This is a genomic window from Mesorhizobium sp. P2_H9 (assembly GCF_056403215.1).
Map to the genome: position 1 here is coordinate 1 of NZ_JBFUFX010000001.1, position 53,356 is coordinate 53,356.

Below are 53,356 nucleotides of genomic sequence, written 5' to 3' on the forward strand. Positions count from 1 at the left end.
GCAAAGTGCCTCTAGGCGTCGGTGAGCCGCACGGGTCGGACCTCTTGTGTTGCCCCAATTGCGGCATTTCCGACACATACGAGAACGTCATGCTTGAACTCGACCGGCGCACTGCCGAAGCACTTTCCCGCGCGCTCTGCCGACCTGTCAGACAAGAGGCCAAGCAACCTGCTTTGAAGGTCTATCGTTTCGCCCTTCTCTCTCCGACAGCAGGATCCGAGTCGACAAGGAGCGCAACTATTGACGAGGGCATGAGAATGCGGGGCAGGCTTAGGAAGGTCGGTGGTCCCTTCCGCGCTTAAGGGACGGCGCCCAAGGGCATGAAGCGGCCGGCCACGCAATGGATCAAGCCGGGCCTCGTTGTCACTGTGAAGCACCTGCGCGGCGAGGAAGACTTGCGGCATGTCTCGCTGCAGGATTTCCGGGAAGGGGATTGACGTTTATTTGTGCTTCTCGACTAATGCTTTGCATGGGAGGGATAGCTGATCGATCATGCTTTGAAGATCACATTGGCCAATTGGTTTCCCCGGGCAAAGCCGTTTGTAGTCGTTTCTGCACTCTTTGCTTGAGAAGGTTTTAAAGGCTTTTGCCTCGGCCACGCTGCTCAAAAGCGTTCCTGAGCACGCTAACATCAAGCCTAGCCACAGATGCTTGCCCATAACCCTCTCCCTTGTTGCTCCAAAATATCGGCTCCACAATTAGGCTACGCTAATGGTAAGGGCTCTGCAATCCAGCGCCAGCCCAAGATGAGCGGAACCTAATTTACGGAACGCGCTTTATCTGCTCATGAGCACACGCGGAACCGACTTTGTGTACAAATGGATTTCCAGCAACGTCCCCGAAACGGTCGGCGCCGACATCATCTCTGTTGCCGAGCTGACCCAGAAGCTATTCGCCGACGCCAAGGCAATCGGTATCAGCAGCATGGAGATCGAGGAAGAAACCGGCAGCGTCTACGAGGCAATCCTGGACGCGATCGTGCACCACGACGCCGGTATGGCAGATTGAATTCTGAAGGGAGAGCACCCCTTTGCCCCGCGAGCGAACCTTCCGTCTACAGATCATGCTCAATGCCGAGGAACTCGCGGTCCTGGACGCCTGGCGCTTTGAGAAAAGAATGCCAAGCCGATCAGACGCAGTTCGGGAGTTGTTTCGCCAAGGCCTAGCCGCGAGCGGAGATGATGTAGAAGCAGGCGCCCGTTCGGTCGACTACGGGGTTCTCAGTCCGCCAGGCGACTAAAAGGCGAGGTGGCGGGCTTCGCTGGGTCGCGCTATATCGGCCATATGGCGGGCAAAGGCTGGACGTTCCAAAGTCTGATCGATGAGAAGATGACGGTGACGGCGCACTGCCATCATGCGCCGTGCAACCATAGCCAAAAGCTCGACCTGGTGAAGCTCCGCGACCGCTTCGGCCCAGATGCGCCAGCGATGGCCGATGACCTCACGCCGAAGCTGAAATGCGCCAAGTGCGACGGCAAGAGAGTCGGGCTGATCTATACGCCAGACATCACTCCGAACGCCTACCGGAAGGCAACGGAATGACCGACAAGCCGGCCAATTACAATCGGGCAAGGATGCGTCGTTCATCCGGTGGAATGGTGGGACAGGGTCTGTGCAGCGCACTAGCGATAGCTAATATAGGTACGAACGGTTGATGGACGTTTCACGAACGAAAGGCCGCCAGCCTAGCTTGAAAGTGCCATGGGGTTAATTGCACGATTGCTAATATGCTCATAATTTAGGCAGCGCGGGGAGCGTCAAACCCCTCCCGCAATGGCCGGTGTGGCCGCCGCCCCAAACTCGCCCCAACCGCACCGGCCATTCCCCTATGGCTGGGTATTGTTGGCGCTGTCTGGCTATCCCGCCAAACTGAAGACAACCTTGCCGTCACCGTTCCGAATTTCCATCGCCACGATACCATCAACCTCCTTGCGAGAAGGATAGGTGGCGAGTGCGTGGTCCCGAGCAGCTTTTTCGGCTTCGAAGGGCGTCTTCTCAAAGATGCCCTGCCTCCCATACCAGATCACCGTGTAGGCCACCGTGGGGGTTCTCCCTTCGGAGGTGCTTCAAGCAACTCAACGGGCGCGTCAGCCCTTTGACGGCATCGTGCAGCGCCACCACGACCACGGCTAGGTGATCTTCTGGCTTGCCGTTGTCGTTGGCGAGATCAGCTGGAACTGGCAGCTTCATCGGCTGAGTATGCGCCCACTCTAGCATTCTGGCTACGTCGCACGATCCATTCCACCAAGTCAGGATCGACCGTCTCCGTCCCGGTGAAATCGCGGATCATTTGCGCCGCGTATTCGCGCCATTGATCCTCGGGGATACCATCTTCATAGACGGAATTTTTGAAGGCACTGCGCAGTACGTCGCGGTCGAAAGCTGATACCGAAACAGCCAGCTTATCCATGGTGAAACCTCCCATCCAAGGGCTGGGAACAAAATGGTGACTGGCAATAATAATTCCGTCCTGTGGCCGATTCAATATCGGGATCAACGCTGGGTCCACTCTGTTGCCAACGTGACCCATATTGGATCAGTTAGTTGGCATCGCAATTGCACAGAGCAGATATGTGTTGGGGGTGGGTGAGGGTCCGCCAATTCATCGCGAAGCGACAGAACGGGGTAAGGCAATGCGGATTCTGGTGGGGCCCTCCAAGCGGGAAGGCGTGTCTCGGATCATCTTCCAACGACCGTTGATCGCTGGCGATGTCAAATCTGGAACAGGCGGCCCGGTGATATCGATTGAAGCCGAGGGCATCTACTCGGACGATTCGAGGTACCGATACCTGATCGAATTTACGCGTAATGAACTTGAGGCACTTGTCGGCGCGCCGTAAGCAGTCCCGCCTGCTTCGGCAGCGCGGAAGCAGCGGCCCGGCACCTGGGGCGGGGTAGGCCAGCAAGTGCCGGGCCTAACCGGCAGGGGCATCAAGAGGGCGGCGCCGGCTGATGGGAGATATACGCGCCTGCTAATATAGGCGGAACACAACCAAATGAACGAAGGACGCAACTAAAGGGTGGAATAGGACAAGCGCGCGTTAAGCCCTTGGCATTTGACCGCGACCAGGAGCGCAGGAACCGCGACTGGAAACCGACTTGCGAAAGCACCAAGCCGGAGACTTAGGGCGGGCGGCCCAGCGGCTTGGTTGCTAGGGGGACTGGCAGCGGAAGGCCGCTGGGCCTGACCGGCAGCGGCCTTGAGAACGGGCGCGTCCGGCTGGCTAAAATATATACCTTTGCTGAAAAATTGGGGCTTATCAGTACGAACGATGGAAGCAGCAAAAGCCTGCCACGATCTACATCGTGAGCGTGTTCGACAAGCCGTATTGGCCCACCATCCTGACGACCAAAGACAAGGCCGGAGCCGAGGCGCTTGAACAGGCGATGATTCAGGACGGTGTGAGGGCGCAGATCGAGGAAATCACGCCGAAGCCGAAGAAGCGCTGACGGACAGCTACCCAAGGGTGATGATGTCGTTGACAAACCCAAAGTCATAATCAGCCACAGGCCGGCACTGATCTAGATCTTAGAAACAGCCGCAACGTGAGGGAGCATCCAAGCCGTCTCTTGGGCGAGGAGCTTCAAAAGCCGGGCGCGATTGATCGGGTCTATTTCCGTTTCAAGCTTCTTCTCAAAGTGCTTGATATTCTCTAGGTGAATGAAATCAGCTTCGCTGATTGGCATAGCGCGCTCCTTTCTTGGGAGGGCCACTTTAGGTAAGGCAGGCTGACGGCCGCCCAGCCGCCAACCCCGTCGCCGGCTCCCCCAGAAACTGGGGGTTAGCGCCAAGCTAGAGACTAGCACATCTCAAAACGAACAGGCTGTTTATATTTCCGCCGGGTGCAATGTCGTGGGTGCTGTCCGCATGGCGCCGAGCTAACCGCGCGGTCTGCCTTTCGGCCCTGGCGAACTTTCGGCCGGGTTTTCAGACAATTTGGCGGATCGCCGGTCTTTCAGCCAAAGAGTCTTCTTTTTCATTGCCAGTAGCTCAGCTCGAGCACCGTCATCAGCGGTCGCTTGGCCACGCTTCGCCGCAATCACATAGTCGGCTCTATTCGTTCGATAGTCTTCCTTTTGCACCGCCACCGTTGCTCCTCCCGCCGCGCGGCCTCCCCTCCATGGCCTGACGTTGCACTAACTGCCTGTGCACGGCGAGAGTCTAGCAATTGGGGATTGTATTAAAATGATACAGGCGTCAGACGCGCCTACTTGGAAGGCGGAGGCGACTTCCGCAACCTGACGCCAGCGCCGCCGCCGCTCTCTTGGAATGAACTCGACGCCGACGATGATTCAGGACGGCGTAAAGGCGCAGATCGAGGAGATCACGCCGAAAAAGAAGCTCTAATGATCAAGCGGACGTCACCGGGGAAGCGTGTCATTGAGAACCCGAATCGCTATGATCAGTGTAGAGTCGAACGGGGGGAGAAACATGCTTGATACACTCATTCCGGTGATCGTAGGTGGTGTTATCGGCATCCTGGGCGGTTTGGTCGGCCCCCCTTTGTCTTATTGGCTGAGCGAACGATCGGAAAAGAAGAAACAGAAGGTCGAAAAATTCGAAGAGCTCATGGATGCGATTTACGCGTACGAACACTGGCTCGATCTCGTGAAGAATATCCGAGTGTTTGGGCACGAGGACACGCATCCGCCTTCGCCATTGTCGAAAGTCCGAGCCATTTCGTCCATATATTTTTCCCCAGTTCGATCAGTCCTTGAATGAACTCGAGGTTGCAGCAAGAACATATGAGGGTTGGATGTTTAAGGCCGCCGAAAAGCGCGCGGCTGGCAAAGTCGACACCCTTGGGGACGGTATCGTGGACGTGTTCAAGCCGTTCTATCAGACGTTGAAGGTAGTCCTTAAGCAACTTGAGGACTATGCTGCCCGCGAATTCCGCTACGAATAAGGCTAACGACAGCCTAGCCGGCGATTGCCATCCCTGCCGAAAACGCACGCTAGCGGGGCTTGGGGATCAAGATGCAAGTTTGCACTTTGATCGGACCTGCGGTCGCCGCCGTGAGCTAGGCGCTGACCCTGTAAGCTATGTACCCTAGAAGAATAATCACGATCATCAGCAGCCGGTTCGTCCACTTCTGCGAATCCTGGCCTTCCATCAACGTGATCGTATTGGTCAGTGCATGAGCGGCGTCCTGCCTGCCATGTGCTATCAGCCGGTCACGCGTCTCTTCGTCAAGGCTATAGGACGTCAGCGCGTCAGAAAAATAGCCGAGGTCCTCGTGAAGGATATTCCGGGCGATCATGTTGTTGCGCTCTGCTCGGGTAATGTGCCCGGAAAGCGACTTGTGGGTCTCGAAGCCCATTCTTAGCGCTTCGACGGCCGATTGCTTTTTTGGAAGTTCGGACAACTCTTCCTCCCGCGCCAAGGCCGCGCTTTGACGATTCCTGAGATTGGGAACATCGTAGGCGCACCGGTCGACAGTTGGAAGCTGCCGACCGGCACTTGCCACCGGAAGCCTTGCGAACCCAATTGAAGCCCGCTGCCTCAAGGTGGCGGGCATTTTAACGGCGCTAAAATGGGAACAAAGAGAGCGGCGATCCAGTTGGAGAGAAGGGAGGAAACTGGATATGCAAAACAAAACCAAAGATCCGCCACCCAAGCAGCCCGATCCGCAGAAGACACCTGTCCGTCATCCCGACAAGGAAGCATCGCCTGAGCCTAAACATGTCGATCCGCCACCGCGAGATGTGCGAGAGGCACCGTCACCAAATCCAAACGGCGGTAAGAAGTCATGATCGCCCGCTGCCTCACGGTGGCGGGCTTTTCTTTGAAGTCTACTGACACGGTGCTGACACGACCGCAAAAGCCATCTTATGCGACGTTCGCCCGAAGCTAATAATGTAGCAAAATCAATGTTTTATTGGCGATCCCGACAGGATTCGAACCTGTGACCATCGGCTTAGAAGGCCGGTGCTCTATCCAGCTGAGCTACGGGACCACTGGGGCCGGCCCAGGGACCGGCTGATCTTTCCATTGGCGCTGGCGCTGCCCGGCGATGCCGGTCAATGCGTCCAGGGCGTCCTGCGGTCATAGCGGAAATTCTCCGCATAGGAAATCTGGCGGCGCTTGGTTTCCTTCGGCTCCTCGACGCGGAAGGCCAGCCCTTCCTTCTCGGCATAGGCCACCGCTTCTTCCCTGGTGTCGAAGGTCAGCCTGATCTGGCTTCTCATATCGCCGGAGGTCGTATAGCCCATCAGCGGGTCGATCTTCTTGCGCGATTCCGGATCGAATTCCAGCACCCAGTGGCCGGTCTTGGCCTTGCCGGACTGCATCGCGGTTTTGGCTGGGCTGAAAATGCGCGCTGACATGGGCACCTCGTTGCTGGGTCAAGGCGGCTGCGCCGCCTTGTTTCCGTCAATACTGTGCAATGGTCCCGGCGGCAAGGCTTTGCAACGGCGGCGCATCCCGCGCCTCCGCCAAGCGGCATCGGCCAGATACACTGGCGTGCCAATCAGGGCTATGCTGACGACGGTGACAGATACAGGCTTGGAATCAGGGATCTTGCACGTTCCTACCGGCCAGCAAGCGATTTTCGACGGCACGATCGTCATCGGCGCCGGCGGCGCCGGGCTGGCCGCTGCCCAAGCGTTAATCAAGGCCGGTGTGCCGACGGTGGTGCTGGAAAAGGAAACACGGCTGGCCGAGCCGTGGCACCGGCGGCACGAACATCTGCACCTGAACACGCATCGCGATCTCTCGGCGCTGCCCGGCGTCGCCTTTCCTGCCGACACCCCCGCCTTCCCGCACCGGACCGCCGTCATTCGCCATCTGAACGCGTTCAGCGCAATGCACCGGCTGCCGGTCGAGTTCGGCGTCGCGGTCGAGGAGGTCGTCTTCGACGGCGACCACTGGCTGGTGCGAACCAGTGGCGGGTCGCGACTGGCACGCCACGTGGTGATCGCCACCGGGCGCGACCGGCAGCCGTTCATCCCGGCCTGGAAAGGCATGAGGGATTTTGCCGGACGGATCATCCATTCGGCCGATTTCGGCGCGGCCGAGAACTATGCCGGCAGACAGGTGCTGGTGGTCGGCGCCGGAAACTCCGGCTTCGACGCGCTCAATCACCTGGCGGGTGCCAACACCGCAAAGATCTGGCTGTCGGCGCGACACGGCCCCGCGCTCTTGCCTAAGCGCATCGGCCGGATCGCCGTCCACCGGTTCTCGCCGTTGCTGGCGCGCTTCCCGCTCAGGCTCGCCGATGCGGTGATTGCGGCGACGCAGCGGCTGGTCTTCGGCGATCTCAGGAAATTCGGCATGCCACCAGCACTTTCGGGCGGGGCGAGCCGCCTCACCTCGCACTACACCGCGATCGCCTCCGACGACGGCGCCGTCGACGCCATCAAGACCGGCAAGATCATCGTCGTGCCACAAATTCGGGAATTCACCCACGACGGTGTCGTTCTCGACAACGGCATGCTGATCCAACCCGATATCGTTATCGCCGCGACCGGCTACCGCACCGGGCTCGAGACCATGGTCGGCAAGCTCGGCGTGCTCGATGGCAAGGGCGTGCCGCTGTTCAACGGCGCCGACAGCGACCCGAAGCTGCCCGGCCTGTGGTTTACCGGCATGCGGCCGAGCATTCGCGGCTGTTTTGCCAACGCCGTGATCCAGGCGAAGGCGATCGCCGACCGGATCGGGCGCCTTGAACTTTTGCGGCTTTGACTTCAAACTTCGCGAAAAGCCATTCAGGCTGGAGACGCAGCATCGACCAGGCCCGACGACTATCCAGCCACGCAAGGGACTGGGCCACAACACTGACCCTGCAGCAGAGCGTCACCGGAACGCCCGGCGAGGCCGCGTTCGGACCTTGGCTTGCTGAGAGATTGCGCATCGATCCGGTCTTTGACGGCGCCGAGATCTGGACCATCCCTGTGGCCGACGGCGATCCGCGGCAATGCGTGGCGATGTTGATGCGCGGCAGCGGCCGCGGCACCGTCATTCTCACCGGCCACTATGACACCGTGTCGATCGACGACTATGGCGATCTGCGGCCGGTGGCGACCGATCCCAAGCGGCTGTTGGACGGCCTGCGGCAAAGACTGGCCGAGCGCGCCGATACGCCGGCAGCCTTGCGGGCCAAGGCCGACTTTTCGACGCAGGATTTCCTGCCGGGGCGCGGCCTGCTCGACATGAAGGCCGGTCTTGCCGCCGGGCTGGCGGCGAGTGCGGCGTTCTGCGAAGCCGTCACCAAGACCGGCAACGTCCTTTTCCTTGCCGTCCCGGATGAAGAGAACAATTCGGCCGGCGCGCGGCGTGCGGCACAGGAACTGCCGCGGATCGCCGGGGAACGCGACCTCGATTTCGTCGCCGCGATCAATCTCGATGCCATCGCCGATGACGGCGACGGCAGCCAGGGCCGCATCATCGCGCTCGGCACCGTCGGCAAGGTGCTGACGACGGCTTGCGTCGTCGGCATTCCGACCCATAGCGGCTTTCCGCTGAACGGCGTCAACGCGGCAACGCTGGCCGCGGCAATCGCGGCGCGCGTCGAATGGGCCTCGGAATTGACCGATGCGCAAGCCTCCCTGCCGGGCACGCCGCCAAGCATGCTCAGCATGCGCGACGGCAAGTCCGGCTATGACGTGACGACGCCGGCGACGGCGTTCGTTACCTTCAACGTGCTGAATTACCGCCGCACGCCGGCCGACGTGCTGGAGCGTTTCGACCGGCTCTGCCGAGAGGCAGCATCATCCCATCTCGACCAGTTGCGCCAGCGGATCGCCCAGTCCGGCCATGCCGGTGCCGCCAACGCGCTGGGTACGGCGATCCCGATCCATCGCTACGAACAGGTGGAAGCGGAGGCGGTGAGGGTCAATCCCGGCAACCGGGGAGAATTGCAGGCGACCGGCGTTGCGCTCGCCGCTGGCGGACTGTCGCTGCCCGAACAATGCCTAGTGATGACCGAGCAGGCGTGGCGCCTCAGCCAGCTGCCCGGCCCAGCTGTCGTCACCGGGTTCGGCTCAGTCCCCTATTTGCCGACCCACCTGTCCGACAGTCCGGCCGCTGCAAGGCTGCGCGCCATTGCGTTGAAGATCGCCTCCACTGCTGAGGCCCGCTACGGCGTCGCGATCGGTTGCACAGACTATTTTGCCGGCATCTCCGACATGAGCTTCCTTGGCGAGGCGGACGAACGCGATATCGACGTTGTTGCCCGCAACACGCCGATGTGGCGGGCCGGCGTGCGTTGGCCAGACAAGAACGGGGTCGGCAACATTCCAACAATCAACGCAGGGCCATGGGGACGCGACTATCACACGCGGCTTGAACGGCTGCATGTCGGCTATGCGTTCGAAGTGCTGCCGCACTTGATCGGCGATCTTGTCGAAGCTCTGCTTGGGTCGGATGCGATATCGCCGATCCTTTAAGGACCAGGTACCGGCAATCAGGCTCAAACCCCCGCGGATTCATGCAAAACATCGATAATTGCATGTTTGCGCCGCAGGTCTCGAAATTTTCCAGGCGCTATGGCAAGTCAAAGTTAAGTAGTTCGGGCTAACGTGACTGCGGCCCTGTTCGGGCCTGGAGGCAAAACAGGTCGACGCGCAATTGACTGCTTTCAACACCAGCTTCGGCCGCATTCGTCAGGCCGTGTTTTCACCGGCCAACATTCCGGCGGTGATTGCTGTTGTGGTCATCGCGATCTGCGCCGCGTTTGCCGACCATCAAAATCGAGTAGTCGCAGAGCAGGCGGCGCGGGCTGATGTGCTGGCGCGGGTCAACCTTGTGCGAACCAAGCTCGAAGGCAATATCAGTGGCAGCCTGCACCTGGTCAGGGGCCTGGTCGCGACGATTGTGACCGAACCCTATATGGGCCAGCAGCGTTTCGCCCAGCTGGCCAGCAATGTGCTCAGCGAGGACACGTTGTTGCGCAACATCGCCGCCGCGCCGGATCTCGTGGTTTCCCTGATGTACCCGATGGCCGGCAACGAAAAGGCCATAGGTCTCGACTACCGCACCGATCCAAAGCAGCGCGAAGCCGCGCTCAGGGCGCGCGATGAGAAAACGCTGATCCTGGCCGGCCCGGTCGACCTCAAGCAGGGCGGCAAGGGCTTCATCGGGCGCTTTCCCGTCTTCGTCAAAGGGGCCGCCAACAGCGACCGTTTCTGGGGTATCGTTTCGGCGGTCATCGATGTCGACCGGCTTTACGAAGCCAGCGGCCTGCTCGACCCCGATCTCGGCCTCGACATCACCCTCACCGGCAAGGATGCGACCGGCGTTGCCGGCGCGCGCTTCTTCGGCGACGACAGCGTCGGCCAGGACAATCCGGTGACGGCCGACGTCATGCTTCCCTCCGGATCCTGGCAAATCGCGGCGATCCCCAAGGGCGGCTGGACGTCGATGGATGCCGAGGTCTGGTGGCTGCGCGCGGTGATGGGAGCGGCCGCAGCAGCGATGGTGATACCGATCCTTGTAGCAGGCCGGCTGGTCGGCGAGCGGCAGCGCAATTACTCCGAACTGCGGCGCCTGTCGCGACGCCTGGAACTGGCGATGGAAGCGTCTGCGATCGGCGTCTGGGAGCACGATATCGCCAGCGGCTCGTTGGTGTGGGACGACCGGGTCAACGAGATCTACGGCAAGGAACCAGACGGCAAGCCGCGCGGCTATGAGGACTGGGCCGGCGCCATCCATCCGCTCGATCTGCCCCGGGCCTTGGAAGATTTCGATCGCTCGGCCTCCACCAAAGGACCTTACTCGTCGGATTACCGGATCGTTCTTCCCAATGGCGAAATCCGCTATCTGCGCACCAGGGCAGCATTCTTCCAGGACGGCAACGACACGCCAAAGATGATCGGCGCCGAGTGGGACGTAACTGCCGATGTGCTGTTGAACCAAGACCTGGAACGGGCTCGGCAACTGGCGGAGACGCGCAACTCCGAGCTCGAACTCGCCAAGTCGCGCATCGAGCACAATGCGATGCACGATTCGCTGACCGGCCTGCCGAATCGGCGATTTCTGGACGAGATGCTGGAGAGCTTCTCCCGCAAGCCGGGTGATGGCCGTATCGCGCTGCTGCACATCGACCTCGACCGCTTCAAGCAGATCAACGACACGCTTGGCCATGCAGCCGGCGACGCGATGCTGATCCATGCCGCCGAAGTGCTGAGCGCCAATGTTCGCGATCATGATTTTGTCGCCCGCATCGGCGGCGACGAGTTCGTCGTGGTCAGCTGGAATTGCGACGACAAGGAACTCGCCCAGCTCGCCGAGCGGATCATCGCCGAGATGCGCCAGCCGGTCTACTATCAGGGGCACCAATGCCGCTTCGGCGTCAGCGTCGGCATTGCCACCGACGACGGCCCAAACCTCGTCGGCAAGGACCTGCTGGTCAATGCCGACATCGCGCTCTACCGGGCCAAGAGCAATGGCCGCAACCGCTATGAATTCTTCTCCAATGCCCTGCAAGAGAAGATCGTCAACACAAAGCGGGTTGCCGACGAGATTCTGGGCGGCCTCGAACGCCAGGAATTCGTCGCCTATTACCAGCTTCAGTTCGACGCAAGGACACTCGAGATCGCAGGCGTCGAGGCGCTGGCGCGCTGGAAACATCCGACAATGGGAATTCTGCCCCCGGACCACTTCCTGAGCATCGCCGAGGAACTGAACGTCGTCTCGACGATTGACAAGGTGGTGCTCGAGCAGGCGCTGGCCAGCTTCGACGAGTGGGCGATTGAGGGACTCCAGATCCCCCGTGTATCGGTCAACGTGTCGGCACGGCGGCTCCAGGACAAGGAACTGATCAAGAGCCTGCGCGACCTCAACATCAGGGCCGGAACCGTCTCCTTCGAACTCGTCGAATCGATCTTCCTCGATGAGAGTGACGATCTCGTGACCTGGAACATCGAGCAGATCAAGCATCTCGGCATCGACATCGAGATTGACGATTTCGGTACCGGCTATGCCTCCATAGTCAGCCTGCTCAAGCTGCGGCCACGGCGCCTGAAGATCGACCGCCAGCTGATCAGCCCGATTGTCGAATCCGAACAGCAAAGGCAGCTTGTCGCATCGATCATCGAGATCGGCAGGTCGCTTGGCATCGAGGTTGTCGCGGAAGGCGTCGAAACCATGGAGCATGTCCGTATCCTGCAGACGCTCGGCTGCGACATGCTGCAAGGCTACGCTTTCGGCGCCGCAATGGATTTGAAGACGCTCAAGGGATTTGTCCGGTCACGGCGATGGCGCGCGGCTGGCTAAAGCGCGTCGCGTTCGTTGCCGTTCGCGGTTTAGGGGTTGCACAGCCGCGCCCGGAACCTTATACGCCGCAAAGCTCGGAGTGTAGCGCAGCCTGGTAGCGCATCTGGTTTGGGACCAGAGGGTCGGGAGTTCGAATCTCTCCACTCCGACCATTCTTTCTCTCAGTGATAAAAAGACCCATCGTGGCCGATAGCGCCATAGCGTTCGCCGTACGGGGCGCGGCCAGGAAAACCAACCCATTGGCTGACGCAAACGGCCGCCCGAAGGAGCGCGCCGGCATGGCGCATGGCAGTGCCGGTTTGCGGCTCTATGCGCGCCAGGAATGCGAACTTCACCAGGTCTTCGCCGGCTGAACTGCCGATTTGGTTTGGAACGCGAATTCATTCCGCGAGTTGTGTGTTGTTGGATCCAAGGAGTTAACAATGAAGAACCTGATACTCGCTTCCATGATCGCGTTTGCCGGATCGGCCGCTGTCCTGGCACCGACGCAAGCTGCCAGTGTGATCATCCAATCCGACGACGGCGATCAATATTTTCCCGACAATGGTGAAATACAAATTCGCCGTCATCACAATCGCCACATCGATTACAACGACAACAATGACAATTACGGCGACGACCAGAACAATGACTGGCAGTGGCAGCGCCAGCACAGGCATCACCGGTGCCATATTGAGCTGATCAAGCACTGGCGCCATCATCACAGAGTGATCGAGGAGGTCAGGGTCTGCAATTGACCTGATCATTCGAGATTTGCTCCGGCCGGGCTTCGCTGGCCGGAGTGCTGCCTTGCGGCTGCGATTGAGCTTGGGCAAGCGAATGGCTCCCCCGGACCGAGCGCACCTGCGGCACCGACAACCCCCTCGCTTCCATCGCTGTCGCCGGTCTAGACTTCGGCAAAGGAGGGGATTCTGGATGCTTGGTCTTGAAGCGTGGCTGTCGCTGATTGGCCCTGCCTACTTCTCTTATTACGGTTTCACGATTCCGGTCATGGTCGTCTGGGCAATTGTCTGCGCCGCCCTGTGGATGTGGAACAACCGGCCAAGCAAGAAGCAGGACGGCAGCGCCGCCCGGTCACGGTTCACCAACCTGATGTTTTTTGTCGTCGTCGCCGTCTGCTATGTGGCGGCGCATACGGCGGTTTATCTGGTGGTCCAGCATCTGGCCGGGCTGTGGGCGTGAAGGGAGCGCCCTTTTGCAGGACGCTCTGGCGACCACTCGATCTGAAGGCAAGCTCGCCGGGCGAGAACCCCAACAGCCTCATTCCCGACGAGCCTACTAACCTGATTTGGAACGCAATCAGGACCGGGGTTAGCCGGCAAGGCGATAGCAGCAAGATGGATGCCAGCAATTACATCCCAAAATGGGACAGTGGCCGTCAGATTTATCGCTCCAGCGTTCTAAAAGCCGAAGGTTGGACTTTGACGTGGTACTCAACTTAGTGTCATCTTCGAAAAACGGCTCGGGCGGCGATTTATGGCTGACAAGTAGAATGAGTGTTTCATATCCAGGTGAAGAGGCAACGGCCCAACAGGTACTTGGACTCGCCAGTGAATTTAGATGTGCAGCGATCCGTCTGCTGGAACATCGTCGCAAGGGCAATGCAATTTCCCTGGTTCCCTGTCGCTTCGCGGCTCTTCACGCAATCGAACTCTACCTGAATGCCCATCTACTTCTGAATGGTTCCGATCATAGGACGGTGCGTGGCCTGCATCATGATTTCGCCGCACGCACCGCTAAAGCGATCAGCTCGGGATTGGTCCTGCGAAAACGCACCGCACACCACCTTGCCCTGCTTACCGGCAACCGAGAATATTTAGTCACGCGATACGGTCCGGAAATGACCACCACTCTGTCGCAAATCAACAGGCTGATGGCGACATTGCAAGAAGTTGCCGCGAAAGTAGAACAGCCTACGCCTCTTGGCAGCGGCACACCAAAGCCTACGACAGCCTAAATCTCGAACTCGCCCTGCCCTTCGTCCATGGCGCTGACGGTCTCGGCGGCCAGCGCCCTGGTGATCGGCGTCTTGCGCTCGAGGGCCGTGCGGTCCAGCCGCTCCACCACGCGCATGGCAGTCGCCAACGAGCGCTCGATGCGGCGCACCAGATATTGCACGACATGCGGTTCGACCTCGACCTGGCGGTCGGCGAACAGTTTGGTGATGACGCCGGCCAGCAAGAGATCGTCGGGTTCGTGGATCTCGACCGTCGCCGCCGCCTTCAGCCGTGAGGCAAGGTCGGGCAGCGCAACGCCCCAGGCGGCGGGAAAGCGCCGTGCGGTCAACAAAAGCTGCGAGCCGGCGCCGCGCACCGCGTTGATCAAGTGGAACAATCCGGCTTCGTCGACCGGGCCGGCATCGACATCGTCGATCAGGGCCGGCCGCGCGCCAAGATTTGCCATGCAGTCGCCGATGCGCCGGGCGTCGACCCTCATCGCGCTGGCGCGGGCGCACCAGATCGAGGCCAGATGGGTCTTGCCGGAGCCCGCCGGGCCGGCCAGCACGACCACCGGCGAGGGCCAGTCCGGCCAGCGGTCGACCAGCACGACTGCTTGTTCATTGGTGCCGGAGACGACGAGATCGTCGCGCGAATAGCCGGTGCCATGGCCGAGATCGAGCGGCAGTTGACGCGGCGTTTCGGATTGGTCCGCCATCAGGCTCAACCGCGCGGCCCGCCCCTGCGGCGGCTGGCCGGCAGCGGCGGAACAGGCTCGGTGCCGTGGCCMTTGTAGAGCGGCGATTCGAGATAGCGGGCAATGGCAAAGCGCACCAGCACGGCAATGGCGGCAGCGGCCGGCACGGCGATCAAAAGGCCGACGAAGCCGAACAGCGCGCCGAAGGCAAACAGCGCAAACATCAGCCACACTGGATGCAGGCCGACGCTTTTGCCAACCAGCCGGGGTTGCAAAATGTTGCCCTCGATGAACTGGCCGACAAAGAACACGCAAGCGACCGCCACCACCATGGTCCAGTCGGGCCAGAACTGGACGAAGGCGACGCCGACCGCCAGCACCAGCCCGGTCAACGAGCCGACATAAGGAATGAAGGAGATCAGCCCGGCGAACAGGCCGATGAGGATGCCGAAATTGAGACCCGTCAGTGTCAGGCCGGTGCCATACATGGCGCCCAGCACCAGGCAGAGCGTGCCCTGGCCGCGCACGAAACCGGCGGTGGCGGTGTTGATGTCCTTGGCGATGCCCCTGACGGTCTCGACATAGTCGCGCGGCACCCAGCTGTCGACGATCGCCACCATGCGGTCCCAGTCGAGCAGCATGTAAAAGGCAACGACCGGAGTGACCACGAACAGGCTGACCACCGAGACAAGGGCCACGCCGGAGCTCCAGATCGAGGTGAACACGGTGGTGAGCAGGCCGAAGCCGGAGGTCAGCAGCGAGTTCAGCCCGTCGCGCAGGCCGTTGGCGTTGACGCCGAATTTCTGTTCGATCCATTTCGGATCGAAAGAGGTGATCAGGCTCTGCAGCCGGGTCAGATATTCCGGCAGCTTGTTGGCGAAATCGGCCATCTGCGTCGCCAGCACAGGGATCAGGATGACGAACGCCAGCACCAGGATGATGATAAAGGCGATGAGGATGACCACTGTCGCCATCAGCCTTGACAGGCCGAGCCGCTGCAGCCGGTCGGCCACGGGATCGAGGAAATAGGCCAGCACCATGCCGGCGACGAAGGGCAACAGGATGCTGGAGAAGACATAGAGGAACAGCGCCAGCAGGACGGCGCTGGCCAGCCAGAAGAAGATTTGACGCCGAAACGCCAGAGACGCAGCTTCGCTGGCCACAGCCGCTTCAGCAGCCGCTTCGATGGATCCTTGGTCAGGTGCTCGGGGTGGAGCCTTCGCCATAGCCGCTCATATGCCTCAGCCAAGCCACGAGATAGGCCGCGGCCGAAGCCACGGTCAAGACCCCGGACAGGATTATGAGCGCCGGCCTGAGCGGGTCGAGGTGGATGGCAAGCGCGAGCTCGCCCAGCACCACCGCCGCCAGCACGATCTGGATGGCGGTGTTGGCCTTCGACACGAAGAGCGGCTTCATCTCGACCGGGTGGGCCATGACGGTGGACAGAACGACGGCGCAGACGATCAGCCCGTCGCGCGACACCATGGTGACGACCAGCCACAGCGGCAGCTCGCCGATGAAGCCCATGACCACGAACACCGAGACCAGCAGGAGCTTGTCGGCCATCGGATCGAGATAGGCGCCAAGCCTGGAATGCTGGTTGAAACGGCGGGCGATGAAACCGTCGACGCCGTCGGAAATGCCGGCGACGAGGAAGCCGGCAAAGGCCCAGTCCCAGCGCATCTTCAACATGGCCAGCACCACCGCCGGCACCAGCACAAAGCGCATGATCGTAATCATGTTGGGGATGGTCAAACGCATGTCCCGTCGCTTTTGTTTTACTGATACATGATGGAGACGGAGGATGCGTGCAAGGACCAAGGGCGCAGGGGCCGCTGTCCACGATTTTATCGAGGGCAAAAGACCGGCATTTGGCCGTTATCCTTGCAGACCGAAACTGTTCATGCGAAGAGCCCGCAAGGGAAACAGCGACGAGCCGGACATGACGAAGCGCGATACAGCCAAGCGCAAGAACGGGCTCACCTATGCCGAGGCGGGCGTCGACATCGATGCCGGCAATCTCATGGTCGAGAAGATCAAGCCGCTGGTGCGCGCCACGCGCCGGCCGGGCGCCGATGGCGAGATAGGCGGCTTTGGCGGCCTGTTCGATCTCAAGGCCGCCGGCTTCACCGACCCGGTACTGGTCGCCGCCAATGATGGCGTCGGCACCAAGCTGAAGATCGCCATCGACGCCGGCAAGCACGACACGATCGGCATCGACCTTGTCGCCATGTGCGTCAACGACATCGTCGTGCAGGGCGCCGAGCCGCTGTTCTTCCTCGACTATTTCGCCACCGGCAAGCTCGACCCCGACCAGGGGGCCGCGATCGTCGGCGGCATCGCCGAAGGCTGCCGGCAGGCCGGCTGCGCGCTGATCGGCGGCGAGACGGCGGAAATGCCCGGCATGTATCACGGCAACGACTACGACCTTGCCGGCTTTGCCGTGGGCGCCGCCGAACGCGGCCAGCTTCTGCCGACCGACGACATTGTCGAGGGCGACGTTTTGCTCGGCCTCGCCTCATCCGGCCTGCATTCCAACGGTTTTTCGCTGGTCCGCCGCATCGTCGGCGTCAGCGGCCTTGCCTGGAACGACCCGGCGCCTTTCAACGATGAGGCGACACTGGCCGAGGCGCTGCTTGAGCCGACCCGCATCTACGTCAAGTCGATCCTCAAGGCGATCCGCAACACGCATGGCATCAAGGCCTTGGCCCACATCACCGGCGGCGGCTTTCCCGAAAACATTCCGCGCGTGCTGCCGAAAGACTTTTCCGCCGAGCTCGACCTCGACGCGATAGAGGTGCCGGCGGTGTTCTCGTGGCTGGCCAAGACCGGCGGCGTGGCACCGGAAGAGATGATGCGCACCTTCAACTGCGGCATCGGTATGATCCTCGTCGTCACCTCCGGCCAGGCCGCACAAGTCGCCGCCGTGCTGCAAGAGGCCGGCGAAACGGTAACGCCGATCGGCCGCATTGTGCCGCGCCGCGATGCCGGCGTCATCTATCGGGGTTCGATCGGACTATGAACAAGAAACGCACCGTGGTGCTGATTTCGGGACGCGGTTCCAACATGACGGCGCTGATCGCCGCGGCCAGCGACCCGGCCTATCCCGCAGAGATCGTCGGCGTCATTTCCGACCGGGCCAATGCCGCCGGCCTCGGCATTGCAGCCGCGCGCGGCATCACCACCAAGGTCATCCAGCGCTCCGACTTTGCCAGCAAGGAAGCCCATGACGGGGCAATCGACGCGGCCCTGGTCGGGTTCGGCGCCGAGATCGTGGCGCTGGCCGGTTACCTGCGCATCCTGGGTGCCCGTTTCGTCGAGAAGTGGCTGGGGCGCATGGTCAACATCCACCCTGCCCTGCTGCCGGCCTTCAAGGGCCTGGATACGCATGCGCGGGCGCTGCGCGCCGGCATCCGCATTCATGGCTGCACGGTGCATTTCGTGACGCTGGACATGGATGACGGGCCGATCATCGCCCAGGCAGCTGTGCCGGTAATGATCGGCGACAATGAGGATACCTTGGCCGCTCGCGTGCTCAAGGCCGAGCACCGGCTCTATCCGCTGGCGCTGGGGCTGGTCGCCGAAGGCAAGGCACGCATGGAAAGCGGCCGCACCGTGCTCGCCCATTTCGCCGACGATGCCGACAACGGCACGTCGGTGGTGATGGCGCCCGACCCGCTGCGCGAAGAGCGCGATCTCGAGCAGCTGGCGCGGATTACGCCGTGAAAGCTTTGTCTGCAATCATAATTTGATTGCATTTTGCATCATGCTCGCCTATTTGTGCTTGCATGAACAGCAAGCACAAGCGCGTGCTCAAAGCGATCTTCACGGATCTGGTTCAGGCAGTATCGAATGGATCGCCATCGAAGCCTTGCTGATAGCGGTCGGATGCCAGGTGATCGAGGGCAGTGGCTCGCGCGTGCGGTTTGTGTTCAACGGCGAAGTCGAGACCTTCCATCGGCCGCACCCGTCAAAAGAAGCGAAACGATATCAAGTGAGAGATGCTCGCCAATTCCTGTCGAGGATCGGAGTGAAGCCATGAATGCGATGACCTACAAGGGCTATGCCGCCCGTGTCGACTATGACGATGACGACGAGATTTTCTTCGGCCGGATTGCCGGAATTCGCGACGGTGTGTCATTCCACGCGGAAACGGTCGCGGGGCTGAAAGCGGCCTTCCATGAGGCCGTGGACGACTATGTCGAAACCTGCGCGAAAATCGGCAAGTCGCCGCAAAAGCCCTATTCCGGCAATCTCATGCTGCGGGTCGACCCGTCAGTCCACTCGAAAGTGGCGCTGGCCGCGGAAGTCGCAGGCAAGAGCCTGAACCAGTGGGGAGAAGAGGTCTTGCGCGAGGCCGCCGACAAGCTGATCGTCTGAAGTCGAAACCGATGAAGCAGCTGCTCCTCCTGCGCCACGCCAAGTCGAGTTGGGACGATCCCGGTCTTGCCGATTTCGACCGGCCGCTGTCCGGGCGTGGGCTGAAGACGGCGCCACTGATCGGACGCGAACTGGCGAGGCGCGACTGGCTGCCCGATCTGGCACTCGTGTCGCCGGCGCTGCGCACCCGCGACACATGGCGGCTGGTGGCGGCCGAATTGCCGGCGAGAGTGCCTGCCGAATTTGTCGAGGCGCTTTACGAAGCGACGGCGGCGGACATTCTCGCCGCGGTGCGCAAGGCAAGTGCCGCGACCAACACCGTTCTGGTGCTCGGCCACAATCCCGGGCTGGAAGAATTCGCGCGGCGCCTTGCCGGTTCGCAATCGGATCGGTCGGCGCTGAACCGGCTTGCGGAAAAATTCCCGACCACGGCGCTGGCCCGTTTCGTCGTTGGCACCGACTGGACGGATCTCGCCTTTGGCGAGGCGCGGCTGACGCATTGCCTCAGGCCGAAGGATTTGGCGTAGGCCGAAGGATCTGGGGTAGACTCTTCGATCTGGAGTGGTTCAAGTCTGGATGGAACGAGGCATTGGCTGCAAAAAACAAGAGCGGCGGGCCAAGCCCGCCGCTCTTTGTGGTCGAAGATAGGTGGGATCAACGACCCCAGATGCCCTGGCCAGACTGAGCCGGCACCTTGGCATTGGCGTCACCCTGCGCCTTTTCAGACTTCACGATCGAGCCGGTGTGAAAGGTGTCGATATCGGAAACCGACTGGTTGGCAACCGGCTGGTTGGCGCCGGAATGGTCGCCGCCATCGGCAAAAGCGGTGCCCGTGGCAATGAGGAAAGCGGCGGCGGCAAGAGCGATCTTGGTCATTTCATGTACTCCTGATTTTTCAGATTTGATTGATTGGAACTGGTTCGAGCAACGCGATTAGCGGTTGCCGAAAAGGTTCTGTTGGCTGCCCTGCGTGGCCGGCTTCTGGGCGACTGCCGCATCCGACTTCTGGATCGAAGCGGTGTACGTGTTGTCGACACTGGAGACAGCGGCAGCTGGCTGGTTGGCGCCGGAATGGTCGCCACCGTCGGCAAAAGCGGTACCCGTGGCAACGAGGATGGCGGCGGCGGTAAGAGCGATCTTGTTCATTTCATGTACTCCTGATTTTTCAGATTTGATTGATTGGAACTGGTTCGAGAAACGCGATTAGCGGTTGCCGAAAAGGTTCTGTTCGCTGCTCTGGATGGCCGGCTTCTGCGCGACTGCCGCATCCGACTTCTGGATCGAAGCGGTGTACGTGCTGTCGACGCTGGAGACAGCAGCAACCGGCTGGTTGGCGCCGGAATGGTCGCCCCCGTCGGCAAAAGCGGTGCCCGTGGCAACGAGGATGGCGGCGGCGGCGGTAAGAGCGATCTTGGTCATTTTAAGTACTCCAGTATTTCTAATGTTCTGTCCGTCAAGTGGCGTGCCTTGGGAGGAATTCGCGTCGCTCGGACCACCCCGAGATGGGCCTGCTTTGGTGCCATTACCAATCACGAAAATGTGTGAACCGAACCGTTCGGTTCGATCTTGAAATTCACTAAATGACGCTGCGGCCACAATTTTCTATTGAGATATCATGTAGTTAGGTTATAGCACTGGCTATATGACGCGGCCAATCGCCGGCCGTCGTTCACAGAACACGATACAGTGCGTCAACATAAATCGAACCGAATGGTTCGATTTCGTACAAGTGGCGCTGCGACCATGGCAACCTAGAGAGGGATTCGCGGTCAGCGTGCTGCCTTTTTGTTGAGCCCGAGCACGTCGCGCATGTCGTATTGGCCGGGCGGGCGGCCCGCCAGCCAAAGGGCGGCGGCGATCGCGCCACTGGCGAACATCGAGCGGTCGCTGGCCGAGTGCCTCAGCGTCAGCACCTCGCCATCGGCGCAGAAGCTGACACTGTGCTCGCCGACGATGCTACCGCCGCGCATCACCGCAAAGCCGATCTCGCCAGTCGGGCGTGCACCAACAATGCCGTCGCGGGCTCGCCTGGCGACGGCATCCAGCTCGACGGTGCGGCCTCTGGCGGCGGCCTCGCCCAGCATCAGCGCCGTGCCCGACGGCGCATCGATCTTCTGTCGGTGGTGTGCCTCAAAAATCTCGATGTCACAGGTCTGCGGATCGAGCGCCCTCGCCGCTTGCTCGACCAGCCCGACCAGCACGTTGAGCCCAAGCGAGAAACTGCCGGAGCGCACGATGGCGACGGTCTGCGAGGCAGCGGCAATAGCGGCCAATTCAGCGTCGTCGAAACCGGTCGAGCCGATCACCAGCGCCGGCCCGCCGCGCTCAGCGCAGACCTTGGCGAGCTCTGCCGACGCGGCCGGCGTGGTGAAGTCGACGACGACGTCGGCAAGGACAAGCGCCTCGTCGCGCCCGACCAGCCCCTCGCCGGTTGTGCCCGGCCGATGGAAGCGGGCAGTGAGCGCCAGCCGCGCATCGGCCTCGACGGCTTCCACCATCTCCCGGCCCATGCGGCCGAGCGCGCCGGCGATGGCTATCTTGAGGGGTTGGGGCAACACGCCTCCGGTTTGGAAAGGTCGGGCTTAACCAACAAGATAGGAGCTAACCCTACGAAGATGATTCAATCCAGCGCCTTGAGCCAGACCTTGTTGTCGTGCAGTGCCGCACCGCCATAGGGCGCAGGCGCATCGGCGCCGGTCAACACATTGATGCCCTCGCCGCGTTCATGGGCGCTGTTGGGCCAGATGCCTTCGGCGATGACGACGCCGCGCTTGATGCCGTCGAAGAATTTGGCGTGCAGGACCACTTCGCCGCGCGTGTTGCCGACCTCGACGCGGCCGCCATCGGCGAGCCCGAGGGCCGCCGCATCGTCGGGGTGCAAGAGCAGCTCCGGCCTCCCCTCCTTGGCCTTCGACACCGGCGTTTCGGCAAAGGTCGAATTGAGGAAGTTGCGCGCCGGCGAAGTCGTCAGCCGGAACGGGTGCGCCTCATCCGCCACCTCGATCAGATCGACGTGATCGGGAAATTCCGGCAGTTGTTCCACCGGCCCGAACAGGCCCATACTTTTCGGCGGCCGGTTGGGTGCCGCCTGCCCGGTCCAGTCGGCGCGGAAGCGGAACTTTCCGTCCGCGTGGCCGAAGCCGTTGATGAAATGCGCAGCCTCGAAATCCGGCTGCAGGTCGACCCACTTGTCTTCCTTCAAGCTGTCGAAGCTGCCCAGCCCGCGTTTGCCGAGAATGATGTCGATGTGCTGCTGCTCGGTCAGGCCGAAACCTGGCCGGTCGGCGACGCCAAGGCGTTTTCCCAGTTCCTCGATGACGAAATGGTTGGTGCGCGGCCCTTCCGGCGGGTCGATCAGTTTCGGCCCCAGCGTGATGTGCTGGTTGCCGCCGCCCTTGTAGACGTCGTCATGCTCCAGAAACATCGTCGCCGGCAGCACGACATCGGCGAGCTTGGCCGTGTCGGTCATGAACTGCTCGTGCACGCAAGAGAAAAGGTCGTCGCGCAGGAAACCTTGCTTCACCAGCCGCTGCTCCGGCGCGACATTGGCGGGGTTGGTATTCTGGATCAGCATCGCCGTCACCGGCGGGCCGCCATAGAGCGCGTCTTTGGCGCCAGTCAGCACCGGGCCGATGCGGGAATGATCGAGATGGCGGATACTGGGATCGCGCATCTTCGTGCCTTCCAGCACATCCTGGTTGAGCTTGAAGATGCCGGAATTGGAATGGAAGGCGCCGCCGCCTTCATACTGCCAGCAGCCGGTGACCGCGGCGATGCAGGACACCGCGTGCATGTTGACCGAGCCGTTGCGCTGACGCGCAAAGCCGTAGCCGAGGCGAAAATAGGTTTTCTTGGTCGTGCCGACGAGGCGGGCGAAGGCCTCGATCTCGGCGACCGATAGCCCGGTGATGTCGGCGGCCCATTCGGGCGTCTTTGTCCTGAGATGCGCTTCCAACCCCTGCGGGTCGTCGGTGTATTTTTCCAGATAGGCGCGGTCGGCCATCCCTTCCCTGAACAGCACATGCATGACCGCACAGGCCAGCGCGCCGTCGGTGCCGGGCTTCAGCACCAGGCCGAGATCGGCTTGCTTCATCGTCGCGTTCTCATAAACGTCGATGACGACGATCTTCGCTGCGCGTTCCTTGCGCGCCTTGATGGCGTGGGTCATGACATTGACCTGGGTGATCACGGCATTGGTGCCCCAGATCACCACACAGTCGGATTTGGCCATCTCGCGCGGGTCGGGACCTCGCAGAGCGCCCGCCCCCACCATCCAGCCGGTCCAGGCCAGATTGGTGCAGATCGAGCCGAAGAAGCCGGAGTATTTTTTCGCATGGCGCAGCCGGTCAATACCGTCACGCTGCACCAGCCCCATTGTGCCGGCATAGTAGTAGGGCCACACCGTTTCCGAGCCGTATTTTGCCTCAGCCGCAATGAATTTTTCGGCGACGAGATCGAGGGCTGCCTCCCAGTTCGCTTCCTTCCAGGCACCCTCGCCCTTGGCGCCAGCGCGGATCAGCGGCTTCAGCAGCCGGTCGGGATGGTGGACGCGGTCGGCATAGCGAGCAACCTTGGCGCAGATGACGCCGGCCGTGTAACTATTGGCCTTGGCGCCATGGACGCGACCGATGCGCTTGTCGTCAAGCAACTCGACCTCGAGCGCGCAGGTGGACGGGCAATCATGCGGACAGGCCGAATGGCCGATTCTGAGCTTGGCGTGTTGGTTCATGAGGGCAAACTAGCCGTTTGTGACGACGGCGCGTAGGGCCAGTTCTGCTGAACAATCCGCCCTTTGAAGATGCGTTTTCTAATCGGCGTCAGGCCGCGCGGAGCCTGAGCGCCCTCCCGTAACGGTGACGCCTGTTCTGTATTGGACCGCGGCCGACCGTTTATATCTCGCTGGTTCTCTTGAGCAACGCGTTGTGGGAGCCGCATTTCGGGCAGCTCATATTGCGCTCGACGTGAGCCGTCCCAACCTTGGTGTCGGACACGTCAAGGTTTGCCTCACCGCAATCAGGGCATTTCACGGCAGCCGCAGGATCAGCCGCCAGAATCGTCCCGGCTTCGATCCACAAGTCCTTCGACATAGCCTACTCCGCCGTGCCTTCTTCATACTCCGCCGACATCGACAGCCATTTTTCCTCATGGCCGGCAAGTGTCTGGGCCAGTTGCGAGCGCTCCTTGGCCAATCGCGTTGCAGTCGACGGATCCTTCTCATAGACCGCCGGATTGGAAAGCTCGTCCTCGATGCCGTCGATGCGCTTGCGAATGCGGTCCATCAGCGCTTCGGTGGCGCGGATTTCCTTGGCCAGCGGCTCGAAGGCGGCGCGCCGTGCCGCCGCATCGCGGCGACGGTCGGCTTTTGATGCCTTGTCTGCCTCGCGCTTGCCACGGCGATCACCTGATACACCGGTGACCAGCGTCTTGTAGTCCTCGAGATCGCCGTCGTAAGGATTGACCGCACCATCCTTGACCAGCCACAGCCGGTCGGCCGTCGCCTCGAGCAAGTGACGATCGTGCGAGATCAGGATCACGGCGCCGGGAAATTCGTTCAGCGCATGGATCAGCGATTCGCGGCTGTCGATGTCGAGATGGTTGGTCGGCTCGTCGAGGATGAACAGGTTCGGCCCCTCGAAGGCCGACAGGCCCATCAACAGCCGCGCCTTCTCGCCGCCCGACAGGTCTTTGGCGGCGGTGTTCATCTTCTCTGTCGTCAGGCCAAACTGGGCGACGCGACCGCGCACCTTGGATTCCGGCGCCTCCGGCATCAGCCGACGGACGTGCTCATAGGCGTTTTCTTCCGGCCTGAGATCGTCGAGCTGATGCTGGGCAAAGATCGCCACCTTGAGGCCGGGCGCCACCGTCATGGTGCCGCTCTCCTGCTTCAAGCGGCCCGATAGAAGCTTGGCGAAGGTCGACTTGCCGTTGCCATTGGCGCCGAGCAGCGCGATGCGGTCGTCGGCATCGATACGCAGCGTCATCTTCTTCAGGATTGGCTGGCCCTCGGTGTAGCCGACATTGACATTGTTCAGCGCAACGATCGGCGAGGCCACCGTTTTCACCGGTTCCGGGAAGGAGAACGGCCGCACCGTGTCGTTCACGATCGCCACGATCGGCTTCATCTTCTCCAGTGCCTTGATGCGCGATTGCGCCTGCCTGGCCTTGGAGGCCTTGGCGCGGAAGCGCTCGACGAACGACTCCATGTGCTTGCGCGCGGCTTCCTGCTTGACCCTGCCCTTCTCCTGCAATTCCTTCTGCTCGGTGTACTGGCGCTCGAACTGGTCGTAGCCGCCGCGCCAGAAGGTCAGCTTCTTCTGGTCGAGATGGACGATCGAGTTGACGGCGCGGTTGAGCAGATCGCGGTCGTGCGAGATCAGAAGCACGGTGTGCGGGTATTTCGAGACATAGTTCTCCAGCCACAGCGTGCCTTCGAGGTCGAGATAGTTGGTCGGTTCGTCGAGCAGCAGGAGGTCCGGTTCGGAAAACAGCACCGCGGCCAATGCAACGCGCATGCGCCAGCCGCCGGAGAAGGACGAGGCGGGGCGCCGCTGCGCGGCATCGTCAAAGCCGAGACCGGCGAGAATGGTGGCCGCGCGCGACTCGGCCGAGTGCGCATCGATGTCGGCCAATCGCATGTGGATGTCGGCGATGCGGTGCGGATCGGTGGCGGTCTTTTCCTCTTCGAGCAGAGCCGAGCGTTCAAGGTCAGCCTTGAGCACGATCTCGATCAGCGGATCCTCGGTGCCGGGCGCTTCCTGCGCCACCTGGCCGATGCGGGTGTTCTTGGGCAGGCTGATCGAACCGGTCTCGGAAGCGAGGTCGCCGGTGATGGCCTTGAACAAAGTCGTCTTGCCAGTGCCGTTGCGACCGACAAGCCCGGCCTTGGTGCCGGCCGGCAAAGTCAGCGAGGCATGGTCGAGAAGCAGGCGTCCGGCCATGCGGAGCGAAAGGTCTGAAATAACAAGCATAGCGGCGCTTTTGCACGGGAGACCGGCGCTTCGCAAGGCCTTGCGGGCCAAGAGACGAACAAGTTCGCTCCGGGTTGGCCGCATGACGCATGAAAACGGCGCGCCGACAGCGCGCCGTTTATGAACTGGTCTTGCAAGCGACGACCGCTTTTCAGCGGTCGTCGGGCGCTCAGGCTTTTGCCTTGCGTTTTGTCACCTTGGCTGCAGCGGCAGGCGTGGCCGGCTTGCGGCCAAGCCCCGAGGATTTTGCCAGCGCCGAGCGGGTGGCGGAGTAGTTTGGCGCCACCATCGGGTAGTCCGGCGGCAGACCCCACTTGGCCCGGTATTCGTCCGGGCTCAGATGATGGTCGGTGCTGAGGTGCCGCTTCAGCGACTTGAACTTCTTGCCATCCTCCAGGCAGATGATGTGGTCGGGAAACACCGACCGCTTCGGGTTGACGGCTGGAGTGAGGGTTACGCTTTCCGCCTCGGCGATGCTGCCCAGCTTGCGAACAGATGCGCTGACGCTGGCGATCAAATCCGGCAGGCCGGATGCCGGAAGCGGATTGTTGCCGACATAGGCAGAGACGATGTCGGCGGTTAGTTCGATAGCTGTCTTGTTGTCGATACCAGACATTCTTTTTCTCCCGTCGGTTGTAAATCGCCGACTTTTTCTAGAGTTTTCTTGATGTATCGATTCAAATTCATCCCCCCAACGGGACGCCCAAATCTCAGTAAACCATCAAGACTCGGAACGAGACGATGTTTCTACCGAAGACTCGGGCCGTGCAAATTAGAAAATCTAATACTTGGCAGCGGCAGACTTTGAATCCGCAGACTTGGYGGGACTGGAGTCGGCCAGTATCTCCAGAATACGCTTCCAATGGGCGCAGCGACCGAAATCTCTCTGTTCGATCGCCTTTTCCGCCTTCATTGCGGCATAGAGTGGCGCCTCGGCACCGAACTCCCTGATCAGCCAGTACGCTTCCTGTCTGGCGAGCCGTTCATCGTCGTCAAGCATGGTTTCCAGCCTCCGAGCGTTCGACGCCCACCGCAATGCAGCTGCCGATGACGAGGACGGCACCGGCAATCGCCGTCATCGTCAGCCTTTCGCCGGACAGCGTCAGCAGAAGTGTCGAGGCGATCGGCGTAAGATAGGCGACGACCGCAACCTTGCCGCCGCTTTCGAGCTTGAGGGCATGCGACCAGAAGTAGTAGCCGAGCCCCATGGGGCCGGCCCCGAGATAAAGCCCAAGGAGGAGACCCGCGCCGGTCGGCCAGACGAAGCCGTCATGAACGCACCACAGCAGCGTCAGAACCACTCCGATCAGGGCCGATGGCAAAAGCAGGCGGTCCGGCGAAGCGGCAAGGCGACCGACGAAGATCGAGTAGAACGCCATGCACAGCGCCGAACCGAATGCGGCGAGGTAGCCGATGAGATTGCCCTGGAACCAGGATGCTTCGCGGCCGCCGGAAATCACCAGCGCCACGCCGACAAAACCGATTGCGGCGGTCAGCCCGAGAAGCACCGGGCGTCGCGGGTGCTCCAGGACGATCACCGCCGCCGCCACCATCAACGGCCAGGTGTAGGCGACCAGATTGGCTTCGATCACCGGCATCGAGGCGAAAGCGATGTATTGCAGCACCATCGTGCCGACCAGGCCGATAAAGCCGACCGAGACCGGCACCAGAGCGGCTTTCGCCACCGTGACGGTGTCTTTTGGCAAGGCATTTTCCGGCCTGACGTTCTCCCTGAACATCAACCGGATAACGACGAAGACCAGTGCCGCTCCAACGAATTGCAGAAACTGCACCAGCGACACCGGATAGCTTGTCAGCAAGGACTTGCCGACCAGCGCGTTGGTCGACCACAAGGCGACCGCGCCGGCGGCAAAGACCAGCGCGGATTTGGCTACCATGTGTCCCTTGCCCCGCCCGAAACCGCCGCGTCCGCGGCTACCGGCACCGGCCGTTCCTCTTCGAACCGGCGATAGGCTGGCAGCTGGTTGGTCCAGACGTCCTCGGCCAGTTCGTTGACCCATTCGCGGTCATGATCGTTGTCGGCGGCAAGATAGAACATGCGGTTGTCGTCGACATAGGGCTTGGCCACCGAACGCTGGTTGAGCACCAATGTGACGCGCTCGCCAAGCTGGATGGGGGCAGTGCGATGCAGGACGCCGAGAAACTGGCCAAGCGTGGCGTAGTTCATCTTGTGGTCGATGCGCATGACGCGGTTACGCGGGATCTCGCGGCCGGTTTCGAGAATGGCACGGCCGGTCTCCGAATCGTCGCAGTAGATTTCGAGATGACCACCGACCAGCGGATCGCTGATCGACAGCGGAATGAGCTCGGTGACCGGAACGCCGTCGCAATGCCAGTCGACGGCGCCATCCCTGAGATTCATGAAGGTGACGGTCGAGCCGACGATCGACAGCGGATACGGCTCCAGCTTCGTGCCCATCATGTCGGACAGCCGCTCCAGACGCAGCTTGTCATGCAGGAGTTCCTTGATCTCCGGGATGAAGCGGTCGGCGCCGGTGATGAAGGTGAGATCGAGATGTTTGTGAACGGCGTGGCTGCTCTTGAGCTTCAGCGCAGCCTCCTCGATCGCGGCCAGCAGTGCCGGATCATAGCCATGGCGATACTGCGCGACGCCGAAGCTCGAAATCTTCCAGGCGGTTTCGTGACCGATGATGGCTTCACGACTCATCGCGTAACGCAATTCGGGAATGCTATGTGCGTTCATGTTACTTCTCCAGGATGGGGGCGGGACTTAAATGACAGTTGAATAAATTAGCCCCCCCTGTAAAATTAGGAATGCTGGTGCTACCGTAAGCCAAGCTTAAGGTCGAAACCCGTGCGTCTGCTCAGTCAGGTCAACCTCAATTCGCTGAAAATCGTGGAGAGTGCTGCGCGGCACAAGAATTTCACGCGAGCCGGCGAAGAGCAGTTCATAACCGCTTCGGCGGTCAGCCAGCGCGTCAAAAGCCTTGAGGACCAGCTGCGCTTCAAGATTTTCCTGCGCGGGGGCAATGCCGTTTCGTTGACGCCCGAGGGCGAGACCTATGTGTCGCGGGTTCGCGAAGCGCTCGAGCGCATCGTCGCGGCGAGCATGGAAGCGACCGGGCAGTCGCAGGAACATGTGCTGAAAATATCGGTGCTGCCGACATTTGCGACGCGCTGGCTGTTTCCGCGCCTGCCGCTGTTCCAGCAGCAATATCCCGAGATCGAGATGCGCATAGCCACCTCCTATGCGACGCACGAATTCGCGACGTCCGAATTCGATGTCGAAATCCGCTATGGCGACGGCAGCTTTCCCGACCTGCAATCCGAGCTGCTGTTCAGGGAAGACCTGACGCCGGTGTGCAGCCGCAAACTCTTCCATCAGGTTCTCGGCCACAAGCCGCTGTCGAAAGTGACACCGGACGATCTCAGATACTTCACCCTTCTGCATTCCGACACCTGCACCCAGAATTGGGAATCCTGGCTCGGCTTCGCCGGCGCCAGCTCCGTACTCGAAGAAGCCAGGAGCATCTTCTTCGATTCGTGCATGATGTCCTACGAGGCGGCCAATGCCGGGCTGGGATTTGCCGTGGCCAACCGCGCCTACATAGAAAGCGACGTCCTCGCCGAAAGGCTGGTCGCTCCGTTCGCCATCCACCACCCAAATACGGCCGGGTGGTATTTCGTCTGCCCGGACAAGATGCTTGCCGCACGCAAGGTGGCGCTGTTCAAGCACTGGGTGATGACCGAGGCGGCGATGATGCAGAGCCAGCTGGATCTCGAGATCAGCGGCTCAACGGCGACCGCCTTCGGCAGCCATCTGCTTAAGTCAGCATCGGATTGATTGCCTGCCGGCAAGATGCGACGAACCAAAGAAAATCTGAAGTTGAGAGCTGCGAGTGGCCTGGCGCAAGGCGATGCTGCAGCTGAAGACGAGACGGCAGCTTGAAAAAGTGCTCGCCGAGGCGGGGCCACCAGCCACCCGGTATGCCCCGCATCTGACAAGAATCATGCGCCGTCCGACGTTCTCGCTTGACTCATATATATCCCGGCGGTTATACGTCAATCAATAGCCAGCGGGTTATCGATCTCAAATGACGAACGCTCACGATACGCTTTTCAGAACATTGGCCGATCCGACGCGTCGGGGGATTTTCGAGCGCCTGTGCCGCCAGGGCGAACAGACAGTGGGGGCTCTGACGGCGCAGTCCGGGGTCTCACAACCGGCCGTGTCGAAGCATCTCGGCGTGCTGAGGCAGGCCGGGTTGGTGCGCGACCGCCATGAAGGACGACAGACCCACTACAGCGCGCAGCTCAATGCGCTTGCACCGCTGCTCGACTGGACAAGTGAGATGGCCGGGTTTTGGGAAAGCCGGTTCGACGACCTCGAAGACCTGCTGAAAAGGATGGACCAATGAGCAATACCGTAACGCAAAGGCGTTCGGTCATTGTCGAACGTGAAATATCTTATCCGCCGGAAAAGATCTGGCGCGCGCTGACGCAACCGCACCTCATCGCGGAGTGGCTGATGAAGAACGATTTCAAGCCTGTCGTGGGCCACAGTTTCAATCTGACCGGAGACTGGGGCGGCGTGCTGGACTGCGAGGTCCTCGCCGTCGAACCGAACAAGACGCTCTCCTACACCTGGAATTTTGCGCACGACGATGCCGCCTACAATTTGGAGAGCGTGGTGACCTTTACGCTCACGCCAACGAGCGCGGGGACTCACCTGCGCATGGAGCAGTCCGGCTTCCGGCCGGATCAGAAGCAAGCCTATGGCGGCGCCCATGCCGGGTGGCGGCAGTTCTTTGCAAACCTGGAGCAGGTCCTGGCGCGAACAGAGTGAAGTCTGCCGGCAGAGCCCAAGCCCTGTCTCCACAGCGGCGCACCCGAACCTGACAACGGAGCAATAGCAATGAAGATCAAGTTGACCAGCGTGTATGTAGACAACCAGGAAAACGCTCTGCGCTTTTACACCGACGTGCTGGGCCTTGCCAAAAAGGCCGATTTCAGCAACGGACCCTATCGTTGGCTGACCGTGGCCTCACCCGACGAGGCTGATGGAACCGAGCTGCAACTCGCGCTCAACGACAACCCGGCAGCCAAGGCCTACCAGCAGGCCATATTTCAGCAGGGTCAGCCCGCGGTCATGTTCTTTACCGACGACGTCAAGGGCGACTACGAGCGCATCAAGGCGCGCGGCGCCGAGTTCGCCATGCCGCCGACCGAGGTGACCGGCTCGACCATCGCCCAGCTGAACGACACCTGCGGCAACCTCATCCAAATCACCCAGCTGGCGCGCTGGTAGGTCGAGCCTGTTCGTTTTTTTGAGGAGGTTGCATTGAACTGGAACAATTGGATCCGGCAGAGTCACCGTTGGTTGTCCATCGCCTTTACGGTGACCGTCATCGCCAACTTCGTCGCCATGGGATTGGGGCAGCCTCCCGCCTGGGTGGTCTACGCGCCGCTCTTGCCGCTCTTCCTGCTGCTGTTCACGGGGCTCTATATGTTCGTGCTACCCTATGCCACCAAATGGCGTGGCGAGCGGCGCGCCGGAGCCTGAATGCGATGGCAGGCAAGACGCCTGGGAAGACCGACGGCGAGGCTGCGGGAATCGCGAAATTCGCCGCAGGCAAATCGCATCGAGAGACGAGAATTCGAGGCCTACGATGAACCCATCACAACAAATCGACCAGTTGATCGCCGGGCTCACGGACTGGCGTGGCAAAAAGCTCGCCGCCATCCGCAAGAGCATCCTCGAAACCGACCCTGGTATCATCGAGGAATGGAAGTGGATGGGAAGCCCGGTGTGGTCTCGCGACGGAATGATCGCGGTCGGCAACGCCCACAAGGACAAGGTGAAGCTCACCTTTTCCCATGGCGCGAGCCTTCCCGATCCCGACAAGCTCTTCAACGCCGGTTTTGGTGGCAAGATGTGGCGAGCCATCGATGTTTTCGAGGGTGATGAGATTGATGGGCAGGCTCTGAAAAATCTCGTCCGCGCCGCCATTGATTTCAATCAGGCCAAATCGAAGAAGAAAGCGCCAGCGGGCACGCGAGCGAAGGTACAGAAGCAGACGACATGAAGCGTGTTGGGGAAGCAGCCAAGGCGATGAAGGCCAAGGCGCTGCCGAAGGCAGGCGCGAAGGCCGAGCCTATGAAGCTCCTCTCGGGCGGCAACCCTCAGATCGCGAAGGCGGATGGCGACGCCCCTGTGCAGGCCTACATCACGGCAATGCCAGGCTGGAAACGGCATGTCGGGCACCGCCTCGACGCGCTCATCGTGCGTACCCTCCCCGACGTGCGCAAGGCCGTCAAATGGAACTCGCCCTTGTACGGCATGGAAGGCCAAGGCTGGTTCCTCGGCGTCCATTGCTTCACGCACTACGTCAAAGTGACCTTCTTCCGCGGCACGTCGCTGCGACCGGTCCCGCCCGGCGCCAGCAAGAGCAAGGACACGCGCTACATCGACATTCGCGAAGGCGACGAACTCGACGAGGCGCAGATGGCGAGCTGGGTGAAACAGGCCGCCGCGTTGCCAGGTTTTCTCGGGGCTTGACCCTGCTGCGAACGGTCAGACGACCGTCCGCAATCGCACCATGACGCAAGGGAAAGACTCAGCTATCCTCTGCCGCGCGGCGGACCTGATATCCGCCTGGCCGGCGCTATCAGGCAACCTCCCAAGCGGCGCCGGCCTCCTTCCCCACCCTGCCCCCCGATCGTCATTGCGCGGGTGGCGTCGCCGGTTCACCTGTTGCCGGCTTGAGCACGGGAGCGACCTGAAGGTTTTGATCGACACCAGCGGCGTTGGTCGGCGGAACATTGTTGTCGCAACTCGCGACAGCCAGCGCCGCCACCAGTGCGAGCAAGATCGAGAGCTTTTTCATCACAACCTCCTCTCGTTCGGTAACGAGGCGGTGCCCGATTGGTTGCGCGGGCTCGATGCTGCAACGAAATCGCGGAACCAAACGCCGCCTCCCCGGTTGGTCTAAACCAATGGAGGTGCAACCATGATCCGTCTGCTCATCGCTGGAACCATCGCTTATGTGGCCTATCGCGTCACCAAACAGCTGATCGACGACGTGCCGGGCAATGTCGATCCGCTGTTGATGCCGTCACAGACCAATCGCGAGGCGCTGCGGCGGCAGTCGGCGGCAATGGGTGTCGACCCCATGCGCTAGCCAGCCGTGTCGTTTCTCGGCTCTCCGCTCTGCGAACGCTGCCCCCGTTGCGAACAAAGCGGAAACGATGCTTGATGGGCGATGACCCTTGCCATCAGTGATTCGACTTTTCAGCCGGCCTATCTCGCCAGGCTGAACGACCAGCAGCGGCTGGCGGTCGAGCATGGCGACGGCCGGATAGCCGGACCGCTGCTGGTGATTGCGGGTGCGGGCTCCGGCAAGACCAACACGCTGGCGCATCGCGTCGCACACCTGATCGTCAGGGGCGCCGATCCAAGGCGCATCCTGTTGATGACGTTTTCGCGCCGGGCCGCGTCGGAAATGGCCAAGCGGGTCCAGCGCATCGCCGGCGAGGTGCTGGGCCGGGATGCCTCGATCATCACCGATGCGCTGACATGGGCCGGTACCTTTCACGGCATCGGCGCCCGGTTGCTGCGCGACTACGCGCTGGAGATCGGCCTCGATCCAGCCTTTACCATCCACGACCGCGAGGATTCCGCCGACCTGATGAACCTTGCCCGCCACGAGCTCGGTTTTTCAAAGACGGAAAGCCGGTTTCCGACCAAGGGGACTTGCCTTGCGATCTATTCGCGCACTGTTAACGCGCAGGCGCCGCTCGGCGAGGTGCTGGGGTCGGCGTTTCCCTGGTGCGCGGGCTGGGCCGACCAGTTGAAGACGCTGTTCGCCAGCTACGTCGAGGCCAAGCAGGCACAGAACGTGCTCGATTACGACGATCTGTTGCTCTACTGGGCGCAGATGGCGCCCGAGCCGGAGATTGCGGCCCATCTTGGCCAGCGCTTCGACCATGTGCTGGTCGACGAATACCAGGACACCAACCGCCTGCAGGCCTCGATCCTGACAGCACTGAAGCCGGACGGTGCCGGGCTGACGGTGGTCGGCGACGACGCGCAGTCGATCTATTCGTTTCGCGCCGCTGAAGTGCGCAACATCCTCGATTTCCCAAAACAGTTCGCGCGGCCCGCCGATGTCATCATGCTGGAGCGCAACTACCGCTCGACCGAGACCATCCTCGCCGCAGCCAATGCGGTCATCTCCGAGGCTTCCGAGCGCTTCACCAAAAACCTGTGGTCGGAACGCAAATCGTCGCAAAAGCCGAAGCTGGTCAGCGTTCGCGACGAGGCTGAACAGGCGAACTATGTCTGCCAGGCAATCCTGGCCGAACGCGAGGCCGGCACGGCGCTCATCACGCAGGCCGTGCTGTTTCGCGCCTCGCACCACAGCGGGCCGCTGGAGATCGAGCTGACGCGCCGCAACATCCCGTTCGTCAAATTCGGCGGGCTGAAATTCCTCGATGCCGCCCATGTCAAGGATGTGCTGGCGGTGCTGCGCTTTGCCGAAAACCCGCGCGACCGCGTCGCCGGTTTTCGCGTGCTGCAGCTTCTGCCCGGCATCGGTCCTTCGGCGGCGTCGCAGATCGTCGAAACCATGGCAACGTCGCTCGACGAGGCGATGGGTCTTGCCCGCTATCGCCCGCCGCAGCGTGCAGCTCAGGACTGGCCGGGATTCGTCGCCTTGTTTTCCGGCCTGCGCGCCGGCGCGAAATGGCCGGCCGATCTTGAACAGGTGCGCCTCTGGTACGAGCCGCATCTCGAACGCATGCATGAGGACGCGACGACGCGCCGGGCCGATCTTTTGCAGCTGGAACAGATCGGCGCCGGCTATTTTTCGCGCGAGCGTTTCCTCACCGAACTGACGCTCGACCCGCCGGACGCAACCAGCGACCAGGCCGGGCCGCCGCATCGCGACGAAGATTATCTGATCCTGTCGACCATCCATTCGGCCAAGGGCCAAGAGTGGAAGAACGTCTTCGTGCTCAACACCGTCGATGGCTGCATCCCGGCCGATCTCGGCGTCGGCACCAAGGAAGACATCGATGAAGAGCGCCGGCTGCTCTATGTCGCGATGACGCGGGCCAAGGACGGCCTGCATCTGGTGACGCCGCAGCGTTTTTTCACCCACGGCCAGGCGGCGCGCGGCGACCGCCACGTCTATGCCTCGCGCACCCGCTTCATCCCGGCCTCGATCCTTGGCGCCTTCGAACAGACGTCATGGGCCAGTGTGCAAGCCACGGACGATCCGCGCCGGCAGCCGCAGGTGCGGGTCGACCTCGGCGCCCGTATGCGCGGCATGTGGAAGTAGTCTTGTTGGCGCCGACCGACGAATGTCGTTTGACCTGAATGTCGCCGGTGAAAAATCTCGATATTTTTGGAACCTCAGGCCGCCATCGACGTTTCCCGGCGTCCGACCCTGATCGGAGAGCGGCGATCGCCGTCACCTCCGCCCAATTCGAGAGGCCAGAAATGTACGACAGGATGTTCTTCACCCCGGTTGCCGTCACCGTTGGGGCCGGCCACAAGCGCATGCTCGCTTCGCTCTCCGAAATGCATGAGTTCCTGACCGAATTTCCGCCGTCGCGCCGTCGCCTGAGCTATGGCGCGGCCGTGAAAGCGTGTGAGGCGGCAAGTGCCGGAGATATCTCGACCGAAGCCGCGCGGGATGCCCTGATCACCTTTGCCGTCACGGCAGGCGTGCTGTGGCCTGCCGCCGCGCCGATCATCTCGGTCAAGCCGGTCGCTCGCGGCTATGGCGGCTACGCCGCCTGACATCCAGGCTGATCTCGCCGCCGCTCTAGACGATCCTGTCGCGCTCAACCAGGATGTCGGCTTCGATTGCCGCATTGATGAACGCCGCACGGGCGTAGCGGGCTTCCTTCAGCCCTTCCAGCGTAGCGAGGCAGGCCTTGCGGGCGGCAATGTGAAAGCGGCCGGTCTTGGCCGGCCAGCGATTGAGCAGGATGTCGGCCGCCTGGGCGACACGCTCGACGGTAAAGATGATGTTCCCCGATCGGCCGAGCGCGACCCGAACCGGCTCGTCGAAATGCTGATCCCGCATGGCGCCATCTCAGCAGAAGCTGAAGCCGAACGCGACTTAATTCGCGATACTATGATAGGGATCTGTTGACATCGTCGCACCGTGCCGCAGCCTCGTGCGTCGGTACTCAACAGACCCTGGGTTCCCAACATGTCTGATGGCCAAAAGAACCCGAAGCTGATCGTTGTTGTCGCCTTTGACCGCGGCGAGGACGGCGAACTGTTCGCGGCCTTCGGGCCGGCCGACCAGCAGAGCGAGGACCGCGCCGTCCGAACAGCCAAGGGGCTCGCCGCAAAACATGTCGGCGTGATCGCCTGGAGCCGTGATGCCGACCCGGCGCTTGGCGACTACGGACCACCGACAGTGCTGTTCAGCAGCGGTGACGTGCCCGACATGGAATAGCCTTGGCGCGGCGGAACTTGCGACCGGCCGCGGGCTGCAAGGCGCAGGTCAGCGAGCGGGAAACACTCCGATTTTCCGCCGGTCCCTGGATCAATTCTTTTCGGCGTCTCGGCCAGTCGCACCGGCGGCGACAGCGCTCGGTTGCCAACAAGCGGGATAGGCAAGCTGCTGATGATAGAGCGGCGGAACCGGGTTGTCGGCGCCGTATTTCTCCGGCACCCTGCCCGGCATGAACGAGGTTCGCTGGTACAGAACTCGGCGGCGCACTGATCGATGTCGGGTATCTCGGCCTTGCGCCAATCAGCCCCGAGGTGACGAGAGAGGCAACCGTGTCCGCAGTGGATTTCGAGAATGCGGCACTGTCAGCAGCCCATTGTCGGAAAAAGCCGACAACAGGTTCAGGAACCGAGTCTCTTAACTGAGTTTTCTGACGACAAATACGTCTTGGTGATCCCACCATAGGCCCACTTCATCGTCGAGCAACTCAGCATTGGCAAGCGTCTCGAGATGTTTGACTACGAACCCGGGATCCATAGCCATTAGGCCGTACTCCTCGAGCGGGATGTCGGCCTGTTCACTCTTCAATGCGAACCGAAAGCCAAATTCACTCGGAGGTGTCTCCATGCCAAGAAAAGGCAGTGATCGCGGACCGTGAGTTGTGAAAATCAAAATGCCACCAGGTCGAACAAAGCTGAACAAACGAACCAGCCATCGCGACCAAGTCGTTATGGGCATGTGGGAAAAGAACGAAAGTGCAAAGACTCCGTCATAAAGTCGGCCAAGATGCACTTCTTCCGGTATCGATCGTGACTGAACGGCTTTAACCTTGAATTCGTTCGTCAGGAAGGAAATCGCCTGCGGATGAATATCGCAACTGACGAGGTCGATGTCTTCATCCTTCACAAGGTGGCGTGTAACGCAGCCATATCCTGACGCGAACTCAAAGAGTGAAAATGGGCCGCGGCCCAGATGCCGCGCCAAAATTCCTTTGACCTTCATTGCGGACGTTTGCCCATCTCTGAAGTAGTAGCTGATCCTGGATTCATCAGATATGAATCCAGCATGGTTGATCAGGAAGTTGAATATGTGATCATCTTGATGGATAGAAGAAACAACAGAAAAATCCGACGCCACACTCCGGATTATTGCTTCTCTCATTGATGGTCTCTCGTTCAGTGATTTTGAGCCGACTTCTAGAGCTGCCATTGGTTCAGCCGATCTATGAGCAGTTGATGTAGGCGTAGTTGCTGAAGCGGACGCCGCGCAACAAGAAGCGAGCGGCGCAGCAGCCACCGCTTCAGCAGTGCATTAACTGGCATTTCGTAGCAGAAATGGACGATCAGTCCGCAAGCGGCGGCGCAGGCGACCATAAGCACCAGCCCGAGATGAGGCTCGACTACTGCGTACCAGTGCCAATGCCAGATAGGCCATCTGAACAAACTAAAAGCTAGAATGAGATGGACGAGATAGATCGCATAGCTGGCGGCACCGAGTTTCTGAAACGGCAGGCTCCGCATAAAGACCCAGCCCCGAATTTCGCCCGAGACGAACCCCAGGACGAGAAAGAAGGCGCCAACGCCCCACATGGTTCGGATGATTGGATACTGCGTGACCAGCAGTGTCGTCGAGATGATCAGCACCACCGCTCCTATCATGAGATAGAGCGGCCAAGGCCTAGTCACGTTCCGGTTCTGAACTGTGGATGCAATGACCAGACCGCCGCAGAACTCCAGAATTACGGGGTCGAAAAAACCAAGCACCGGCGCACTGGTCAACATTTTCGCCAAAGCCAAGAGCGTGAAGAGCGCGATCAGAATAGCAATGCCCGCGCGCTTGGACCCCGCCATGCCGGAGACCACGAATACGGCGAAGCAGATGTAGAAAAACATCTCGTATTCCAGAGACCAGCCCGGACCCAGCACAGGGAAGTCACCGTTTGTCGGCCCCTCTACCATCAGCAGGGATCGAACCAGCCGGGCTGGCGTCCATTCAACAAAACAGGCGAAAATCAACGTTGCTGACCAATATAGCGGGACGATGCGAGCAACCCGCCTAGCCATGAAGCCATAGACCCCGGCTGCGCCGGTTTCAAAGCGCTGCATACCGATGACGAAGCCTGAGATCACGAAGAAGATAGGAACACCAACCGCGCCAAAAAACGACAAATGGCCGTACGACAGGAGCCACGGGGTGTCACCGCCCGCAAGTTTATTAATCTCGACATAAACGCCGTTGTAGTGATGAAAAACGACAAAAAGCGCCGAAATCCCACGTAGACCTTGAATCGAAAAGAATACTTTCGGCATGATTCCCCCAAAGCGGAGAACTTCTTGGCTCTTGAATTTCGCTTTTCGCATCATTTATTGGTAACATCAATCGTCCGCCGTCCGGGTTCTTACTTATTCCCCACAATTTGCTTACGGTCGACAGCAACCCTTGCGAGCTCTAGCCCCAGCGAGTACCAGGACGGCCGAGGCGCTTGCGCGCCATAGGAAGCGGCCGGCCAAAAATGGGGGGGCGCTTCCAGAGTCTGGGAATGCCTTGCACAGCGACGGGCCCAGGTTCCGGGTCCCGCCTGAATTGCAGAACATCAAGTCCGCAAACGACATGCGGGAGGAGCGCAATCCAACGGTTCGAGCAGGCAAGTGCTTTGCCTACGGCAAAGCAGTTCGTATTCGCGCATCGGCACCCTGCCGACGAGGTGAACAAGCCGCCATTGGAAGAAGTAATCAGCAGCCGCAGAGACCATCAACCTTGCACACGTAATGTGCCTGAATCGATGCCGTCTTATGGATGATCAAGATAAGCTCATCTTCCCCGATTTTGGCCACTTGACGAAGGCTGGTGCAACCTATTTGGCCATCAGAACTGCCTACTCTGTTTTAGGTTGCTCCCGGCCGTTTCTTGCGCGTCGCAGCTGAGTCTGCCTGTTATGCAACATGGTCCAGCGCCGGCGCGAGCGCTCGTCAAGACGCCCGGGGCGCTTTCACGCTGCCCAACCGAAACGCGCGCCAGTGAGCTCTCTCGAAGCCGGATGGCGGATGTTCAATTGCCGAAATGCCACAAAGGTATACGCCCAAATTCAGTCGCCAGCGGCATATCAGCCGTCTCGACCGGCTCTCGCCGCGACCGCCGACGTGCCGTTTTCAATCCTATACAGTTCCTCCACGTAACCCCTGCGGAGCCAGTAGGGACTCCTGTAGATGCGACGAAAACTCGGGTCTGCATTCAACAGCCTTGAAACGTGAAGGTGCCGCGCGCCTCCCGCGATGGGTTGCTCGCCTTCGTGATTGATGCTGAGGAAGAAGTCCGATGAGATACGTTTGATCTGCCGCACATACTCATCGAAGATGCGGCGATTGACTTCGGGAAATGAATCTTGATTGGCGGCGACCCGAAAGGCCCCATCTATCTCATCGGCGCAATTCCAGTTCGCCCTTAGTTTTGTTGCATCCCTGCGCGGCTGTTCGCCTTCGAGGGAAACGGCTTCCTGGCCCAGTGTTCCAATCAAGAAGTAACCCGACAGGATGTTCACGATCGGTAGATCGAAAACCGTAACATCCTTGCGACCCATCCGGTTCAGGTAGAATGCAGCAAGCCCGAGCCCCCCTCCAAATTCGCAAATGCGATCCTCGGGTGCGGCAACTTCGCGAATGCGCGTCGCCAAATAGAGTGCGTTGATGTGCCGATAATGTAGCAGGCCACCCCTAACATCCAGGCCGGCGACATGAACCGGGCCCTCCGGCGGGACGATGTGTATGCCGAGTTGCGTTTCTATCGCGTCCACGATCTCGCTTGGGGCCAATTGAATGTTTTTGCCCCATTTTCCGCCGATCCCCTGTTCAGGACTTTCCACCGACAGAACGCCGAGCGCCTCGCCCAAACAAACCAATTTGTCGAAGTAGCTGTATGCAACGAACTGCTCGTTGCGGTCCCAATGAGTATAGCCATCGATCCCGGTCGTAATTCCGCCGAACCATGTGTATTCCTTGCCGAAATCGACCAGGTAGCGAGACAGTTGGTCCGCGTCCTCGGTACGCAGGAAGTTTAGCATTTGACCGAAATGGTCACGCGTCAATGCTGACCAGAGGTCATCGCCTGTGATCTGCTTGAGCGGGCTGTCTTGTGACATGGTCTCCTTATAGGCGGCGATCAAACGGCGAGAGGTCGCCACCATTTCCGGATTCCATTTGGCGTCCTTCCTGCCGAACGGGAGGGCGGGAGCCTCGCTCCCCATCGGGTGGACTAGCGTGTGCTGGAAAACATCTGTCATGATTCCAGGAAGCTAGCGGTCATTCAGAAACGCGGCAAGCTCGGCGGCCCTTCAAGCTCGTTGGCAAGGATACGCGGTCGATAAACCTAATCGGGCGCTTGCCGGCCTTTGCGCCGTTCACGGCGCAGTTTCGCTCTTTCCATCTCGGCCGCGACGAAGGCGACTCGATGAGATGAACGCGCCGCATACGAGGGGTGCGATCCTGTTTCCACCTTCACCCGATCGGCAGCCTCCATCGCCGTCGGCGACAGCGTCGTCGTGTTCGAGAAGCGACCGCAGGGCGTACGCCAAACCTTCGTCACGATTGGAATGAGCCATGCTGAACAGGACTGAGTTCCAGCCTGCCATTTACACTCCCGAACATCGGTGTGAGCCCGTTGAGCTGATGGCTCGGACGTGGAACCCCCTGGCCAGGCCGATCCCAACCGCAGCTTCGCCAAGCTAGCCGTCTAGTGGATCACTGTCGGGTCGCCGGCCTGCTGGCTGCGCGAAACTGCTGTTTCAAAGCTGACCTGGTCGCGGCCGTTCGACTTGGCCTTGTAGAGATGTCTGTCCGCCACCAGGAACATTTCGGCATAGGTGGTGGGGCCGCTGAAGGCGATGCCGCCAATGCTTACCGAAAGCGGGCAAGGCCGCCCGCCCGGGGCGAACTCGGCTTCGCGGATTCGCCGCCGTATGCCCTCGGCGACCAGCCATGACTGCGAGGAGTCGGCGCCGGGAAGGAAGACCGCGAATTCCTCGCCGCCAATTCGTCCGACGATATCGGCACCGCGCAGTTGCCCCTGGATCGTCTTGGCGATCAGCTTCAGCGCCTGATCGCCGCAATCGTGGCCGAGGCGATCGTTGATGGTCTTGAAATGATCGGCGTCGACGATCAGCAAGGCGCCGGCATTGACGACGGAATGGCTGCGCGCCTGGTCGAGATAGGCCTCGACAAGCATGGAAAACGCACCGCGGTTGAACACCGCCGTCAGGCTGTCGGTCGCGGCGACAATGCTCAGGTCCCTTTGAGCAATGGCCAGCTGGCGCATCTTGTACATCAGGAAAAAGAAAAACGATCCCCCTAGCACCAGCGGCAGCAGCAGATCGGTGAGCTTCGCCCAGCGCAATGCGTCAGGCGACAGGGACGGAAAATTGAAGGAGTCGACGAAGAAGGCGGCGGCAATGCAAACCGCCGTGCCGGCTATGGTTACAGCTATGACCCTGCCCCAGCTTGTTGGGGACAAATCGATCCGCATGCCGTTGCTCCCACTACGTCGGCCATCTTGCAGCGGCAACGCAAACGAACTCCTAAGACCTGGCTTCCAACTCGAATGTGGTTAACCGCGCGTTAAGGGGCACGGATGTGCCCGCGCAGCCCTCGTCTGCAGCAAAAAGCCCGCCACCTGAGTGGCGAGCTTTCCGACTGGCCGGAGGCCAGGAGTGTGCCGTCGAAGCCTCCCGGCTGGTTCGACACTTCTGCCGGAGTTAACCGGCCCTACAGTGGGGCGCGTCCGCTCTGGACGCGCCGGGTGCAGCACCTTCATGCGCTAGCGGCGCGAGATCAGCAGGCAGAGCTGGCGCAGGTCGCGATCATAGGTGCCTTCGCTGGCGAGCACGTCGACGCAGCGCTTCTTCATGCGTGCGATCTCGGTGCTGGACATGTCGGCGACGACGCCGGGGAGACCACCGGGAGTCCCAGGAGTGCCGGGTGTTCCGCCGATACCGACGCCGACGCCGACATTGACGCCATTGTTGGTACCAACGGTTACGTTGGCAGTGGTGCCGTTTGTGCCGATGGATGCCGTGGCACCGCCGCCACCAATGGTGGCGTTCGCATCTGCGCCGCCAGCGCCGCCGATCGAAGCGTTGGCACTGGTGCGGCTACCACCCAACGACACACTGGCGTTGGCACCGTTGGCGCCGCCCACATTCGCGCTGGCTCCGCTATTGCCAACGGAAGCGCTGCCGACGCCACCAATGCCAATACTTTGGGCGTTGGCAGGCACGGCAAGAATAACGATAATCGCACCATGCGCCAGTGTTCTAGCGATTTTCTTGGTGATATCTACCATGACACTCTCCTGTGTTGTCCTTCTATTTGCTGCACTGCAACAGACTGGAATCAAGCCCCGCCTCTTTGCTTGTGCACCTTATGATACGTACGGGAAGTCCTTTAAGTTTCTTAATTTTATTTTGACCTATCGAACTTAGTTCTCAACTGTTTCATAGTTGTTCTAAAAAAGAATATGATTTTTCTTAAAGATTTAAATTTTATCGAATCCTACAACAAAAACTGCACGTTAAATCGGGCACTGCGGGCCGCTGTTCGGCGCTCGGGAAGAATATCCGGCCAAACAGGCCCACGAACCTGTCCGAAATGCCGACGACCGGGTCCAGATACTTGCGAAAACCAAATGTGCGGGGTGAGGACGCCCTTGCGCCCACTGGTTGCCGCCCCTTGGCGAAGCCGGAGCCGCATGGTCAGGCGTTTGAGAGAAAACCAGCTGCCGCCAGGCCGGAGAGACAGGCGCCAATGCCAGCGGCTGCTCTCTTGTGGAATTCAGGATGGCAGCGGCGCGTATACCAACGTCAGGCGTAGACGCGCCCTTCTTCGGTGCGCTGGAACAGCATCAGGTCGAGCGGCACCGAAGGGCGGCCCAGGATCGTCAGGATCGCGTGCGCCTGGCCACGATGATGGGTCTGATGGTTGAAGACGTGAGCCAGCGCCGGCGCCAGCCGCTGCGAGACGGTGCGCATGTCTGAGACGGTCATGTAGGTGAAGCGGCCGGACAGCGCCTTGTCACTGAGGCCAACGACCCAGTCGATGATCCGCCTGTCTTCGGACTCCCTCGCCATCCGCAATACGGGCAAGGCGCGGTGCATGATCGCGTCGAGGCTGGCCGGTGCGTCGCCTTCGCCAGTGAAGCGTTTCATCCAGATGCGGTCGGCGGTGAGCAGATGATTGAGCGTGCCCATCATCGAGCTGAAGAAGGCGCCGACATTGCGGTTGAATTCTTCGTCGTTGAGGTCGCCGGCGGCATCGTAGATGCGGCCATTGGCCCATTGATTGTAGGCCGCAAACATCATGAAATGCTGTTTCATCTTTTCACCAGCCTCGCATCGAATCCCGAGCCTACCTAAACCCGAGGGGCGACCACGCCAATGACCATTCTGCTCTATGAACTCGTTGGACGCGATGCCGCGCGTCCCTTCAGCCCGCATTGCTGGAAGGCGGCGATGGCGCTCGCCCACAAGGGGCTCGACATCTCCAGCGTGCCGACGCGCTTTCTCGAAGTGCCTGCCGTCGAAGGCGGCGTCTCGAAGCTCGTTCCGGTGATCCGCGACGGCGATCATGTGGTCGCCGATTCCTTCGCCATCGCGCTCTATCTCGAGGAGACCTATCCTGAACGGCCGACATTGTTTTGCGGCGACGGCGGCAAGGCTGCGGCGCGCTTCATCGAGCGCTGGTCGCAGCTGACCATCCATCCCTATGTCACCACCGCCGCGATCATGGATCTTCACGCCATGCAGGACGAGGCGAATGCCGCCTATTTCCGGCAGAATCGCGAGCAGCGCTTCGGCAAGCGGCTGGAAGAGGTGATGGCCGCCCGCGACGCCGGACTTGGGGCTTTTCGGACTTCGCTGGAGCCGCTGCGCTCGATGCTTACCTATCAGCCATTCATCGGCGGTCCATCACCGCTGTTTGCCGACTACATCGTCTTCGGTGCGCTGCAATGGGCGCGCATCGCGACGCCCTACCGGTTACTCGACGACGGCGATGTCGTGGCGCAGTGGTTCGAACGCTGCCTCGACTTGCACGGCAGGCTCGGCCGCAAGGTGGCTGCCGCCGCCTAGGACGGCACGCGGATCTCGCAGGTTTTCGCCAATCGCCAACGAAATGCGACAATGTGGATGCACAAGCGTCGTTTCAAACGCCTCACCATCGCCCTGATCCGGGGCAAAGAAGACAAAAAAATCCCGTGACCGGGCAATCGAAACAAGGCAGCGCGACGCCATGACGTCAGGCCCGGAATTCCGCGACGATTTTCGTGCGGAGCTCATCAACCTCTTCCGGTGGCGCCGGGATGTCAGGCGATTCAGGCCGACGCCGCTGCCCGAAGGGGCGCTGGAGCGGCTGCTCGACCTTGCGAGCATCGCGCCGTCCGTCGGGCTCAGCCAGCCCTGGCGGTTTGTCGTGGTCGAGAGTGCCAATTGCCGTGACGCCGTCAAAGCGTGCTTTGAACGCTGCAATGCGGAAGCGCTATCATCGTTCTGCGGCGAGCGCGCCGCTCTGTATGCCCGGCTCAAACTCGCCGGCCTGAACGAGGCGCCTTGTCAGTTTGCGGTTTTCGCCGACCGCACAACGGAACAAGGGCATGGGCTCGGCCGCCTGACGATGCCGGCGACCATCGAATATTCGGCGGTGATGGCGGTCCATACGCTGTGGCTGGCGGCGCGCGCCGAGGGCATCGGCATGGGCTGGGTGTCGATTCTCGACCCGGTCGAGATGGCGACGATCCTCGACGCGCCACCGCAATGGACGCTGATCGGCTATTTCTGCCTCGGTTATCCCTCGGAGGAGCACATCACGCCAACGCTGGAGCGCGAAGGCTGGGAGTTCCGACGGCCCTCGATGGTGATTACGCGCTGACCCGCGTCACATGCTCCACTTGGCAATGGGCCGGGCGGCTTGTATAGAGCCCGCCACCCTCAATTCCATTCTCTTGAACAAGGACGACCCCATGGCGCTCGAACGCACCTTTTCCATGATCAAGCCGGACGCGACCCGGCGCAATCTCACCGGCGCCATCACCCAGATGCTGGAAGCGGCCGGCCTGCGCGTCATCGCCTCACGCCGGGTGTGGATGAGCCGCCGCGAAGCCGAAGGTTTTTATGCCGTCCACAAGGATCGTCCCTTCTTCGGCGAGCTGGTGGAGTTCATGTCGTCGGCGCCGACCGTCGTCCAGGTGCTGGAAGGCGAGAACGCCATTGCCCGCAACCGCGAAGTGATGGGCGCCACCAACCCGGCCAACGCCGCCGAAGGCACCATCCGCAAGGTGCATGCGCTGTCGATCGGCGAGAATTCCGTGCACGGCTCGGACGCGCCGGAGACCGCCGCCGAAGAGATCAAATACTGGTTCTCCGACACCGAGATCGTCGGCTGAGCCGAACTCACCCACTCTGATCAAAAAGGCCGGCGTTTCGCCGGCCTTTTCATTCATCGGCCATCGGGACTCCGATTGGTCGCCCGCCCTCTCGCGGCGGTTTCAAGTCACTTTGGTTGGCGCTCCTTTATATTGGCATGAATGTTGGCCGCGTCGGTGTCAGTCGCCGGTGTCTTGGTATCAGCACCCACAAATGGGCTGCCCTGCCCGGGCGCGAGGTCGCCGCCATGGCCGGCCTTGTTGGTCTGGAAAGGCTGGCTGTCGGCATTGAGACCATGCTGAAGCGCGTTGAACAGATGGTCGTCCGCCTTGGCAAGACCGGTAAGAGCAAGGAGCGATACGCCTGTGGCAGCAAGGATAAGCGCATGCGTTTTCATCTCTGGACTCCTTTGAGTTAAGCCAGAACGAGCCGCAGCAGGTCTGGCGGCTTCGACGAAGGGACATTCGAAAATATCCCTTTTGCCTCACCCGCCTGTCTGGGAGAGAAACGCTTCCCTTGCCCGAATTATTCCGGAAAACCAGTGGCGATCGAAAAATCCATTAGCTCGCGGCGTTGAAGCGCAAGATATCGCGGCCGTCCTTGTCGGCGATGGTCAATTTGCCGGCGTCGACATGGTATGACGCCGCCCTGGCGAGCGCCTGGAACAGCGCCTTTTCCTCGGCCATGATCTCCGGCGCACAGGCCTTGAAGGTCGAGCCGATGTCGCTGATGGCGATCGTCGAACCATCGACCTTGGCGGTGGCGAAGTAGACATTGCACGGGCCACTGCCGCCGGCCTTGCCGGCCTCGCTGATCCTGAATGTCGCCTGCGGCTCGGCGATGACGCCGATGCCGTCAATATATTCGACCAGCCAGCTCTGCCCGATCACCGCGGCCGCCGTCGGGGTGTCGCGAGGCGTCACCATCTTAAGCACGATGGCCTGCGGCGCATCGCTCAGCGGGTCGACCTGGTAGCTGACATCGGTGATGAACAGCAGCCTGTCGTCGGCAGTGATGCGCGCCTGCAGCGCGTAGGTCAGATTGGACCGGATCACTGCCGGGTCGAAACTGATCTCGAACTTGATCGGCACCTGGCCGGCCGGCGCCACCTTGCGCTCGCCGATGATTGCGGCCGGCGCGTCGGCCAGCGACACATCGGCAAGCTGCACGGACAGCACGGCATTGGGCGGCAGCGCGATGCGCTCGCGATAGATCACCTCGCCCTTCAGGGTCTTCTCGGCAGCGGCCGACAGATCCGGCACTGCAAGCACGCCGACGACCAGAGGCACGAAGCCGAATATGAAGAACTCGGCAATCCTGTCCAGCATGACCTTGCTCCCCTTGCCAAATCTGATTTGGGCCGAACGGGATTTGGCCAAAGGATTGCGGTCAATGCATGACTGCGGCGCGATATTATTCGGACGGCGGCTGTTTCCAGCGGCGCGCCGCCTTGTCGTCGGTTTCCTTGGCGTCGACCCAGGCGCCTTCGGAGCCGTCGGCACGATGTTCCTTCTTCCAGAACGGTGCGCGCGATTTCAGATAATCCATCAGGAAATTTGCCGCTTCGAATGCCGCCTGCCGGTGCGCCGAAGCGGCCACCACCAGCACGATGTTTTCGCCGGGCGCAATCTTGCCGTGGCGATGGATGGCGGTGAGCCCCTGCAGCGGCCAGCGCTGAATCGCTTCTGCCGCGATGCGACTGATCTCTGCTTCAGCCATGCCGGGATAATGTTCGAGTTCCAGCGCCGACAAAGCGCCCTGCTCGTCGCGGCAGAGGCCCGAGAACGTCACCACGGCGCCGATATCGGCGCGGCCGGCGGTCAGCCTGGCGATCTCGGCGGCGATGTCAAAATCCTGCGCCTGGATGCGCACGACAGGCGCCACTGGGGACGGCATGTCAGCCACCGGTCATCGGCGGGAACAATGCGATCTCGCGCGCGCCTGATATTTTTTCGTGGTGCTCGACATGTTCCTGGTTGATGGCGACGCGGATCACATCGGGATATTGCAGCGCGTGCTCGTATTCCTCGCCCCGCGATTTCAGCCAGCGCAACAGGTCGGCGACCGTCTCGATGCCGGCGGGCAGTTCGACATCCTCTTCCGGCTTGCCGATCCGCTCGCGCACCCAGGCGAAATAGATGAGCTTCGTCATCTCACTCGTCCATGATGTGCTTGAGGCCGGCACGGAAGTAATCATATCCGGTGTAGAGCGTGACCAGAGCCGCGATCCACAGCAGCACCAGACCGGTCTGGGTGGTCAGCGGGAAAATCTTGTCGCCGGCCGGTCCGGCCAGCAGGAAGGCGATGGCGACCATCTGGATGGCGGTCTTCCATTTTGCCAGCTGCGTCACCGGCACCGAGACCTTCAATGCCGCCAGATATTCGCGCAGGCCCGAAACCAGGATTTCGCGGCACAGAATGATGATCGCCGCCCACAGCGACCAGCCGGCGATGCCGGCATGGCGGTCGGTGTCGGCCGCCAGCAGCAACAGGCATGTGGCGACCAGCAGTTTGTCGGCGATCGGGTCGAGCATCTTGCCGATGTTGGAGGTCTGCTGCCAGGCGCGCGCCAGATAACCATCGAGATAATCGGTGATCGAGGCCAGCAGGAAGATGATCAACGCCGACCAGCGGGCAAAGTCGCTCGACTTCAGATGCCCTTCGAGAAAAAAGCACAGCACGACCAGCGGCACCGCGATGATGCGGGCGTAGGTGAGCATGTTGGGCAGGTTGAACGCGCGCTTGGCCATGTGCGGGGGGACTCTTTCTTCCTGCGTACTCAAATCAGAAGCGAATGTGGGGGGTCAACAGGCCAGATTCGACTAGCCAGCTGAATATACCCCCTAAAGCCATCAACTTTCATGAAAATGATTGTAGACCAGCTTGGCCACCTGCTCGGAAATGCCGTCGACCACCATCAGATCCTCCATCGCGGCGCGGCTGACCGCCTTGGCGGTGCCGAAATGCAACAGCAGCGCGCGCTTGCGGCCGGGACCGATGCCGCTGATCTCGTCGAGCGGGCTCTTGACCATCTCCTTCTTGCGCCGCGCCCGGTGCGAGCCGATGGCAAAGCGGTGGACCTCGTCGCGCAGCCGCTGGACGAAATAGAGCACGGGATCACGCACCGGGAGCGAGAACGAGTCCCTGCCCCGGACGAAGAAGCGCTCGCGGCCGGCATCGCGGTCCTGGCCCTTGGCAATGCCGATCGCCACCACGCGGTCCTCGATGCCGAGATCGGCGAGGATTTTGCGAACCGCCGACATCTGGCCCTGGCCGCCATCGATCAGGATAACGTCGGGCCAGGCCGGGAAACTGCCGGAAATGTCGTCTTCAATGTCGTCGCCTGCTTCCGCCGCAACCGCAGCGTCGGGCGCAACATCGCCATGTTCCTTCAGCAGTCGCGAAAAGCGCCGCTTCATCACCTCGCGCATCATGCCGAAATCGTCGCCCGGGGTGATCTCGGTCGAGCGGATGTTGAACTTCCGGTACTGGTTCTTCACGAAACCTTCCGGCCCGGCCACAACCATGGCGCCGACCGCATTGGTGCCCATAATGTGCGAGTTGTCGTAGACCTCGATGCGCACCGGCGGCTTTGCCAGGCCGAAGGTCTCGGCAAAGCCGGCGAGCAGCCGCCCTTGCGTCGAGGTTTCGGCCAGCCGCCGGCCAAGCGCCTCGCGGGCATTCTGCAGCGCGTTGTCGGTCAGATCCTTCTTCTCGCCGCGCTGCGGCACCGAGATCGCCACCTTGCGGCCGGCCCGGGTGGAGAGCGCCTCGGCCAAAAGCTCCTGATCCTCGACTCCATGCGACAACAGGATGGCGCGCGGCGTCGGCTTGTCGTCATAGAACTGGGCCAGGAACGAGCCCAGCACTTCCGATGCCTCGAGCGCCGGATCGGCCTTGGGGAAATAGGCGCGGTTGCCCCAGTTCTGGCCGGTGCGGAAGAAGAACACCTGGATGCAGACCTGGCCGCCTTCCTGATGAATGGCAAAGACATCGGCCTCGTCGACGGTCGCGGGGTTGATGCCCTGGTGGCTCTGCACATGCGACAGGGCGGCCAGCCGATCACGATAGATGGCGGCGCGCTCGAAATCGAGGTTTTCCGAAGCCAGCTGCATGGCGGATGAGATTTCCGTCTTCACCTTCTGGCTGCGGCCCGACAGAAAATCCTTGGCCTCGCCGACCAGCTCGGCATAGTCGGTATGCGAGATCTCGCCGGTGCATGGGCCGGCGCAGCGCTTGATCTGATAGAGCAGGCACGGCCGGGTACGGTTCTCGTAGAAGGAGTTGGTGCAGCTCCTCAAGAGGAAGGCGCGCTGCAACGAATTGATGGTGCGGCCGACGGCGCCGGCCGAGGCGAAGGGGCCGAAATAGTCGCCCTTGCGCGAGCGCGCGCCGCGATGCTTGTAAATGCCGGGCGAGACATGATCGCCGGTCAAAAGGATATAGGGGAACGACTTGTCGTCCCGCATCAGTACATTGAATCTTGGCCGCAAGCGCTTGATAAGATTGGCTTCGAGCAGCAGCGCTTCGATCTCTGTGCGGGTGACGACGAATTCCATCGTCGAGGTCTCGCGCACCATGCGGCCGATACGGCTGGTGTGGAACCGGCCTTGCGCGTAATTGGTCACGCGCTTCTTCAGGCTGCGCGCCTTGCCGACATAGAGCACGTCGCCGGCAGCGTTCATCATGCGGTAGACGCCGGGTGCGTTGGGTAGCCGCTTGACCAGCGTCTGGATGACCTCGGCGCCGACCATGCCGTCGGCGTCACCGGCATGCGGCGTCCAGTCTATTGCCGTGAAGGCGACGTCCGGGCCGGCCGGCGTGACGATCTCTTCCGCCGCCTCGTCCTCGAGGTCGATTTCGGGGGGCAGGTCGTCGGCGCCGCCGCCACGTTTGTGTTTCTGCTCTACGGGACTCATTCCGTCATGCCTGTCACATCCGGCGTCTGCCACGCAAGATGCTGGCCGCCATCGAGCGCGATCATCTGGCCGGTGACCGAGCGCGCCGCCCACAAATAGCGGATGGTGGCGCCGAATTCCGACAGGTCCGGCGCACGCTTCAGGATCAGGCCGTCGACCTGCGCGGCAAAATCGTCGTCGTCCTGGCGGGTGTTCTTCAAGGTCGGGCCGGGGCCAATGGCGTTGACGCGGATGCGCGGACCCAGCGCCTGCGCCATCATCTGCGTCGCCGTCCACAGCGTCGACTTCGACAGCGCGTAGGAGAAATAGCGCGGGGTCAGCCGCCAGACGCGCTGGTCGATGATGTTGACGATCAGCCCCTCCTGCCCCTCCGGCAGGGCGCGGGCGAAGGCCTGCGCCAGCAACGCCGGCGCCTTGATATGGACGGCGAAGTGGCGATCCCAGGCCTGCCAGTCGAAATCCTGAACAGTGTCGTCGACGAACAGCGAGGCGTTGTTGACCAAAAGCGTGACCGGGCCGAGTGCTGCCCCGGCGCGGCCGACCAGATCGCCGACGGCGTCCATATCGGTGAGGTCGGCGGCAAGTGCGGCAGCGCGGCCACCGGCGTCGCTGATGCGGGCGGCAAGTGCCTCGGCCTCGGCCAGCGAATTGTTGGCGTGGATGGCGACGGCAAAACCATGCGCGGCAAGATCCTCGACGATCGCCTTGCCGATCCGCTTGGCGCCGCCCGTTACCAGTGCGGTCCCGGCCGCTTCATTCATCTGTCAATCCTCAAATTGCGGTCTCGATTCCGGTGCGCCGGCAAATATGGCCCGCCAGGGGCTAAATGCCGTTTCCACCTGGGGCGGGATTGTGGCGAACGGCCCTATCGGCTCTCCGAGCCTGCCAAGACTCGGGATGGGCCGAACCGCAATATAGGGCGCTGAACTCCTTGCACCAAGCCGTGTGCAGCGCAGCATTACAAGCTTGCTGACATCTCGCTGTTGCGAAGATGCAACGTCAAGGTTCAGCCTCATTCGTGCCGGGGAATGACCCAAGTTCAGGTTCGCTTCAGCCGCATTTTGACACGACATTTGGAACTGTTGAACGCCAGATCCGTTTCACCCCCCGGACGGGTCGATGGCGCTCATGACAAACAAGCCTGTGTCCTGTGGCTTAAGGAGTAAAGAACAATGCAAGCCAATCTTAAATTTGCGCGACCTCTTGCGGTGGCGCTTGGGCTCTTCGCCCTCAGTGGAACCGCCTTTGCCGCGGACGTCGTCTCGGAAGAGCCGCCGGCGCCGGCCCCGATTGCGGAACTTCCCGTCGCTTCCTGGGCAGGCCCCTATGCCGGTCTCAATGTTGGCTATGGCTTTAGCGGCCATACCAAGGAAAGGGATCTCGGCGTTCAAACCGACACCAAGGGTTTCGTCGGCAGTGTCTTCGGCGGCTATCAGTGGCAGCAAGAAAACTTTGTCTACGGCGGTGAAGCAGAACTCGGCTACAGCGGCGTCAAGGGTGACGATAACGGCATCAACTCCAAGGCTGGCGTCGAAGGCTCGCTGCGGGCCCGACTCGGCTATGCCGTGACCCCTGAAATCCTGCTCTATGGCACTGGCGGTCTCGCCGGCAAGAACCTGAAGGTGGAAGACAGCAACCTGGGCACCAGCGATAGCGCTACCCTGCTTGGCTGGACCGCTGGTGTCGGCACCGACATCAAGATCACCGACAATGTGTTCGGTCGCGTCGAGTATCGCTACACCGATTTCGGCAGCAAGGACTTCGGCGGCGGCATCGGTAACGTCAAGGCCACCGACAACCGCGTCACCTTCGGCGTCGGTATGAAGTTCTAAGTCGTTCAAGCCACGACACGAAAAAGCCGGGCCTCGCGCCCGGCTTTTTTATGGCCGGTTTCCTGGATGTCGCCAACTCATCCGGGTCACGAGCTGTGTGGGTGGATCGACGGCTTTTGCTGGAAACCGTCATGGGTCGGGATCGACGGCAGTCGGTCGAGCCATCCCACCTTCGACGGTATGAAAACCTGCGCATCCGGCCGATACTCGCCCGGGCTGCTCATCGTGGCGGCGTGAACATGAATCTCGGTGGGCCATCTGTCGGAGCGGAAATAGAGCCTTGAGCCGCAGGACGGGCAGAAACCGCGAAATGTGTTGGGGCTGCTCTCGTAATGCACGATGTCCCCTGTCCAGGTCAGATGCTCCGGCCTCATCCCCAGGAAGGCCGTGAAAGGGGCGGACGTGGCGCGCTGGCAATCGGCGCAGTGACAGACCAGGTTGCGTGTGAGTTGCCCGGAATATGTCCAGGCGACTGCCCAGCACATACAATGTCCGGTTAGAAATGCCATTGCGACCTCCCGCCGGCTGCGCCTCAGAGCCGGGCTGCAACA

The 53,356-nt window shown here is 61.2% G+C and carries 66 protein-coding genes and 2 tRNA genes; 33 read left to right on the plus strand and 35 right to left on the minus strand.

All coding sequences use genetic code 11. The features are described 5' to 3' along the window. Nucleotides 1-786: 786 nt before the first annotated feature. Nucleotides 787-1,008, plus strand: coding sequence for a DUF768 domain-containing protein (locus AC1DXN_RS00005; RefSeq protein ID WP_477272397.1), 222 nt, complete (start codon nucleotides 787-789; stop codon nucleotides 1,006-1,008). Between the two features lie 240 nt (nucleotides 1,009-1,248). Continuing rightward, nucleotides 1,249-1,542 carry a hypothetical protein gene (locus tag AC1DXN_RS00010; RefSeq protein WP_477272395.1) on the plus strand — a complete coding sequence of 98 codons (294 nt, stop codon included), beginning with the start codon at nucleotides 1,249-1,251 and terminating at the stop codon, nucleotides 1,540-1,542. A 314-nt stretch (nucleotides 1,543-1,856) separates the two neighbouring features. Here AC1DXN_RS00010 and AC1DXN_RS00015 read toward each other — a convergent pair whose 3' ends face one another. Both AC1DXN_RS00015 and AC1DXN_RS00020 read right to left on the minus strand, forming a co-directional pair. Then, the gene (locus AC1DXN_RS00015; protein WP_477272393.1) at nucleotides 1,857-2,039 is read right to left on the minus strand and encodes a hypothetical protein; all 183 of its coding nucleotides are present in this window, start codon (nucleotides 2,037-2,039) and stop codon (nucleotides 1,857-1,859) included. 128 nt (nucleotides 2,040-2,167) lie between these two features. Then, complete coding sequence (locus AC1DXN_RS00020) at nucleotides 2,168-2,410, minus strand: hypothetical protein (protein ID WP_477272391.1); 243 nt, start codon at nucleotides 2,408-2,410, stop codon at nucleotides 2,168-2,170. Between the two features lie 896 nt (nucleotides 2,411-3,306). Between AC1DXN_RS00020 and AC1DXN_RS00025 the strand changes: the two genes are divergently transcribed. Next, entirely contained in the window at nucleotides 3,307-3,450 is a 144-nt protein-coding gene (locus tag AC1DXN_RS00025) for a hypothetical protein (protein ID WP_477272389.1), read from the plus strand. Between the two features lie 72 nt (nucleotides 3,451-3,522). Here AC1DXN_RS00025 and AC1DXN_RS00030 read toward each other — a convergent pair whose 3' ends face one another. Continuing rightward, nucleotides 3,523-3,687 carry a hypothetical protein gene (locus AC1DXN_RS00030; protein WP_477272387.1) on the minus strand — a complete coding sequence of 55 codons (165 nt, stop codon included), beginning with the start codon at nucleotides 3,685-3,687 and terminating at the stop codon, nucleotides 3,523-3,525. A gap of 745 nt (nucleotides 3,688-4,432) precedes the next feature. On the opposite strand from AC1DXN_RS00030, the gene AC1DXN_RS00035 reads away from it, so the two are divergent. Then, entirely contained in the window at nucleotides 4,433-4,723 is a 291-nt protein-coding gene (locus AC1DXN_RS00035; RefSeq protein ID WP_477272385.1) for a hypothetical protein, read from the plus strand. Between the two features lie 34 nt (nucleotides 4,724-4,757). Further along, entirely contained in the window at nucleotides 4,758-4,907 is a 150-nt protein-coding gene (locus AC1DXN_RS00040) for a hypothetical protein (RefSeq protein ID WP_477272384.1), read from the plus strand. 115 nt (nucleotides 4,908-5,022) lie between these two features. Here AC1DXN_RS00040 and AC1DXN_RS00045 read toward each other — a convergent pair whose 3' ends face one another. Then, complete coding sequence (locus AC1DXN_RS00045) at nucleotides 5,023-5,367, minus strand: hypothetical protein (RefSeq protein ID WP_477272382.1); 345 nt, start codon at nucleotides 5,365-5,367, stop codon at nucleotides 5,023-5,025. 220 nt (nucleotides 5,368-5,587) lie between these two features. On the opposite strand from AC1DXN_RS00045, the gene AC1DXN_RS00050 reads away from it, so the two are divergent. Continuing rightward, nucleotides 5,588-5,755, plus strand: coding sequence for a hypothetical protein (locus tag AC1DXN_RS00050; RefSeq protein WP_477272380.1), 168 nt, complete (start codon nucleotides 5,588-5,590; stop codon nucleotides 5,753-5,755). 126 nt (nucleotides 5,756-5,881) lie between these two features. Here AC1DXN_RS00050 and AC1DXN_RS00055 read toward each other — a convergent pair. Both AC1DXN_RS00055 and AC1DXN_RS00060 read right to left on the minus strand, forming a co-directional pair. Continuing rightward, nucleotides 5,882-5,958: transfer RNA gene (locus AC1DXN_RS00055), tRNA-Arg, on the minus strand. 64 nt (nucleotides 5,959-6,022) lie between these two features. Next, nucleotides 6,023-6,328, minus strand: a complete 306-nt coding sequence (locus AC1DXN_RS00060; RefSeq protein ID WP_477248127.1) for an ETC complex I subunit — start codon at nucleotides 6,326-6,328, stop codon at nucleotides 6,023-6,025. A gap of 151 nt (nucleotides 6,329-6,479) precedes the next feature. Between AC1DXN_RS00060 and AC1DXN_RS00065 the strand changes: the two genes are divergently transcribed. From AC1DXN_RS00065 to AC1DXN_RS00095, 7 genes are all read left to right on the plus strand, one after another. Then, the gene (locus tag AC1DXN_RS00065; protein ID WP_477272447.1) at nucleotides 6,480-7,685 is read left to right on the plus strand and encodes a flavin-containing monooxygenase; all 1,206 of its coding nucleotides are present in this window, start codon (nucleotides 6,480-6,482) and stop codon (nucleotides 7,683-7,685) included. A 161-nt stretch (nucleotides 7,686-7,846) separates the two neighbouring features. After that, nucleotides 7,847-9,388 carry a M20/M25/M40 family metallo-hydrolase gene (locus AC1DXN_RS00070; RefSeq protein ID WP_477272378.1) on the plus strand — a complete coding sequence of 514 codons (1,542 nt, stop codon included), beginning with the start codon at nucleotides 7,847-7,849 and terminating at the stop codon, nucleotides 9,386-9,388. A gap of 211 nt (nucleotides 9,389-9,599) precedes the next feature. Next, nucleotides 9,600-12,215 (plus strand): bifunctional diguanylate cyclase/phosphodiesterase, encoded by a 2,616-nt coding sequence (locus AC1DXN_RS00075; protein WP_477272445.1) that lies wholly within the window; start codon nucleotides 9,600-9,602, stop codon nucleotides 12,213-12,215. Between the two features lie 75 nt (nucleotides 12,216-12,290). Further along, a tRNA-Pro gene (locus AC1DXN_RS00080) sits at nucleotides 12,291-12,367 on the plus strand. A gap of 270 nt (nucleotides 12,368-12,637) precedes the next feature. Continuing rightward, complete coding sequence (locus AC1DXN_RS00085; protein WP_477248133.1) at nucleotides 12,638-12,952, plus strand: hypothetical protein; 315 nt, start codon at nucleotides 12,638-12,640, stop codon at nucleotides 12,950-12,952. Nucleotides 12,953-13,130: 178 nt separating this feature from the next. Beyond that, nucleotides 13,131-13,397 (plus strand): hypothetical protein, encoded by a 267-nt coding sequence (locus tag AC1DXN_RS00090; RefSeq protein ID WP_477272376.1) that lies wholly within the window; start codon nucleotides 13,131-13,133, stop codon nucleotides 13,395-13,397. A 244-nt stretch (nucleotides 13,398-13,641) separates the two neighbouring features. Next, nucleotides 13,642-14,172, plus strand: coding sequence for a hypothetical protein (locus AC1DXN_RS00095; RefSeq protein WP_477421426.1), 531 nt, complete (start codon nucleotides 13,642-13,644; stop codon nucleotides 14,170-14,172). Here the strand turns inward: AC1DXN_RS00095 and hdaA are convergent. Genes hdaA through AC1DXN_RS00110 form a run of 3 tightly spaced genes read right to left on the minus strand, consistent with a single transcriptional unit; the run spans nucleotide 14,169 to nucleotide 16,604 of the window. Continuing rightward, entirely contained in the window at nucleotides 14,169-14,870 is a 702-nt protein-coding gene (hdaA, locus tag AC1DXN_RS00100; RefSeq protein WP_477248141.1) for a DnaA regulatory inactivator HdaA, read from the minus strand. The two genes, AC1DXN_RS00095 and hdaA, sit on opposite strands and share 4 nt — an antisense overlap. Nucleotides 14,871-14,875: 5 nt before the next feature. After that, a complete protein-coding gene (locus AC1DXN_RS00105; protein ID WP_477421427.1) occupies nucleotides 14,876-16,075 on the minus strand; it encodes an AI-2E family transporter in 1,200 nt (399 codons plus the stop codon). Continuing rightward, on the minus strand, nucleotides 16,047-16,604 hold the full coding sequence (locus AC1DXN_RS00110) for a CDP-alcohol phosphatidyltransferase family protein (protein WP_477272443.1): 558 nt from the start codon (nucleotides 16,602-16,604) through the stop codon (nucleotides 16,047-16,049). The genes AC1DXN_RS00105 and AC1DXN_RS00110 overlap by 29 nt, the downstream gene beginning before the upstream one ends. A 187-nt stretch (nucleotides 16,605-16,791) precedes the next feature. On the opposite strand from AC1DXN_RS00110, the gene purM reads away from it, so the two are divergent. From purM to AC1DXN_RS00135, 5 genes are read left to right on the plus strand one after another with little or no spacing between them, the layout of a single operon-like run. Further along, the gene (purM, locus tag AC1DXN_RS00115; RefSeq protein WP_477272370.1) at nucleotides 16,792-17,871 is read left to right on the plus strand and encodes a phosphoribosylformylglycinamidine cyclo-ligase; all 1,080 of its coding nucleotides are present in this window, start codon (nucleotides 16,792-16,794) and stop codon (nucleotides 17,869-17,871) included. After that, entirely contained in the window at nucleotides 17,868-18,575 is a 708-nt protein-coding gene (purN, locus tag AC1DXN_RS00120) for a phosphoribosylglycinamide formyltransferase (protein ID WP_477272368.1), read from the plus strand. Before purM ends, purN begins: the two co-directional genes overlap by 4 nt. A gap of 40 nt (nucleotides 18,576-18,615) precedes the next feature. Next, entirely contained in the window at nucleotides 18,616-18,891 is a 276-nt protein-coding gene (locus AC1DXN_RS00125) for a type II toxin-antitoxin system HicA family toxin (RefSeq protein ID WP_477272366.1), read from the plus strand. Beyond that, nucleotides 18,888-19,229, plus strand: a complete 342-nt coding sequence (locus tag AC1DXN_RS00130) for a type II toxin-antitoxin system HicB family antitoxin (protein WP_477272364.1) — start codon at nucleotides 18,888-18,890, stop codon at nucleotides 19,227-19,229. The genes AC1DXN_RS00125 and AC1DXN_RS00130 overlap by 4 nt, the downstream gene beginning before the upstream one ends. Nucleotides 19,230-19,240: 11 nt before the next feature. Continuing rightward, a complete protein-coding gene (locus AC1DXN_RS00135; protein ID WP_477272362.1) occupies nucleotides 19,241-19,756 on the plus strand; it encodes a SixA phosphatase family protein in 516 nt (171 codons plus the stop codon). Between the two features lie 127 nt (nucleotides 19,757-19,883). On the opposite strand, the gene AC1DXN_RS00140 is transcribed toward AC1DXN_RS00135, so the two are convergent. From AC1DXN_RS00140 to AC1DXN_RS00185, 10 genes are all read right to left on the minus strand, one after another. Further along, nucleotides 19,884-20,105: a DUF680 domain-containing protein gene (locus AC1DXN_RS00140; protein WP_477272360.1), complete on the minus strand. Its 222-nt coding sequence runs from the start codon at nucleotides 20,103-20,105 to the stop codon at nucleotides 19,884-19,886. 57 nt (nucleotides 20,106-20,162) lie between these two features. After that, nucleotides 20,163-20,375 (minus strand): DUF680 domain-containing protein, encoded by a 213-nt coding sequence (locus AC1DXN_RS00145; RefSeq protein ID WP_477272358.1) that lies wholly within the window; start codon nucleotides 20,373-20,375, stop codon nucleotides 20,163-20,165. Between the two features lie 57 nt (nucleotides 20,376-20,432). Next, a complete protein-coding gene (locus AC1DXN_RS00150; RefSeq protein ID WP_477272357.1) occupies nucleotides 20,433-20,648 on the minus strand; it encodes a DUF680 domain-containing protein in 216 nt (71 codons plus the stop codon). A gap of 350 nt (nucleotides 20,649-20,998) precedes the next feature. Further along, the gene (gene dapB / locus AC1DXN_RS00155) at nucleotides 20,999-21,784 is read right to left on the minus strand and encodes a 4-hydroxy-tetrahydrodipicolinate reductase (protein WP_477272355.1); all 786 of its coding nucleotides are present in this window, start codon (nucleotides 21,782-21,784) and stop codon (nucleotides 20,999-21,001) included. Between the two features lie 65 nt (nucleotides 21,785-21,849). After that, on the minus strand, nucleotides 21,850-23,958 hold the full coding sequence (locus AC1DXN_RS00160; protein WP_477272353.1) for a molybdopterin oxidoreductase family protein: 2,109 nt from the start codon (nucleotides 23,956-23,958) through the stop codon (nucleotides 21,850-21,852). A 361-nt stretch (nucleotides 23,959-24,319) separates the two neighbouring features. Continuing rightward, nucleotides 24,320-26,197 carry an ABC-F family ATP-binding cassette domain-containing protein gene (locus tag AC1DXN_RS00165; RefSeq protein WP_477272351.1) on the minus strand — a complete coding sequence of 626 codons (1,878 nt, stop codon included), beginning with the start codon at nucleotides 26,195-26,197 and terminating at the stop codon, nucleotides 24,320-24,322. A gap of 169 nt (nucleotides 26,198-26,366) precedes the next feature. Next, complete coding sequence (locus tag AC1DXN_RS00170) at nucleotides 26,367-26,813, minus strand: Ros/MucR family transcriptional regulator (RefSeq protein ID WP_477248166.1); 447 nt, start codon at nucleotides 26,811-26,813, stop codon at nucleotides 26,367-26,369. A gap of 165 nt (nucleotides 26,814-26,978) precedes the next feature. Beyond that, the gene (locus AC1DXN_RS00175) at nucleotides 26,979-27,197 is read right to left on the minus strand and encodes a hypothetical protein (protein ID WP_477421428.1); all 219 of its coding nucleotides are present in this window, start codon (nucleotides 27,195-27,197) and stop codon (nucleotides 26,979-26,981) included. Continuing rightward, nucleotides 27,190-28,095 carry a DMT family transporter gene (locus AC1DXN_RS00180; RefSeq protein WP_477272349.1) on the minus strand — a complete coding sequence of 302 codons (906 nt, stop codon included), beginning with the start codon at nucleotides 28,093-28,095 and terminating at the stop codon, nucleotides 27,190-27,192. The genes AC1DXN_RS00175 and AC1DXN_RS00180 overlap by 8 nt, the downstream gene beginning before the upstream one ends. Continuing rightward, entirely contained in the window at nucleotides 28,089-28,922 is an 834-nt protein-coding gene (locus tag AC1DXN_RS00185) for a hypothetical protein (RefSeq protein ID WP_477272347.1), read from the minus strand. Before AC1DXN_RS00185 ends, AC1DXN_RS00180 begins: the two co-directional genes overlap by 7 nt. A 111-nt stretch (nucleotides 28,923-29,033) precedes the next feature. Here AC1DXN_RS00185 and AC1DXN_RS00190 point away from each other — a divergent pair, with 111 nt between their 5' ends. The 7 genes from AC1DXN_RS00190 to AC1DXN_RS00220 all read left to right on the plus strand — a co-directional run bounded on the left by AC1DXN_RS00190 (nucleotide 29,034) and on the right by AC1DXN_RS00220 (nucleotide 32,738). Continuing rightward, nucleotides 29,034-30,023: a LysR substrate-binding domain-containing protein gene (locus AC1DXN_RS00190; RefSeq protein WP_477272345.1), complete on the plus strand. Its 990-nt coding sequence runs from the start codon at nucleotides 29,034-29,036 to the stop codon at nucleotides 30,021-30,023. Nucleotides 30,024-30,273: 250 nt separating this feature from the next. After that, nucleotides 30,274-30,597, plus strand: coding sequence for an ArsR/SmtB family transcription factor (locus tag AC1DXN_RS00195; protein ID WP_477272343.1), 324 nt, complete (start codon nucleotides 30,274-30,276; stop codon nucleotides 30,595-30,597). Then, nucleotides 30,594-31,025 (plus strand): SRPBCC family protein, encoded by a 432-nt coding sequence (locus tag AC1DXN_RS00200; protein ID WP_477272341.1) that lies wholly within the window; start codon nucleotides 30,594-30,596, stop codon nucleotides 31,023-31,025. The genes AC1DXN_RS00195 and AC1DXN_RS00200 overlap by 4 nt, the downstream gene beginning before the upstream one ends. A gap of 69 nt (nucleotides 31,026-31,094) precedes the next feature. Continuing rightward, nucleotides 31,095-31,487, plus strand: a complete 393-nt coding sequence (locus AC1DXN_RS00205) for a VOC family protein (protein ID WP_477272339.1) — start codon at nucleotides 31,095-31,097, stop codon at nucleotides 31,485-31,487. A gap of 33 nt (nucleotides 31,488-31,520) precedes the next feature. Next, nucleotides 31,521-31,742, plus strand: coding sequence for a hypothetical protein (locus tag AC1DXN_RS00210; protein WP_477272337.1), 222 nt, complete (start codon nucleotides 31,521-31,523; stop codon nucleotides 31,740-31,742). Nucleotides 31,743-31,848: 106 nt separating this feature from the next. After that, nucleotides 31,849-32,265 carry a DUF1801 domain-containing protein gene (locus AC1DXN_RS00215; RefSeq protein WP_477272335.1) on the plus strand — a complete coding sequence of 139 codons (417 nt, stop codon included), beginning with the start codon at nucleotides 31,849-31,851 and terminating at the stop codon, nucleotides 32,263-32,265. 26 nt (nucleotides 32,266-32,291) lie between these two features. Beyond that, nucleotides 32,292-32,738, plus strand: coding sequence for a DUF1801 domain-containing protein (locus tag AC1DXN_RS00220; RefSeq protein WP_477421429.1), 447 nt, complete (start codon nucleotides 32,292-32,294; stop codon nucleotides 32,736-32,738). Between the two features lie 163 nt (nucleotides 32,739-32,901). Here AC1DXN_RS00220 and AC1DXN_RS00225 read toward each other — a convergent pair whose 3' ends face one another. Further along, nucleotides 32,902-33,066 (minus strand): hypothetical protein, encoded by a 165-nt coding sequence (locus tag AC1DXN_RS00225; protein WP_477248188.1) that lies wholly within the window; start codon nucleotides 33,064-33,066, stop codon nucleotides 32,902-32,904. Between the two features lie 123 nt (nucleotides 33,067-33,189). On the opposite strand from AC1DXN_RS00225, the gene AC1DXN_RS00230 reads away from it, so the two are divergent. From AC1DXN_RS00230 to AC1DXN_RS00240, 3 genes are all read left to right on the plus strand, one after another. After that, entirely contained in the window at nucleotides 33,190-33,360 is a 171-nt protein-coding gene (locus tag AC1DXN_RS00230; protein WP_477272331.1) for a hypothetical protein, read from the plus strand. An 81-nt stretch (nucleotides 33,361-33,441) separates the two neighbouring features. Next, a complete protein-coding gene (locus AC1DXN_RS00235; protein WP_477272329.1) occupies nucleotides 33,442-35,520 on the plus strand; it encodes an ATP-dependent helicase in 2,079 nt (692 codons plus the stop codon). Nucleotides 35,521-35,681: 161 nt separating this feature from the next. Beyond that, nucleotides 35,682-35,984: a DUF982 domain-containing protein gene (locus tag AC1DXN_RS00240; RefSeq protein WP_477272327.1), complete on the plus strand. Its 303-nt coding sequence runs from the start codon at nucleotides 35,682-35,684 to the stop codon at nucleotides 35,982-35,984. Nucleotides 35,985-36,009: 25 nt separating this feature from the next. Here AC1DXN_RS00240 and AC1DXN_RS00245 read toward each other — a convergent pair whose 3' ends face one another. Next, nucleotides 36,010-36,273 carry a DUF982 domain-containing protein gene (locus tag AC1DXN_RS00245; protein ID WP_477272325.1) on the minus strand — a complete coding sequence of 88 codons (264 nt, stop codon included), beginning with the start codon at nucleotides 36,271-36,273 and terminating at the stop codon, nucleotides 36,010-36,012. A gap of 129 nt (nucleotides 36,274-36,402) precedes the next feature. On the opposite strand from AC1DXN_RS00245, the gene AC1DXN_RS00250 reads away from it, so the two are divergent. Next, on the plus strand, nucleotides 36,403-36,654 hold the full coding sequence (locus AC1DXN_RS00250) for a hypothetical protein (protein ID WP_477272323.1): 252 nt from the start codon (nucleotides 36,403-36,405) through the stop codon (nucleotides 36,652-36,654). Nucleotides 36,655-37,068: 414 nt separating this feature from the next. Here the strand turns inward: AC1DXN_RS00250 and AC1DXN_RS00255 are convergent, their stop codons facing one another. The 6 genes from AC1DXN_RS00255 to AC1DXN_RS00280 all read right to left on the minus strand — a co-directional run bounded on the left by AC1DXN_RS00255 (nucleotide 37,069) and on the right by AC1DXN_RS00280 (nucleotide 44,011). Further along, complete coding sequence (locus tag AC1DXN_RS00255) at nucleotides 37,069-37,812, minus strand: methyltransferase (RefSeq protein WP_477272322.1); 744 nt, start codon at nucleotides 37,810-37,812, stop codon at nucleotides 37,069-37,071. Between the two features lie 35 nt (nucleotides 37,813-37,847). After that, nucleotides 37,848-38,960, minus strand: coding sequence for an acyltransferase family protein (locus AC1DXN_RS00260; protein WP_477248201.1), 1,113 nt, complete (start codon nucleotides 38,958-38,960; stop codon nucleotides 37,848-37,850). Nucleotides 38,961-39,754: 794 nt separating this feature from the next. Continuing rightward, nucleotides 39,755-40,927, minus strand: coding sequence for a hypothetical protein (locus AC1DXN_RS00265; RefSeq protein ID WP_477272320.1), 1,173 nt, complete (start codon nucleotides 40,925-40,927; stop codon nucleotides 39,755-39,757). 449 nt (nucleotides 40,928-41,376) lie between these two features. Further along, nucleotides 41,377-42,165, minus strand: a complete 789-nt coding sequence (locus AC1DXN_RS00270) for a GGDEF domain-containing protein (RefSeq protein WP_477272318.1) — start codon at nucleotides 42,163-42,165, stop codon at nucleotides 41,377-41,379. Nucleotides 42,166-42,456: 291 nt separating this feature from the next. Beyond that, entirely contained in the window at nucleotides 42,457-42,981 is a 525-nt protein-coding gene (locus AC1DXN_RS00275; protein ID WP_477248206.1) for a hypothetical protein, read from the minus strand. A 517-nt stretch (nucleotides 42,982-43,498) separates the two neighbouring features. Next, entirely contained in the window at nucleotides 43,499-44,011 is a 513-nt protein-coding gene (locus tag AC1DXN_RS00280) for a DinB family protein (RefSeq protein ID WP_477248208.1), read from the minus strand. 60 nt (nucleotides 44,012-44,071) lie between these two features. On the opposite strand from AC1DXN_RS00280, the gene AC1DXN_RS00285 reads away from it, so the two are divergent. The 3 genes from AC1DXN_RS00285 to ndk all read left to right on the plus strand — a co-directional run bounded on the left by AC1DXN_RS00285 (nucleotide 44,072) and on the right by ndk (nucleotide 46,074). Beyond that, on the plus strand, nucleotides 44,072-44,764 hold the full coding sequence (locus AC1DXN_RS00285; protein WP_477248210.1) for a glutathione S-transferase family protein: 693 nt from the start codon (nucleotides 44,072-44,074) through the stop codon (nucleotides 44,762-44,764). 160 nt (nucleotides 44,765-44,924) lie between these two features. After that, nucleotides 44,925-45,560 (plus strand): 5,6-dimethylbenzimidazole synthase, encoded by a 636-nt coding sequence (gene bluB, locus AC1DXN_RS00290; protein ID WP_477272316.1) that lies wholly within the window; start codon nucleotides 44,925-44,927, stop codon nucleotides 45,558-45,560. 91 nt (nucleotides 45,561-45,651) lie between these two features. Next, the gene (gene ndk / locus AC1DXN_RS00295; RefSeq protein ID WP_477272314.1) at nucleotides 45,652-46,074 is read left to right on the plus strand and encodes a nucleoside-diphosphate kinase; all 423 of its coding nucleotides are present in this window, start codon (nucleotides 45,652-45,654) and stop codon (nucleotides 46,072-46,074) included. Between the two features lie 107 nt (nucleotides 46,075-46,181). On the opposite strand, the gene AC1DXN_RS00300 is transcribed toward ndk, so the two are convergent. The 7 genes from AC1DXN_RS00300 to AC1DXN_RS00330 all read right to left on the minus strand — a co-directional run bounded on the left by AC1DXN_RS00300 (nucleotide 46,182) and on the right by AC1DXN_RS00330 (nucleotide 51,734). Further along, nucleotides 46,182-46,451, minus strand: coding sequence for a hypothetical protein (locus AC1DXN_RS00300; protein ID WP_477272313.1), 270 nt, complete (start codon nucleotides 46,449-46,451; stop codon nucleotides 46,182-46,184). A gap of 163 nt (nucleotides 46,452-46,614) precedes the next feature. Beyond that, complete coding sequence (locus tag AC1DXN_RS00305; protein ID WP_477272311.1) at nucleotides 46,615-47,382, minus strand: YbaY family lipoprotein; 768 nt, start codon at nucleotides 47,380-47,382, stop codon at nucleotides 46,615-46,617. Nucleotides 47,383-47,467: 85 nt separating this feature from the next. Next, nucleotides 47,468-47,950, minus strand: a complete 483-nt coding sequence (locus tag AC1DXN_RS00310) for a molybdenum cofactor biosynthesis protein MoaE (RefSeq protein ID WP_477272309.1) — start codon at nucleotides 47,948-47,950, stop codon at nucleotides 47,468-47,470. Nucleotide 47,951: 1 nt separating this feature from the next. Continuing rightward, on the minus strand, nucleotides 47,952-48,206 hold the full coding sequence (gene moaD / locus AC1DXN_RS00315) for a molybdopterin converting factor subunit 1 (RefSeq protein ID WP_477272307.1): 255 nt from the start codon (nucleotides 48,204-48,206) through the stop codon (nucleotides 47,952-47,954). A gap of 1 nt (nucleotide 48,207) precedes the next feature. Next, a complete protein-coding gene (gene pgsA / locus AC1DXN_RS00320; RefSeq protein WP_091577231.1) occupies nucleotides 48,208-48,804 on the minus strand; it encodes a CDP-diacylglycerol--glycerol-3-phosphate 3-phosphatidyltransferase in 597 nt (198 codons plus the stop codon). 102 nt (nucleotides 48,805-48,906) lie between these two features. Continuing rightward, the gene (uvrC, locus tag AC1DXN_RS00325) at nucleotides 48,907-50,973 is read right to left on the minus strand and encodes an excinuclease ABC subunit UvrC (RefSeq protein ID WP_477272305.1); all 2,067 of its coding nucleotides are present in this window, start codon (nucleotides 50,971-50,973) and stop codon (nucleotides 48,907-48,909) included. After that, nucleotides 50,970-51,734 (minus strand): SDR family oxidoreductase, encoded by a 765-nt coding sequence (locus AC1DXN_RS00330; protein ID WP_477272303.1) that lies wholly within the window; start codon nucleotides 51,732-51,734, stop codon nucleotides 50,970-50,972. The genes uvrC and AC1DXN_RS00330 overlap by 4 nt, the downstream gene beginning before the upstream one ends. Before the next feature lie 411 nt (nucleotides 51,735-52,145). Here AC1DXN_RS00330 and AC1DXN_RS00335 point away from each other — a divergent pair, with 411 nt between their 5' ends. Further along, on the plus strand, nucleotides 52,146-52,805 hold the full coding sequence (locus AC1DXN_RS00335) for an outer membrane protein (protein WP_477272301.1): 660 nt from the start codon (nucleotides 52,146-52,148) through the stop codon (nucleotides 52,803-52,805). A gap of 86 nt (nucleotides 52,806-52,891) precedes the next feature. Here AC1DXN_RS00335 and AC1DXN_RS00340 read toward each other — a convergent pair whose 3' ends face one another. Continuing rightward, nucleotides 52,892-53,314, minus strand: a complete 423-nt coding sequence (locus tag AC1DXN_RS00340; RefSeq protein ID WP_477272299.1) for a GFA family protein — start codon at nucleotides 53,312-53,314, stop codon at nucleotides 52,892-52,894. Nucleotides 53,315-53,356 lie beyond the last annotated feature (42 nt).

Coding starts and splice junctions, on each gene's coding strand:
- AC1DXN_RS00005 (WP_477272397.1), top strand. CDS start 787: ATGAGCACACGCGGAACCGACTTTGTGTACAAATGGATTTCCAGCAAC.
- AC1DXN_RS00020 (WP_477272391.1), bottom strand. CDS start 2,410: ATGGATAAGCTGGCTGTTTCGGTATCAGCTTTCGACCGCGACGTACTG.
- AC1DXN_RS00030 (WP_477272387.1), bottom strand. CDS start 3,687: ATGCCAATCAGCGAAGCTGATTTCATTCACCTAGAGAATATCAAGCAC.
- AC1DXN_RS00035 (WP_477272385.1), top strand. CDS start 4,433: ATGCTTGATACACTCATTCCGGTGATCGTAGGTGGTGTTATCGGCATC.
- AC1DXN_RS00040 (WP_477272384.1), top strand. CDS start 4,758: ATGTTTAAGGCCGCCGAAAAGCGCGCGGCTGGCAAAGTCGACACCCTT.
- AC1DXN_RS00050 (WP_477272380.1), top strand. CDS start 5,588: ATGCAAAACAAAACCAAAGATCCGCCACCCAAGCAGCCCGATCCGCAG.
- AC1DXN_RS00060 (WP_477248127.1), bottom strand. CDS start 6,328: ATGTCAGCGCGCATTTTCAGCCCAGCCAAAACCGCGATGCAGTCCGGC.
- AC1DXN_RS00065 (WP_477272447.1), top strand. CDS start 6,480: ATGCTGACGACGGTGACAGATACAGGCTTGGAATCAGGGATCTTGCAC.
- AC1DXN_RS00085 (WP_477248133.1), top strand. CDS start 12,638: ATGAAGAACCTGATACTCGCTTCCATGATCGCGTTTGCCGGATCGGCC.
- AC1DXN_RS00090 (WP_477272376.1), top strand. CDS start 13,131: ATGCTTGGTCTTGAAGCGTGGCTGTCGCTGATTGGCCCTGCCTACTTC.
- hdaA (WP_477248141.1), bottom strand. CDS start 14,870: ATGGCGGACCAATCCGAAACGCCGCGTCAACTGCCGCTCGATCTCGGC.
- purM (WP_477272370.1), top strand. CDS start 16,792: ATGACGAAGCGCGATACAGCCAAGCGCAAGAACGGGCTCACCTATGCC.
- purN (WP_477272368.1), top strand. CDS start 17,868: ATGAACAAGAAACGCACCGTGGTGCTGATTTCGGGACGCGGTTCCAAC.
- AC1DXN_RS00125 (WP_477272366.1), top strand. CDS start 18,616: ATGCTCGCCTATTTGTGCTTGCATGAACAGCAAGCACAAGCGCGTGCT.
- AC1DXN_RS00130 (WP_477272364.1), top strand. CDS start 18,888: ATGAATGCGATGACCTACAAGGGCTATGCCGCCCGTGTCGACTATGAC.
- AC1DXN_RS00135 (WP_477272362.1), top strand. CDS start 19,241: ATGAAGCAGCTGCTCCTCCTGCGCCACGCCAAGTCGAGTTGGGACGAT.
- AC1DXN_RS00140 (WP_477272360.1), bottom strand. CDS start 20,105: ATGACCAAGATCGCTCTTGCCGCCGCCGCTTTCCTCATTGCCACGGGC.
- AC1DXN_RS00145 (WP_477272358.1), bottom strand. CDS start 20,375: ATGAACAAGATCGCTCTTACCGCCGCCGCCATCCTCGTTGCCACGGGT.
- AC1DXN_RS00150 (WP_477272357.1), bottom strand. CDS start 20,648: ATGACCAAGATCGCTCTTACCGCCGCCGCCGCCATCCTCGTTGCCACG.
- AC1DXN_RS00160 (WP_477272353.1), bottom strand. CDS start 23,958: ATGAACCAACACGCCAAGCTCAGAATCGGCCATTCGGCCTGTCCGCAT.
- AC1DXN_RS00165 (WP_477272351.1), bottom strand. CDS start 26,197: ATGCTTGTTATTTCAGACCTTTCGCTCCGCATGGCCGGACGCCTGCTT.
- AC1DXN_RS00170 (WP_477248166.1), bottom strand. CDS start 26,813: ATGTCTGGTATCGACAACAAGACAGCTATCGAACTAACCGCCGACATC.
- AC1DXN_RS00180 (WP_477272349.1), bottom strand. CDS start 28,095: ATGGTAGCCAAATCCGCGCTGGTCTTTGCCGCCGGCGCGGTCGCCTTG.
- AC1DXN_RS00185 (WP_477272347.1), bottom strand. CDS start 28,922: ATGAACGCACATAGCATTCCCGAATTGCGTTACGCGATGAGTCGTGAA.
- AC1DXN_RS00195 (WP_477272343.1), top strand. CDS start 30,274: ATGACGAACGCTCACGATACGCTTTTCAGAACATTGGCCGATCCGACG.
- AC1DXN_RS00200 (WP_477272341.1), top strand. CDS start 30,594: ATGAGCAATACCGTAACGCAAAGGCGTTCGGTCATTGTCGAACGTGAA.
- AC1DXN_RS00205 (WP_477272339.1), top strand. CDS start 31,095: ATGAAGATCAAGTTGACCAGCGTGTATGTAGACAACCAGGAAAACGCT.
- AC1DXN_RS00215 (WP_477272335.1), top strand. CDS start 31,849: ATGAACCCATCACAACAAATCGACCAGTTGATCGCCGGGCTCACGGAC.
- AC1DXN_RS00220 (WP_477421429.1), top strand. CDS start 32,292: ATGAAGGCCAAGGCGCTGCCGAAGGCAGGCGCGAAGGCCGAGCCTATG.
- AC1DXN_RS00225 (WP_477248188.1), bottom strand. CDS start 33,066: ATGAAAAAGCTCTCGATCTTGCTCGCACTGGTGGCGGCGCTGGCTGTC.
- AC1DXN_RS00230 (WP_477272331.1), top strand. CDS start 33,190: ATGATCCGTCTGCTCATCGCTGGAACCATCGCTTATGTGGCCTATCGC.
- AC1DXN_RS00235 (WP_477272329.1), top strand. CDS start 33,442: ATGACCCTTGCCATCAGTGATTCGACTTTTCAGCCGGCCTATCTCGCC.
- AC1DXN_RS00240 (WP_477272327.1), top strand. CDS start 35,682: ATGTACGACAGGATGTTCTTCACCCCGGTTGCCGTCACCGTTGGGGCC.
- AC1DXN_RS00245 (WP_477272325.1), bottom strand. CDS start 36,273: ATGCGGGATCAGCATTTCGACGAGCCGGTTCGGGTCGCGCTCGGCCGA.
- AC1DXN_RS00250 (WP_477272323.1), top strand. CDS start 36,403: ATGTCTGATGGCCAAAAGAACCCGAAGCTGATCGTTGTTGTCGCCTTT.
- AC1DXN_RS00255 (WP_477272322.1), bottom strand. CDS start 37,812: ATGAGAGAAGCAATAATCCGGAGTGTGGCGTCGGATTTTTCTGTTGTT.
- AC1DXN_RS00260 (WP_477248201.1), bottom strand. CDS start 38,960: ATGCCGAAAGTATTCTTTTCGATTCAAGGTCTACGTGGGATTTCGGCG.
- AC1DXN_RS00265 (WP_477272320.1), bottom strand. CDS start 40,927: ATGACAGATGTTTTCCAGCACACGCTAGTCCACCCGATGGGGAGCGAG.
- AC1DXN_RS00270 (WP_477272318.1), bottom strand. CDS start 42,165: ATGCGGATCGATTTGTCCCCAACAAGCTGGGGCAGGGTCATAGCTGTA.
- AC1DXN_RS00275 (WP_477248206.1), bottom strand. CDS start 42,981: ATGGTAGATATCACCAAGAAAATCGCTAGAACACTGGCGCATGGTGCG.
- AC1DXN_RS00280 (WP_477248208.1), bottom strand. CDS start 44,011: ATGAAACAGCATTTCATGATGTTTGCGGCCTACAATCAATGGGCCAAT.
- AC1DXN_RS00285 (WP_477248210.1), top strand. CDS start 44,072: ATGACCATTCTGCTCTATGAACTCGTTGGACGCGATGCCGCGCGTCCC.
- bluB (WP_477272316.1), top strand. CDS start 44,925: ATGACGTCAGGCCCGGAATTCCGCGACGATTTTCGTGCGGAGCTCATC.
- ndk (WP_477272314.1), top strand. CDS start 45,652: ATGGCGCTCGAACGCACCTTTTCCATGATCAAGCCGGACGCGACCCGG.
- AC1DXN_RS00300 (WP_477272313.1), bottom strand. CDS start 46,451: ATGAAAACGCATGCGCTTATCCTTGCTGCCACAGGCGTATCGCTCCTT.
- AC1DXN_RS00305 (WP_477272311.1), bottom strand. CDS start 47,382: ATGCTGGACAGGATTGCCGAGTTCTTCATATTCGGCTTCGTGCCTCTG.
- AC1DXN_RS00310 (WP_477272309.1), bottom strand. CDS start 47,950: ATGCCGTCCCCAGTGGCGCCTGTCGTGCGCATCCAGGCGCAGGATTTT.
- moaD (WP_477272307.1), bottom strand. CDS start 48,206: ATGACGAAGCTCATCTATTTCGCCTGGGTGCGCGAGCGGATCGGCAAG.
- pgsA (WP_091577231.1), bottom strand. CDS start 48,804: ATGGCCAAGCGCGCGTTCAACCTGCCCAACATGCTCACCTACGCCCGC.
- uvrC (WP_477272305.1), bottom strand. CDS start 50,973: ATGAGTCCCGTAGAGCAGAAACACAAACGTGGCGGCGGCGCCGACGAC.
- AC1DXN_RS00330 (WP_477272303.1), bottom strand. CDS start 51,734: ATGAATGAAGCGGCCGGGACCGCACTGGTAACGGGCGGCGCCAAGCGG.
- AC1DXN_RS00335 (WP_477272301.1), top strand. CDS start 52,146: ATGCAAGCCAATCTTAAATTTGCGCGACCTCTTGCGGTGGCGCTTGGG.
- AC1DXN_RS00340 (WP_477272299.1), bottom strand. CDS start 53,314: ATGGCATTTCTAACCGGACATTGTATGTGCTGGGCAGTCGCCTGGACA.